Raw genomic sequence first — 49263 nt, forward strand, 5'->3', positions numbered from 1 at the left:
ACTATAAAAAGCCAGACTTACAGGTTTTTTATCAGCAGCATTCTGACTGCGTTATTTATTATCCTGGCATAGCCAGTAAAGCAGAAGTTCTGGTGCAGTCATGCAGAACAAGCAGACACATTGGAATTTTCTTCGTGCGCGAGCATAGCGACTCCCCGGAGACCTTTGTCTGAGCACGCAAGGCGTGCGAGTTTAGGTCGCAGGGGAGACAACCGGCGGCGGAGCGCACGAAGTACAAAATTCCACTCAGTGTCTGCGGTTCTGCATGACTGCACCGGAACTTCGGACCTTATTAGCTATTCATTTAAATTTTTATTGTAATTCTGCTGCCACATCGCTAAACAGCTCCACGGACCGTTTCAGTATCCCGTGCACCTGCGCGATGCAGATCCCGTAGTTGGTGATCGGCACATTTTGTGCGACTGCGCGGGCGATCCGTGCCTTCATTTCCCGATCATTTAGCATACAACCGCCGCAGTGCACCACCAGCGCATAGGGTGACAGATCTTCCGGAAATTCCCCTCCGGAAGTGAATTCGAAGCTTAACTCCTTTCCGGTATAGTTCCGGATCCAGTTCGGCAGCTTTACGGTTCCGATATCGCCGCACTGACGGTGATGGGTGCAGCCTTCGGAAATCAGTACCGTATCACCGTTTTGCAGCTTGTCAAGCTGGGCGGCCCCGTGCACAGCTTCCTTCAAATCACCCTTGTAGCGTGCAAAGAGGATGGAGAAGGAGGTGAGCGGTACATCTGCCGGAGTATCTGCGTTTACTTTTTGGAAGGCCTGGGAATCGGTGATGACCAGGGCCGGTTTCTTTCCAAGAGCCCGCAGGGTTTGCGGCAGTTCGGTTTCTCTGGTAACTACCGAGATGGCGCCGGATTCCAGCACATCGCGGATGGTCTGCTGCTGGGGCAGGATCAGACGCCCTTTTGGTGCCGCGGAGTCAATCGGGACTACCAGGACCACCACATCCTCCGGCTGGATCAGGTCTGCCAGGATGCGTTTTTCATCGGCTTTTGCAGACACAGCTGTCGCCAGTGCGCCGATTCGTTCCTTCAGTTCGCAGATCTGATCTCCATTTTTTGCACTGACATAGATAGCATGATTCTTTTCCTGCTGCTTTTCCGGCCGGGACGGCACAGTGGCAAGCAGGTCAGATTTGTTGTACACGGTAATATGTGGAATTTTCTTTTCTGCAAAAAGTGTTAGCAGCTCCTGGTCGGCCTGCAGGAGTCCTTTTTCAGCATCCACCACCAGAATGGCAATGTCGGTTTTGTCAAGAACCTGCAGGGCGCGCTTCACGCGCATTTCGCCCAGGGTTCCCACATCGTCAATTCCCGGGGTGTCGATGATGACTACCGGGCCAATGGGCAGAAGTTCCATGGCCTTCTGCACCGGATCGGTGGTTGTTCCCTTGGTCTCAGAGACGAGGGATAGGCTCTGGCCGGTTACAGCGTTTACCACGCTGGATTTCCCGGCGTTTCGCAGGCCGAAGAAGCCGATGTGAACCCGCTCGGCGGATACCTTATCATTCAATCCCATAGTTGTGACCTCTTTTCTTAATTCAGAACCGGAAATCCCGGCGGTTGGATGCCTTGATGTCCTCAATATTTTTCCGTGCGATCTCGCGCACCTTTTCCTTCGGAATCTTGTTCAGCTCCTTTTCAATCAGTTCAAATCCGTGCTTTTTTGTCTCCTCACTGGCGTAATCTACCAGGTATTCCGTCAGGGTCATCAGGGCGTTCGGATGGCAGCAGTTTAAAATCTGTCCATTCTTGCACAGGCTCATGAACCGGTCTCCGGTGCGGCCTTCGCGGTAACATGCGGTGCAGAAGGACGGAATGAAGCCAAGCTGCATCAGCCAGTCCACCACCTCATCCAGGGAGCGCTGGTCAGATACATCGAACTGCTCAGAATCATGCGGGCGCTCCTCCTCACAGTAGCCGCCCACGGAAGTTCTGGAAGCGCCGCTGATCTGGGAGACACCCAGCTGCAGCATTTTCTCACGGACCTCCTGGCTCTCGCGGGTGGAGATGATCATGCCGGTGTAGGGAACGGCAATGCGGATGCAGGCCGCGATCTTCTCAAAAATATCATCGGCCAGGCTGTTGTCAAAGGCATCCGGGTCAATGTCATCGGCATGTTTTACGCGCGGAACACTGATGGTGTGCGGGCCGACGCCGTGCACGGCTTCCAGGTGCTCCGCATGCATCATCAGTCCGGCAAACTCATACTGGTAGCCCTCCAGTCCGAATAAAACGCCCAGACCCACATCGTCAATGCCGCCCTCCATGGCGCGGTCCATGGCCTCGGTGTGGTAATCGTAGTCGTGCTTCGGTCCGGTCGGATGCAGCTCCAGATAGCTCTTTTTGTTGTAGGTCTCCTGGAACAGGATGTAGGTGCCGATTCCGGCTTCCTTCAATTTACGGTAGTTTTCCACGGTGGTCGCGGCAATGTTGACGTTCACGCGGCGGATGTCACCGTTTTTATGATGGATGGAATAGATTGTTTTGATGGATTCCAGAATGTACTCGATCGGGTTATTGACCGGGTCCTCCCCGGCTTCAATGGCCAGGCGCTTGTGACCCATATCCTGCAGGGCAACGACCTCGCGTCTGATCTCTTCCTGGGTAAGCTTGATGCGGGCAATGTGTTTGTTTTTCATATGATACGGGCAGTACACACAGCCGTTGACGCAGTAGTTGGAGAGATAGAGCGGGGCAAACATGACGATGCGGTTGCCGTAGAAGGCCTGCTTGATCTCCTCAGCCAGCTCGTACATCTCTGCAACCTTTTCCGGAATGTCGCAGGCCAGCAGCACCGATGCCTCCCGGTGGGAGAGTCCGGCACAGTGGGTCTGGGTGCCGTCGGCACTTTTGACCGGTCTTGCTTTTGCCAGGATTTCGTCGATCAGGGTCAGGTTGTGTTTGTTTTCCTCCGCGTAGCGGATGGTGTCGAGGATTTCCTCATGGTTGATGAATTCCTCTGCCTTTAAGGATTTTGGATTGTAGATAGCCATAGTATTGTTTTCCTTTCTTTGCAGTCGGAAGCAGGTTACTGCAACCTTCCGTCAGATTGTAAATTCCTATTTTATAATGTCACCCCGGGAGGTGACAATGGAGTAGCCGATGGATTCCATGCGGCGGTTCAGGCAGGAGCGGCACTGGGCGGATTCGTCTCCGGTGCAGATCTTGTTGTCGTAGAGGGCGTATTTTTTACGTTCCGACACTGGAGAGCGGTTCGGCATGACGACGTTGGCACCCGCCTGAATTCCTTTTTCCCTGCCGAGAGGGTCAATCGTCCCCAGGGCTGTGGTGGCAGGAAGCAGGATATTTGGTTTGATGAGCCGGATGAGGGAGAGCAGATAGATGGTCTGGTCTGCGGTTCCCGCCGGCATATCCCGGAACGGGGTATCCTTCTGGGGAATGAACGGGCCAATGCCGCACATCTCCGGATCGAAGTCTTCAATAAATTTCAGATCTGTGGCGATACAGTCCGGGGTCTGGTAAGGGGAGCCGACCATAAAGCCGCAGCCAACCTGGTAGCCGATCTCTTTTAAGTCCCGCAGGCAGCGCATCCGGTTGTCAAAGGACATGAAAGAAGGATGCAGCTGTTCGTAATGGGCCTTGTCGGCCGTCTCATGGCGGAGCAGATAACGGTCGGCTCCGGCATCGAACATATCCTGATAATCTGCCCGGGAGTATTCTCCTAAGGATAAGGTGACGGCGCAGTTCGGGTAGCGTGACTTGATCTCACCAACAAGCTCACAGACCTCATGAATCGGCACAATGCCTTCCCCGCCCTGGAGCACAAAGGTGCGAAAGCCTAAATCCCAGCCTTCCTCACAGCATTCCAGAATCTGCTCCCGGGTAAGCTGATATCGGTCACAATTGGTGTTGGATTTGCGGATACCGCAGTAGATGCAGTCATTTTTGCAGTAGTTTCCGATTTCAATGAGCCCGCGGACGTAGATATCAGTTCCGTAGATTTCGCGGCGCAGGGAATCAGCCTTTTTGGCGGCATAGGCCGCCAGTTCCGGTGTCTGACCTTTCACAAGCGCACGGTATTCTTCGTGCGTCAGGGCGTGACGCTCCGCCAGAAGGTCAACGAGGGCAAACAAGTCCGTCATCCGATCACATTGGAGTAGGCGGTCTTGACGCTGACTCCGTCCAGATTCCCAAGCTTTCCGGCCAGAGCGGAGATCGTATCCTGCGGCGCGTCCATGGCGATGGATACGATGCTGATGTGCTTCGGACGGTAAGGAATACCCATTCTTCCGATAATATACGGACCATACTCATGCAGCATGGCATTCAGCTTTTCTACGGAATCCGGATTTTCCACAATGATACTCATAACAGCAACGCGTGTTTCCATAAGTCCTCCTGTAACTGTGTATTAAGAGAAAAAGCCGCACCCCGAAAAGGCACGGCTTAAAGTTCTGTGATCTGGCAGACTGCGGCATATGCGCAGGCATGCGGGCGCAAAAGCGCACGGCAGAATACGGAATATAGAAGCGGACCTTTCACGCAGGAGAAAATCCCCTTAGTGTCGGAATGCAAAATGATTCTCATTAAGTACAGGATATCATAGAATGTGCCGGATTTCCAGAAGAATCGATATCGGCTTTTTTGTCTTTTTTGTCACAGCAACAACACTTGCAATTTTCCTGGAAATTCTGTATAATGAAACAATATCAGCAATTTAACGCGTTGAATTGCTGAAAAACGCGCGGTATCTGAACAATATAACGGAATCGCAAAATATAGAAAGAAGCAGGGAAGAGGGGGAGCTGTTATCATGAGTGAAGAAAAGCAACTGAATATGCCGCAGTCACTTTTACTGCTGCTGCTGATCATCGGATCTGTAGCAGTCTGCATCCGGCTGAAAACGGGAGGGCCGATGATCGGCCTGTTTTTCAGCTGGATCATCATCTATCTGTTCTGTAAAGTATTAAAGATTGATTACGATCATGTGGTTGGCGGAGCTTATGACGCCATCCGCGTAGTCGTGCCAACGCTGTGTCTGTTAATGTCCATTGGTGTCATGATCGGAACCTGGCTGCAGAGTGGGACCATAGCATCCATTATTGTAGGCGGCTTAAAGCTGATCGATCCAACCTGGCTTTTGCCGCTGACTTTGATTTTCTGTGCAGTATTGAGCCTGGTGACCGGAACCTCCTACGGTTCTGTGGGAAGCGCCGGTGTTGCCATGATGGCGATCGGCAACGCCATGGGCATTCATCCGGGCATGGTAGCCGGAGCAGTCATCTGCGGTGCCATGTTTGGCGATAAACTGAGCCCGCTGTCTGACACCACGAACCTGGCTCCGGCTGTGGCTGGTGCAAAATTAAATGACCACGTCCGTTCCATGCTCTGGACCACGCTGCCGACCTTTGCCATCAGCCTTGTGCTGTTTACGATCCTTGGTATCAGCCAGACCTCCGGTGGTTATGAGGAAGGCAATCTGCTGGTGTATATCGATGCGCTCCAGAGTGAGTTTAAACTTGGCTTTCTGACGATGCTTCCGGCTGCTGTGATCATTGTGCTGCTGCTTTTGAAAGTCAATGCGATCGTTTCCCTGGGCCTTTCCGCAGTCTGCGCAGGCGCGGTATCCTTCTTTTATCAGGGGGCGGCCCTGCAAAGCATCATCCGCGTAGCTTATAACGGCTACAGCACCCAGATTGAGGAAGCAATCTTAAAGACCATCTTAAACCGCGGCGGTATGAGCAGCATGCTGCAGTATGTGGCCATCATCTGCTTCGCAGTCGGCATGGGCGGCATGTTAGACCGTCTGGGCGTTCTGGGCAATATCTTAAATGCTATTACCGGACGCATCAACAGTGATGGAAGTCTGATCCTTGCCAGTCTTCTGGTTGGTTATGTGACCAGCCTCATCAGCTGCTCCCAGCCGATGTCTCATGTGCTGACCGGAAATATGATGAAACCGCTGTTCAGGGCGAGAAAGGTTGCACCGGAGATCTTATCCAGAACCTTAGAGGACGCAGGAACCCTGTCCGGTCCTATGATCCCCTGGCATGGCTATTGTGTATACATGGCAGGAACTCTGGGAGTGGCATGGTCCGTGTTCTTTCCGTATCTGTTCCTGCTGTATTTAACTCCGCTGTTCAGTGTTTTTTACGGATTCAGCGGAATCTCCATTAAGCACGTGGAGGAAAATTAAGAAAATCAGGATTGGAGAGTATTATCATGATGGAAACAAAACTTGTACTTCTCGGCACGGGCACTCCGAATGCGTGTCCGAATGCCAGCGGTCCGTCCACGGCCGTCGTGGTGGGAGACCGTTCATATCTTGTGGATTTTGGACCAGGCGTGGTGCGCCAGGCGGCAAAGGCATATCAGAAGGGGATTGACGCGCTGCGTCCGGACCGTCTGACTGTGGCCTTCTGTAGCCATCTGCATACCGATCACACGGCAGGTTATGCTGACCTGATCTTCACCCCATGGGTGCTGGAACGAAAAGAACCGCTAAGGGTCTTTGGCCCAAAAGGCATCTGTGAGATGACGGACTATATTGAGAAAGCCTATGCGGTAGATATTGATTTTCGGATCAATGGTTTTGAGAAGGCCAATGAAGAGGGCTATAAAGTAGATGCAAAGGAAATTCAGCCTGGCATCATTTATCAGGATGATCGTGTCACTGTAGAGGCATTTCCGGTCAGCCATGGCACCCTGGAAAGCTATGGCTTTAAGTTTACCACACCGGATAAGGTCATCGTTATCAGCGGGGATACCGCGCCTCTGGAAATCGTAGCAGAGAAGGCAAAGGACTGTGACATTCTTCTGCATGAGGTGGAGTATACTGCCGGTCTTTCCGCAAGGGAGCCGAAGTGGCAGAAATACCATCGGGAGGTTCATACCTTAAGTGTTGATCTGGCGAAGATTGCCAGCAAGGCACAGCCAAAGCTTCTCGTTACCTATCATCGGATTTACCATATGGAAATCCAGGATAATACCGTGGACGTGGAGGCTGAGATGACCCGCAGAAACGAAGCTATCTTACAGGAGATCAAACATGCCGGATATGAGGGTCCGGTAGTGAACGGACTGGATCTGGATATATTTTAGAACAGGATAAACTCGGACGCGCCACCTGCGCACTGGAAAAGCTACCGAAGCATAAACTATCATAAGAAAGCTTCAGGGTGGCTTTTTCTTTGCAGACATTTCCAAAGCCGTTGACACCTGGAGAGGAACGGGCCTGCCTGGAACGCTTACAGGAGGGGGACCGCGAGGCACGTGATATCCTGATCGAACGGAATTTGAGGCTGGTGGCACATGTGGCCAAGAAATATCAGGGAGCGGATTATGAACAGGATGATCTGCTTTCGGTGGGGACCATTGGTTTGATCAAGGCGGTGAATACCTTTCACCCGGAACGGGGAAGCCGCCTGGCTACCTATGCGGCAAAATGCATCGAGAATGAAATCCTCATGATGTTCCGTGCCGGAAAGAAATACAGCCGGGAGGTGTCGTTGTTTGAGCCGATCGGAGTGGACAAAGACGGGGAATCGGTCAGCCTGGTAGATGTCATTGAGCTGGAGACAAAAGAGGTGCTGGAAAATCTGATCCTGGATCAGGATATCCGGGAGCTGTACGAAGCCTTTTCATGCTGCTTAAAGCCCCAGGAACAGTCGGTGGTGAAGCTGCGTTATGGCCTTTTCGGGGTGAAGCCCTGTACCCAGAGAGAAATCGCCGGGCAGCTTGGTATTTCCCGATCCTATGTATCCAGGATTGAGAAGCGGGCACTGAAAAAACTGGGTGAGCATTTGGAAACAGCACAGAATGAAATAATAATCACATAAATCGCAAGAAAATTGCATTGTGTTCAGGTGCTTTCCCATATATAATGTATGGGAAAGCATTTGGTTTTACAGGCAGCGGACCTGTGAAAGAAGAACCATCAGCCAAAGGAGGGCGTTATTATGTCTACAATTTTAGTTACAGGCGGTGCCGGCTATATCGGAAGCCACACCTGTGTTGAACTTTTAAATGCCGGCTACGATGTGGTTGTCGTGGACAACCTCTGCAATTCCTGCCGGGAATCCTTAAACCGTGTGGAGGAGATCACCGGAAAGAAGCTGACCTTTTACGAGGTAGATCTTCTGGACGAGCCGGCCCTGGATTCTGTGTTCCAGAATGAAAAAATAGACGCGGTCATTCATTTTGCAGGCTTAAAGGCTGTTGGTGAGTCTGTATACAAGCCATTGGAATATTATCACAACAACATTACCGGAACCCTGATTCTCTGCGATGTGATGCGCCGTCACGGCTGCAAGAGCATTGTGTTCAGTTCTTCCGCAACCGTATACGGCAATCCGGCATTTGTGCCGATCACCGAGGAATGTCCGAAGGGTGAGATCACCAATCCTTACGGACGCACCAAGGGCATGCTCGAGCAGATCCTGACTGACCTTCATACTGCAGATCCGGAATGGAAGGTGATGCTCTTACGTTACTTTAACCCGATCGGAGCTCATAAATCCGGCCGTATCGGAGAGAACCCGAAGGGTATCCCGAACAATCTGCTCCCGTATATCACGCAGGTGGCTGTGGGCAAGCTGGTATGTCTTGGTGTCTTTGGCAATGACTACGACACTCCGGACGGAACCTGCGTCCGCGATTACATCCACGTTGTAGACCTGGCAGACGGTCATGTAAAGGCACTGGACAAGCTCTCAAAGGAGCAGGGCGGAGTCTGGATCTACAATCTGGGAACCGGTGTTGGCTATAGCGTGTTAGATGTCATCAATGCCTTTGAGGAGGCCAACAACTTAAAGATCAACTATGTCTTTAAGGAGCGCCGCGCAGGCGATGTGCCGCAGTGTTACGCAGATTCCTCTAAGGCAGAGAGGGAGCTTGGCTGGAAGGCAAAATACGGTATCCGGGAGATGTGTGAGGATTCCTGGAGATGGCAGAAGAACAATCCGAACGGATATGATGAGAAATAATCAAAACAAAAAACAAAGAAGAGGAGACCGGTCAGGTCTCCTCTTCGCTCATTAAAGATTTCATAATAAAGGAATAGATTTCTTTGCTTTTATGTTCCCATCGGGAGCTCATGGCAGCGGCCTGTTCACGGTCCGGAACCGATAAGTTCAGCTCAATGAGAGGCGAACGGCCTTCCCGCACCTCGCAGTGAACGATGTAATCCTGGCTGGTGGACTTGTAGTAGTCGGAAACCAGGCTGACCTCGTTGCGCAGCCGGAGACGGTTTTCTTTTAAATAGGTATCCATATCCTCGATGATGGCCGGGGAAATGTTGTTCTCAAAAAAGGTTAAGGTTTCCTCACCCTCCCTGGTGATCTCATAGCGGGTGGTGCTGTGGGTGGACTCGGCGTGAATGAGTCCGGAATCCTTCAGCTCCCCAAGAGCCTGCTGGAGCGTAAAGTAGCTGGCATATTCATGCTGCAGGAAAAAATCTGTCAGCTGTGCGTTGGTCAGCGGGAAATTCACTTTTTTGAGCATATATAAATTCATCAGTTTGTACAGTGTCATCGGTTCAGACAACATGGAAACGGACCTCTTTCATTCTACAAGTTTTTATTAATCATACCAATTTAAACCTTTTAAATCAAGTGAAATTATGCTAAACTAATGCCATGTATGACAAAAAATAAGAGGGTACTATGAGAGAAAAAATTAACCGACTGGCAAAAGGCATCGTGGATGCGGAAGTTCCGGAGGTCCTTATCCTTCCGGAAACCTGCGATGGTACGGTGACAGCCGGCCAGGTATGCAGAAAAGAACTTTATGTGGCAGACCATTATGGCTGCTTTGTGAAAGGGCTGGTATATTCCTCCCATCCGTGTGTGCGGGTGCTGGGAAATTCTTTCGGGGGAAACCGGAACCGTATCTTTTATGAGGTGGACTGCCGTACCTTGTCAGACGGAGATAAAATCGAGGGAGTATTTGAGCTGGTGACCAATGGCGGCGAAAAAAAGCTGCCATATTCTTTTGCCGTGGAGCCGGATCCGGTAGGAAAGATCCTGGCAGGTCTAAAGCAGCCGGAAGATTTTGCAAGGCTGGTGCAGGCTGACGGAGAGTTTGCAAAACGTCTGTTTGAGTACCGGGATTTTACGGAAGCGCCGTTTTTACAGGATCTTCATGTCCGGGCTTTGTATGATGGTTTAAAGGGAAGGCCGGACCGTCAGTGTGAACTGGAAGAGTTTCTGATCGGCATGAACGTGAAAAAACCGGTGGAATTAAAGACAGACACCGCGGTGCGCAGCCTGGAAAACCCACAGACAGGCACGGGCGGTGTTATCCGCGTGGATCGCAGTACCTGGGGACATGTGCGGTTTGAGGTGCATGCGGACGGAGATTTTATCAATCTGCCGCAGACGGTATTTACAGAAGCAGATTTTCAGGATGACCATTGTGAGATCCTTTACCGCATTGACGGAATGCATCTTCATCAGGGTCGAAATCTCGGAGCAGTCTGGATCACGTCCATGCGTCAGAAAATCTGTGTTCCGGTGGAGGTCCTGACAGGTGAAGAGCTGAAAAACCGCGCGGGATATGGCCGGCGCGAAGCTGTCGGCAAATATCTGGAGCTGCGTCTGGAATACGAGCTTGGACTATACGGGGAGGCACTGATGCTGAATCAGCTGAAGCAACAGCTGGAAGTCATCCGCAGCCAGTATGGCGAGAGCCTCGCGGTGAGTCTGTATCAGGCAGATCTTCTGATTCTGGAGGGAGATGCAGAAGGCGCAAAGGAGCTCCTTAAAAGCAGTCAGGAAGAGGCGGCAGCGGTGCGGAAATACCGCCCGGAATATGAGCAGCTTCACCGTTATCTGCTGAACCAGCTGAGTGAAGAAGACCAGAACGCGGAGTCTGAAAAAGAGGACGGGGATCTGGCAGAGCTCCGTTTGGAATTTGAGAACGGAAGCCGTAGTCCGTACCTGTATGTCAGGGTGTGGAAACTGTATCAGCAGTGTCCGGAGCTTCTCACAGGACTTTCTGATTTTGAAGTGCAGGTGCTGATGTTTGCTGCGAAGCGGAAGCTGATGGATCAAGCTTTTGCCTGCAGGACTGCAGGATTTGCCCCCTCAAAAAAGTATGGAGGAAAGCTGCTACTGCGATTCTTTATGATGCTGTATCAGCAGTATCCGGAACCGGAGATCCTGAACGCAGTCTGCAGCATCCTGATCAAGGCGGACTGCCGCGATAAAAAATATTTTCACTGGTATAAAAAAGCACTGGAGGAGGGCATCAGCCTGACCCGCCTGTACGAATATTACCTGTATGCGCTTCCTGAGGATTATCCGTATCTGCTCCCGAAAGAGGTGCTTTTATATTTCTCCTACGAGAAATCCATGGACACGGCTAACCGTGAGGTGCTGTACGGCAATATTGTGAGATTTATGAACCCGGAATCTACGCTGTACCGGCAATATGAGCGGGACATCGAACAGTTTACCATGGAACAGCTTCTGCGTTCCCGGGTGAACAGCCGTCTGGTGACGCTGTATCAGCATGTATTATATAAAGAAATGATCGATGAGCAGGTGGCCCGCGTGCTTCCGGCTATCCTAAAATCTTATCGGATTACGGTATCTGACAAAAGAATCCGTTATGTTGTGGTGTGCTATGAGGAACTGGACCGTGAGGATATGTTCGCGGTCAGGGACGGCGTGGCTTATGCACCGCTTTTTTCCAGTCATCCGGTTCTTTTGTTCCAGGATGAATACGGAAATCGTTATACAGATGTTTCCTACCGGAAGCAGCAGGCTATGATGGAAAACAGCAAAGAACTGGAGGAACGCTGCTACGATATCTCTCCGGAGCAGCCTATGCTTCTTCTGGAACGCTGCAGCGCAATCGTGAAGGATGACCCGCAGAGCATGACAGACCGCCGTGTTTTAAGGCGGGGACTGACGGAACTGAAATTGCATCCTTTATTCCGGGAAAAGCTGCTGGAAAGCCTGCTGGATTATGACAGCCGGCGTCAGAACGTGGAGGAGAATACAGCAGCTGTTTTGGATTACCGGAACCAGCTGAAGCCGGAAAAGCTGTCGCGGGAGAAACGGGGAAAGCTGATCCGTATGCTGATCCTTTCGGGAAACGTTCCGGAAGCCTTTTCCATAGTAAAGGAATTTGGCTGGAGCGGTGCAAAGGAACAGGAGCTTCTGGAGCTGTGCAGTCAGATGATCTTAAAACATCAGCCGGAATCGGACGATACCCTGTTAAAGCTCTCCTGGGAGCTTTTTACAGAGAATCAGTGGGATGGAGCTGTGCTGGACTATCTGTGCGAGCACTTTAACGGAACTTCGGAGCAGATGTACAGACTTCTCATGCAGAGTGAGGCAGAGCATGTGGAGCTTTACGATCTTCCGGAGCGTCTTCTGGCACAGATGATGTTTAGCGGTGAGACAGAATATCTGGATCCGGTGTATGACTGCTACAGGAGCGGAAAGCAGGTCAGTGACCTGGTGTCCAGGGCGTATTTCACTATGAAGTCCTGCGATTATTTCCTGAAAAACCGTCCGACAAAGGATCTGGTATTTACCTATCTGGAAGACGCAGTTCAGGAAACTACGGATAAAAAACGGATCCCTACCATTTATCTGCTTGCGCTGACCCTGTGGTACAGTCAGCAGGAGGCGCTGACCGGAAAACAAAAAGAACTGGCCGCTGACATGGTGGAGGAGCTTCTGGAGGAAGGCCGGATCTTTGCATATTTTCACCAGCTTGGACGCCATATTCCGATGCCGGATTCCGTGATGGACCAGATCACCATTGAGTACCGGGGCAGCAGGGAGATAAGGCCTCAGCTGAAAATCCGGGTGCTTCCGGGAGAGGAGGCAAGCCACAACGCGGAGTTTGTGAAGGTATATCCCGGCATTTACATCCATCAGCATGTTCTGTTTGAGGGAGAGGTGCTGGAATATGAGGTATATGAAAACGGAACAGACGGAGGAAAGAAGACGGATGAGGGACGGCTTTCCTACGACGGTTCCCAGACAAACAGCCAGCTGAGCCGGTTTGCGGCGCTTAACGACATGAGCCGCTGTCTTGCTGAAAAAGATGGGCAGAAGCTTAAAGAAAAGATGGAGAAGTACATGACGGATCATGCTGCCATGGAGTCTCTGTTTACATTAACATAGAGGAACGATATGAATGAATTGGTAGCAGGCATAGACCTGTGCGATGAATATACGCAGGTAAACTGCAATGATGAAGAGAAAACATGGACCTTTCCCACGGTACTCTGCCGTCACAAGGTTTCCGGCACCTGGTCGGTAGGGGAAGATGCTTATGCCCAGACCTTAAGAGGCGAAGGAAGCCTGACGGATAAACTGGTAAAGCTGGTTTTAAAAGAAGGCACTGCGACACTGGAAGGCATCCGCTATACCGCTGTGGAGCTTCTGGAACGGTTCCTGGAACGGGTACTTTGGCAGGTTCAGAAAAATCTGGGCACGGAAGCCGGCTTTCAGGAGCTGGTGTTTACCGTGCGCAGCCTGGATGAACGCCTGACAGAGGCGCTGTATTCCTGTGGAGAAAAGCTTGGTGTGGACCGGGCCCGTATACGCATCATCGGGCATACGGAAGGTCTGATCTACTATATGCTCAGCCAGAAAAAAGAAATCTGGAGCGGAAACGTCGGGTTGTTTGATCTGTCCGAGCAGGAGCTGCGCTACTATGAAATGAAAGTACAGCGGGGGTTGAAGCAGAATGCGGTTTTAGCTGAGTTTGAGCGGATAGAGGAAAGCTTCAGCCTGGATATCCTGGAAACTCCGTCCGGGGCAAAGCTGGGAGATAAGATTCTCTGTACCTGTGCGGAACGGCTGATGCAGCGGAAACTGTATTCTGCGGTCTTTCTGATGGGAAAAGGGTTTGAAAAGCGGGAGTGGGCCGAAGATTTCATGAAGCTGCTCTGCACAAAACGCCGTGTCTATATGGAGACAGCCGTGTTTGCCAAGGGTGCAGCTCTGTGCGCCGCAGACCGTCTCCGCCCACAGACTTCCTACCCGTATGCGATGATCTGTGAGGGACACCTGAAAGCTTCTGTTACCATGCAGGTACTGCATAAGGGCCAGGACACTGCGGTAACGCTGGCAGCTGCCGGAGACAGCTGGAGAGAGAGCGGAGGCATGCTGGAGGTGATCCCGGAAAAGCAGAATGCAGTGGAGCTCGAAATCACGCCGTTTGATTCCAAAAAGAAGAGGACGGTCACGCTGATACTGGAGAATTTTCCGAAACGCCCGGAAAAGACTACGAGGGTACGGGTGGAGATTTCCTTCCTGGATGAAAAGACGATGCGGATCGTTCTGACCGATCTTGGTTTCGGGGAATTGTTCCCGGCTACGGGAGCTAAAGTTGTACAAGAGGTTATGCTATGAGTTTGAGATTATGCAGATCGGAAAAAGTGAAAAATCCATATTACGTGAGTTTTCTGGGAATGCATCTGTATTCTTCCCAGGAGCTGGCCTATGTGATCTACCATTATCCGCTTCTGGTAATGGACTGTCTGGTCGATGAACGCCTGCTGGACTTTTTGCGGGAGGAACTGAATATGGGATTTCTGGCCCTGAAGCTGGAAAACTGGAAAAAAAGCGGGGAAGATCCGGATGAAATGCTGATCTTTCTCCTTCAGGAAAGTGATTATTATTCCCAGAACGAGATTTCGGAATACAGGCAGACCTTAAGCGGCTACCGGAAACAGCCGCCTGCGGAGATGAAAAAGCTTAAGGCAGACGCGCTGTTTGGTATGCGCCAGTATGGAAAGGCAGTCCGGCTGTATCAGGAAATCCTGGATGATCTGCAGGAGGAGACGGGATCGGATGAGCTGGCTGCCGCTGTCTGGAATAATCTGGGTGCCTGCTACGGCCGCATGTTCCTGTTTGCCAGAGCTGCTGAAGCCTATGAAAAGGCTTATAACCGGAGCGGCAGCCGGGAGTGCTTGAGGAGCCTTTACTGGATTGAAAAGCTGGACAGCCGCATCGCGTTAGGAGAGCGCTTCCGTGCAGTCATCACGCAGGAGGAGCGGAATGCGTGGGAGGAGCAGTTCCTGGCTGCCAGGGAAAAAGCGGCACAGTCTGACCAGGTAAAGCAGGTGGAAACCTGGTTTTGCAATGGGGAAGAGGATGGAGAAAAGGCTGCCCGGAAACTGGTGGAAACCTGGAAAAGTGAATACCGCGCCATGATATAAGCAAAAAATAGAAAGAAATGTAAAATAATGCTTGACATATCGGAAAAAACAAGGTAAACTATCGGAGCAGTCGCAAGTGAGACATCTTGAGACGTAATATGGGGTCTTAGCTCAGCTGGGAGAGCATCTGCCTTACAAGCAGAGGGTCATAGGTTCGATGCCCTCTAGGCCCCATATAAACCGAATATGGGGGAATAGCTCAGTTGGCTAGAGCACACGGTTCATACCCGTGGTGTCGAGAGTTCAAATCTCCCTTCCGCTACTTTAACTGAAGTTCTGGATTTTCCGGAACTTCTTTTTGTTTTCCTGAATCTGTTTTTATATACTAAATTTTTCTAAAATCCCTTGTAACCTGAAAATGAGTGTGTTATAATCCGAAAAAGCTGAATGAAACGTTTTGAAAGGAAAGTCAAGTGAAGAAACTGTTAAAAAAATACGGACATATCTGGGTCTGCGGCTACATTCTTTTGTATCTTCCATATTTCTTCTGGCTGGAGAGCGTGATCACGGACAATTACAAGATCATGCATGTGGCATTGGACGATGTGATTCCGTTTAGTGAGTACTTTATCGTTCCTTACATGATCTGGTTTTTTTATGTTTCCGGCGCAGTTCTGTATTTCTTTTTTACAGATAAGCAGGATTATTTCCGGTTGTGTACCTTCCTGTTTATCGGTATGACCATCAGCATGATGATCTGCACCTTCTATCCGAATGGCACAGACCTGCGTGTGGAGGTGGATCCGAACAAGAATGTTTTCTGCTATCTGGTACAGATGATCCATAACAGTGATACACCGGCCAATGTATTTCCAAGCATTCATGTATATAATTCGTTAGGGGTCCATATCAGTGTTATGAACAGCGAACGCCTGAGAAATCACAAATGGGTCCGCCGGAGCTCATTTATCATCATGGTGGCTATCTGCATGTCCACTGTATTTTTGAAACAGCACTCGGTGGTCGATGTCACCGGTGCCATGGTACTGGCTTACGTTATGTATCAGTTTGTATATGGCAATGCCTATGTACTTAGCCATAGAGCGGAAAGACAGAAGGTTACCGGTTAAAAAATAAATGAAAAAGAATGTGCCAAGGCACATTCTTTTTTGATTGTCGGAATTGAATCTATTTTTATACAAAATTCCGTAGGAGATTTTTGGGTTTTATGATATACTTATAGGTAATAATGTATGGGTAACTGCTTTGCAGTTACAAATGCGGGAGGTGCCCATGTACTATTTTATCGTAAACCCGAACGCCCATGGCGGGCGGGGAGAAAAAATATGGAGAAAACTGGAACGCCAGATCATCAGATCCGGAATCCGGTATGAGGCCTACCAGACGGAAGAACCCGGCGATGCCAGACGTATAGCGGCTGCGCTGACTGCAGACATGCAGGAGCCGGCAACGATCGTGGCAGTGGGGGGAGACGGCACCGTGAATGAAGTCTTAAACGGCCTTGCCATCAGTGAACGTCTGACGTTTGGCTATATTCCTACTGGTTACGGCAATGACCTGGCCCGTGGGCTGAAGCTGTCGGGAAAGCCCGGAAAGTGTCTGAAACGCATCCTGAATCCTGCGGAGATTTGCAGGGTGGATTACGGTATCCTTTCTTATGAGGACGAGGAACCGGTTTACAGCCGCTTTATGGTCAGCAGTGGTATTGGGTTTGACGCTGCAGTCTGCCACCGTCTTCTGGATAAGAACGGAAGAGGAGGTCTGCGACAGATCCCTGGAAGAGGACGCTATGTCCTGGCGGGACTCAAACAGCTTGTAACCGCAAAGGCCTCGCGTGGGTACCTGATCCTGGACGGAGTCCAGCGTATAGAATTTAACCATATTTATTTTGTTTCCGTGCATAATCACGGCAGTGAGGGCGGAGGTTTCCTGTTTGCTCCCAGGGCGGTGTGTGATGATGGAGAACTGGAACTTTGCGTGGCACATACAGCTTCCAAGCTTCGGCTGTTCCCTGTTTTGTTTGATGCCTACAGGGGACATCTTGGCAGACGGCGCGGTGTGCATTTTTATCGCTGCAAAGAGGCTGTGATCCATGTGGACCAGCCGATGCCGGTCCATGCGGACGGAGAAAACTGTTTTTGTCAGGAGGAAGTGCGGGTACGCTGTGTTAAGAAAAAGCTCCGCATGATCCTGCAATGATCTTAATAAAGGAGAGAACAACTATGCGAATCGGACAGGGATACGATGTCCATAAGCTGGTAGAAGGACGTGATCTGATCCTGGGTGGAGTTACCGTCCCTTATGAGAAGGGCCTTCTGGGGCATTCCGACGCGGATGTATTAGTTCATGCAGTTATGGACGCCCTTCTGGGAGCAGCCGCGCTGGGAGATATCGGCCAGCATTTTCCGGATACCGATCCAAAATATAAAGGAATATCCAGCATAGCCCTCTTAAAGGAAGTCGGAGCACTTCTGGAGGCAGAGGGTTATGTTATCGAGAATATTGATGCCACGATCATTGCCCAGCGGCCAAAACTTGCGGCATACCGGCCGCAGATGGCAGAAAATATTGCGAAGGCGCTGCACCTAGAGTTAAATCAGGTGAGTGTCAAGGCAACTACAGAGGAGGGGCTGGGCTTCACCGGGAGCGGGGAAGGTATTTCTTCCCAGGCCATCACCCTGCTTTCCCATATGCGCGACTTTGCGGCAGATGACCGCATGGTGTACCGGGATGACGCCTACAGCGGCGGCTGCGGCGGCTGCCCGGGGTGTTGCGGCAGCAAAAACGCAGAATCATAAAGGAAAGAAAACAGCCCTGAACGGGGGAATACAAGGAGGAATAACATGAAGATTTTTAATACACTGACCAGAAGAAAAGAAGAATTTGTGCCGTTAGAGCCGGGAAAGGTAAAGATGTATGTATGCGGCCCGACTGTGTACAACTTCATCCATATCGGAAACGCGCGTCCGATGATCATTTTTGATACAGTTCGCCGTTACTTTGAGTACAAAGGCTACGATGTTAATTACGTTTCCAACTTCACCGACGTGGATGACAAGATCATCAAGAAAGCCATCGAGGAAGGGGTAGATGCAGACACCATTTCCCAGCGCTACATCGCAGAGTGCAAAAAAGATATGGCTGACATGAACGTAAAACCGGCTACCACCCATCCACAGGCAACCCAGGAGATCGGCGGCATGCTGGAGATGATCCAGACCCTCATCGACAAGGGGCATGCTTATGTGGCAGCAGACGGTACGGTATATTTCCGCACAAAATCCTTCAAGGGCTATGGTAAGCTTTCCCATAAGAACCTGGATGAAATGATGTCAGGCTTTCGTGAACTGAAGGTAACCGGTGAGGAAAACAAGGAGGATCCGTCCGATTTTGTTCTCTGGAAGCCGAAAAAAGAAGGCGAGCCGTACTGGGAGTCCCCATGGTGCCAGGGTCGTCCGGGCTGGCATATTGAGTGCTCTGTCATGTCCAAGAAGTACCTGGGTGAGCAGATCGATATCCATGCAGGCGGTGAGGATCTTATCTTCCCGCATCACGAGAATGAGATCGCACAGTCTGAGGCAGCCAACGGCAAGACTTTTGCAAATTACTGGATGCACAACGGTTTCTTAAATATCGATAACAAGAAGATGTCCAAATCCCTCGGAAATTTCTTTACCGTCCGTGAAATCGGTGAGAAATACGATCTGCAGGTGCTGCGCTTCTTTATGCTGAGCGCACATTACCGCAGCCCGATCAACTTCAGCGCAGAGCTTATGGAGGCTTCCAAAAACGGACTGGAGCGCATCATCACCTGTGCAGAACGCTTAAAAGAGCTTCTGGGCAAGGTATCCGGCGACACACTGACTGAGGAAGAGCAGGAGAATAAGAAGAGCGTGGACGAGCTGGTTGCAAAATTCGAGGCAGCTATGGATGATGACTTCAATACCGCAGATGCTGTTTCCGCGATCTTCGAGCTGGTAAAGCTGGCTAACAGCACCGCAAACGAGGAGAGCAGCAAGGCCTATGTGGAGCTGCTTGCCGGAACCATCGCAAAGCTTTCCGATGTTCTTGGTATCATCACAGAGCGCAAGGCGGAGGTGCTTGACAGCGAGGTTGAGGAGCTGATCGCTGCAAGACAGCAGGCGAGAAAAGAAAAGAATTTTGCCCTGGCCGACGAGATCCGCCAGAAACTTCTGGATATGGGCATCGTGCTGGAAGATACCAGAGAGGGTGTAAAATGGAAGAGAGCATAAAAATCGAGGAGGCCATCGCAAAGGCACTGAAGCTGGAAACGGTGGATCCGCGGACCTACTCGCCGTTAGTACTTGCCTACATCGGAGACGCAGTCTATGAGCTGCTGATCCGTACGAAGGTCATCAACCACGGCAGCATGCAGGTCAACAAGATGCATAAAAAAAGTGCCAGTCTGGTAAAAGCAGAGACCCAGGCCAACATCATCAAAGCAATCCAGGATGATCTGACGGAGGAGGAACTGGCTGTATACAAACGCGGAAGAAACGCAAAGTCCGCGACTACAGCCAAGCATGCTACCATGATCGATTACCGCATGGCTACCGGCTTTGAAGCTCTGATAGGGTATCTGTACCTGCAGGCACAGCATAACCGTCTTCTGGAGCTGATCCGGGACGGACTCGAAAAGATTGGAGAACTTTCATGAGATATGAAGAACTGACTATAGAAGGAAGGAATGCCGTACTGGAGGCATTCCGTTCCGGAAAGACCATTGACAAGCTGTTTGTGCAGGACGGCTGCAAGGATGGCCCCATCCAGAGCATTGTCCGCGAAGCAAGAAAAGCAGACACCATCATCAGCTTTGTGCCGAGAGAGCGTCTGGACCAGATGTCCGAGACCGGAAAGCATCAGGGTGTCATTGCCCATGCCGCAGCTTATGAGTACGCAGAGGTGGAGGATATCTTAAAGGCAGCAGAGGAGAAGGGCGAACCGCCGTTTATCTTCCTGCTGGATGGCATTGAGGATCCGCATAACCTTGGGGCGATCATCCGTACGGCGAACCTGGCAGGCGCACATGGTGTCATCATCCCGAAGCATCGGGCAGCAGGTCTTACCGCTACAGTAGCAAAGACCTCCGCAGGTGCTTTGAATTATACACCTGTGGCAAAGGTTACGAACCTGGTCAAGACCATGGAAGATTTAAAGAAACGCGGCCTCTGGTTTGTCTGCGCGGATATGGGCGGTGAAGTCATGTACCGTCTGAATCTGAAGGGACCGATCGGTCTGGTCATTGGAAATGAAGGAAACGGAGTTGGCAAACTGATCCGGGAAAAATGTGACATGATCGCATCCATTCCGATGAAAGGCGATATTGACTCCTTAAATGCTTCGGTGGCAGCCGGTGTGCTGGCTTACGAGATTGTGAGACAGCGCCTGAACTGAGAAACGGAGTCCGGAAAGGAAGGCGTTTGTGATGAAGAAAAAAAGCATCAGGACCAGCACTGCAGTGCTTCTGACTGCGGCAGTGCTTTACGGGTGCGCAGGAAACAGTGCCCCGGCAGGCACAGAGCATTCTGATAAGGTGCAGGAAACTTCCGCTTCGGAAGCAGCAGAAACTTTGGGAGTGGAGGATTCGGCAGAGACACTGGCAGTCATTGAGGACGAGGCAGTACCGCTTTATCAGAAGCCGGCCGGCAGTGATGTTCGTACTCCGGTGGCAAGCGGCAGTGTGACATATGGCAATGGCCGTGCCACGATCGATGCTTCCAATACCTCCAATGGCTATGTCATGATCAAGTATACCGGCGGACAGAGCCGCATCAAGATCCAGATTGCCAAGTCTACCACATATACTTATGATCTGAATGCCCGGGATGCTTATGAGGTGTTCCCGTTCACAGAGGGTAACGGAACCTACAGGATCAAGATTTTTGAGAATGTCAGCGGAAACCAGTACGCCCAGGTCATGAGTCAGGATATATCGGTCAGTCTGGCGGATGAGTTCGCACCGTTCTTAACTCCGAACCAGTATGTAAACTTTTCAAACGGAAGCGCTGCGGTAAACAAGGGCGCGGAGCTGGCGGCTTCTGCGGCAGATGCGATCGGCGTGGTCACCAATGTATACAATTATGTGATCAACAACATTACCTACGACACTGCCAAGGCTGCTTCGGTACAGAGTGGTTATCTTCCGAATGTGGACCAGGTGCTGGCGCAGAAAACAGGCATATGCTTTGACTATGCAGCTCTGATGACAGCAATGCTGCGTTCTCAGGATATCCCGACGAAACTGGTTATCGGCTACAGCGGCGGGCTGTATCACGCATGGGTCAATGTTTACATCGATAATATCGGCTGGGTCGATAACTTCATTTACTTTGACGGACACAACTGGTCTCTGATGGACCCGACCTTTGCTTCCTCAGGAGGACAGAGTGAGTCTATCCGGCAGTACATTGGAAACGGATCCAATTATCAGGCGAAATATACCTATTAAGATACACAGAGGGGGAGTGAACGATGGCAGCGAAAGTTTATTCCGGACGGGAACTGTCGGCATTCTGTCTTCAGATATCTATTCTGCTGAAGGCCGCAGTCCCGTTAGATGAGGGGCTCTATCTGATGGCAGAGGATGCCCCGACGGAAGAGGAAAAGAAGCTTCTTCACACCATGGGTGAGGATGTGGAGCTGGGGGATCCGTTCTTTGAATCCCTGGAACGTACCGGCGCATTTCCGCCCTACGTGGTGCGCATGGCAAAGCTGGGACAGCAGAGTGGTACCCTGGACCAGATGATGGAGTCCCTGGCAGATTATTATGAAAAAGAATATTACATGATGAAAAATATCCGCAATGCCATTACCTATCCGGTGATGATGGTCGGCATGCTTCTGATTGTACTGTTTGTCCTGTTCACCCGTGTGATGCCGGTTTTTGAGCAGGTATACGCACAGCTTGGTGTACAGATGTCTCCGCTTTCCCAGGCGGCCTCCAGGCTTGGCGGTATTTTAAGCGGTGCAGCTCTGGTGGTGTTTGTACTTCTGGCAGTGGCAGTCCTGATCGCGGCAATCGCGGCCGGCGCAGGAAAAGAACTGACGATTGCCCACAAGCTTATGGAACGGCTGAAACGAAACAGCAAGACAGCGCTGGCAGCTGCAGGCCGCCGTTTCACCGCAGTGCTTGCACTGACCATTCGCAGCGGTATGGAACTGGATAAAGGTATGGAGCTGGCAAGAGAGCTGGTAGACAATGGCAAGGTGGCAGAAAAAATCGATGTCTGCAGCGAAAAGCTGCAGCTGGGTGAGGGCTATTATGAGGCCATGAAGGAATCCGGACTGTTCAGCAGCTTTCATATCCAGCTTATCAAAGTAGGTGTGCGAAGCGGTAAGATGGACGAAGTGCTGCAGGAAATTTCAGATGACTATGAACAGCAGGCAGATGCTTCCATTGATGCTATGGTGGCAAGACTGGAACCTACTCTGGTGGCAGTCCTGGCAGTGGCAGTCGGGCTGATCCTTCTTTCTGTTATGCTTCCGCTGGCAGGAATCCTGGCGGGGGTAGGCTGAGACTGACGGAGGGATGAACATGAAAAAAAAATGGGATAAGCGGTTCCTGGCCGGATGCATTGCCTCGGTGATTGTGTTCGGCGCGGTCATGGGCCTGTTTGTGAACGGCGTGTTTTCCTTCCTGGGCCGTGCAAGGTCAGAGGGCTCTGATACCCTGATCAAGGCGATCCGCCAGGCTTCTGTACAGTGTTATGCGATTGAAGGACGTTATCCGCCGAGCGTGGAATACCTGGAGGAGCATTATGGAATCCAGATCGACCGGGAACGCTACAATGTGTTCTACAGTGGTTTTGCTTCCAATATCATGCCGGATATCACCGTGATCCCTGCTAAAGGAGGTGAAGACAGTGAATGGCAGCCGTAATCGGAATGACGGGCAGACCATGAGTGTGCTCTTTACCATGCTGCTGTTTCTGGTCTTCATTATGTGTGCGCTGTTTACGGTGCTTGCAGGCAGCAAGGTATACGAAAATATCAGCAGCCGCATGGATCAGACCTACACGGGCAGTGTAGCACTCCAGTATGTGGCCAACAAAGTACGCCAGGGTGATGCGGATAAGGCAGTGGCTGTAAAAACGGAAGACGGACAGTCGGTTCTTGAAATCCGTGAAACCATAGAGGGCGGTGATTACATTACCTGGATCTACTATTATGAAGGCAGTATCCGGGAACTGTTTACCTGTGAAGACAGCGGGCTTGGGCTGGCGGACGGACTTGAGATCCTCGAGTGCGATGGCCTTACGATAACGCAGGAGGGCAGGCTGCTTCATGTGACAACGCTTGGGACAGGGGGCGCAAGCCTGACGCTGTCACTGCGCAGCGGAAGGATGGTGACAGGGCAATGAACAGACGAAGTGCTTCCGGCTCCGGCATTTTCCTGATGGAAATGATGGTAGTCGTATTTTTCTTTATGCTCTGCGCATCTACCTGCATTCTTGCATTTGCAAAATCAGACCGGATGAGCCGTCTGGCCTGGGAGCGTGACCATGCTGTCAGCGCGGCACAGTCGGAGACAGAGCTCTGGAAGCTTTCCGATGAGCGCATGGATGGGAAGCAGGACCGCTACTGGAATGCAGACTGGGAAGAGACACAAGACCCTGCTGCGGCGGTCTATACGGGTGTCCTGACAGAGTCCGTGCAGGATACCGGCATGCAAAAGCTTAAGATTGTGATCCGGGAAGCCGGAGAACGCGGCGAAGAACTGTTTGTGCTGGAAGCAGCGAAATATGTGAGACCATAGCCCGGCGGACGGATCCTGTCAAATGAAAAAAACAGGAACCGGGCCGGACAGCAGGCGGAGGATCACAGGAAACATCCGGAGGATGAGACAGATGGCAAAACAGGAAATCAGAAGAAAAGCGAATATCGGAAGCTCCAGTCTGATCCTGATCTTTATTGTGCTTTGCCTGGTGACATTCAGTGTATTGTCCCTTGGCAACGCAAAGCGGGAGGATGCACTTTCCCGCAGAAGCGCAGATTCGGTGCAGAAATACTACCGCGCGGATGCAGCGGGAGAGGCATTTTTACAGCTGGCAGACCAGGCGCTCTTAAAGGGCGACAAAGACAGTCTTATGCCATATCTGCAGAGTGCTTCCGGCACCTATTGTACCGATGTGGCCATGAATGCAGGCCAGGCGCTCCGGGTAGAACTGGCGCTGGACTGGGAACAGAAAACGTATCAGGTGCTTTCCTGGAAGCTATATCACCAGGAAGACTATGAGATCGATCAGTCCATTCCGGTATGGAGTGGCAATTAAAGCAGGAGGGAGTGCCTTTGTTTACAGAAGATGTACTGCGCAATGCAGTAGAACAGGGTGCGGCAGATATATTCCTGATCCCAGGCATGCCGCTTTCCTGGAAGGTGGGCGGAAAGATCATGTATCAGAGTGACGAAAAGATTTTTCCGAAAGAAATTGAAGAGATGGTGCGGGAAATTTACGCACTGGCAAATAACCGCAGCATGGATCATGTTGTGGAATGCGGTGACGATGACTTTGCAATGGCACTTCCGGGCGTTTCTCGTTTCCGTGTCAATGTATTCCGTCAGAGAGGTTCTCTGGCTGCAATCATCCGTGTGATCACATTTGACTTGCCGGATTTTCGCAATCTGAACATCCCTCAGGTGGTGATCGATATTTCCCGTATGACGAAGGGCTTTGTTCTGGTAACGGGACCTGCGGGAAGCGGTAAGAGTACCACGTTGGCCTGTATCATTGACCAGATCAATAAGACACGCAACGTGCATGTGATCACGCTGGAGGATCCGATCGAGTACCTGCACCGGCATAATCAGAGTGTTGTTACCCAGCGAGAGATCGGCCTGGATACCGAAAGCTACGTGACGGGTCTTCGCGCAGCGCTCCGTCAGGCACCGGATGTTATTCTGGTTGGTGAGATGCGCGATGAAGAAACGATCAAGACAGCACTGACTGCGGCAGAGACCGGTCATCTGGTCATTTCTACCCTGCACACAGTCGGCGCGGCCAACACCATAGACCGAATCATTGACAGTTTCCCGCCGGCACAGCAGGAACAGGTGCGGGCACAGCTCTCCATGGTCATGCAGGCCGTGGTTTCCCAGCAGCTGATCCCGAAGGTGGAGGGCGGTGTGGTCCCTGCCTTTGAGGTTATGTTCTTTAACAATGCGATCCGAAACCTGATCCGTGAGTCCAAGATCCACCAGATCGACAATATCATCGCTACCTCCCAGGAGGAAGGCATGATCACCATGGACAACAGCCTCATAAAGCTGTTTAAGGATGGAAAGATCAGCAGGGAAAATGCTGTTATTTACAGCAGCAACGGTGAGCTGATGGAAAAGAAGCTGGCAAGGCTATAATAGAAGACAGAATGCGAAAAAGGCGTTCTGGCAGTGTGATTTGCTGCCAGAGCGCCTTTTTCATATGATAGGAAATTACGTCCTATCATATAAAAACGCTCCGCGAGGATGTGCCAAGGCACATTCTTTTGTGAACAAAATCAGGAATCCTCTACGGTCAGCAGCCGCAGACCGATATCGGACCAGGTGTTCCCGATCAGATAAGAGGTATAATTCTGGCCGGCTGCAATTTCAATCTGTGCGGAGAGCAGTGCCTCTGCCTGATTGTTTCCGGTAATGGTGCCGGAGCCGCCAAAGCCAATGACTATGATCGGAATCTCGCGCAGGAAGGAGTAATTGCCTGAGCTTGTTACGTAGAACTGGTAGGTACCGGCCATAGCCTGCTTATATGGGGTGACGGTCTGGAAGGCCACGTTCCGGAATATGGTTTCACCGCCGTAAAGCAGCAGATCATATCTGGAGCCGCTGTAGGTCATGTTGGCAAAGCGGTAGCAGCCGGTATTATAGGCGCGGGTATTACAGCCGGTGTCGGAAATCTGAACCATTTCCAGACCGCCGGAGGCAGAATCTACCAGAACCATAGTTACCTTTTTGCTGGCGGTAAACGGAAAGTTCTGCCGAAAAAGCACGGAACGCATGCCGGAGGCACGGCGGACGGTAACCGTATGGAAACCATCCGAGATCCAGTCATAGTTCGAAATGGTGCCAAAGCGGGAATTGATGGCATACGCAGTGCCATCAATGGTGATGTTGACGGCAAAGCTGTTGGTGGAGGCATTTAAGAACCGCACCTGTCCGTAATAACGCGGGGAAATTGCGGGGTTCGTGGGAGTAAGAGGCAGGAAGCTGTTGCCCCAGCTGTTTCCATGATGTCCCCAGTGGTTGTTGCTGTTAATGCCCCAGTCCCAGTTTCCGCCGATGGCTCCGCTTGTGCTGTTTCCCGGATAGACCGGTCCGCCCTCGCCGGGGTCCGGCAGCGGAGCCACAGGGATGTTTGCTGCATCGTCCGGATAGACTGCCTTTTCTTCTTCCAGCTCCGGGAGCGGAGCCGCTGCATCGTTGTCACTTATATCAGAAGTTCCATTGTAATGTGTATCATTTTCAGCCATATTGCGCCTCATTGCTTTTTACTGTACTGTATGAAACGACAGGCCGCACGGTGCCGGAAAATATAAAGTTTTCGGGCTTCCATTGGGACAGATCATGGATTATAATGAAACAATATGGATGGAAAGCCGGTATGGAAGGCAGAAGGGAGAATGGATATGGGACTTCAGGTGAGAGTCTGGGGAGTTCGCGGGTCCGGGCCGGAATGTGGTCCGGAATATCAGGAATATGGGGGAAATACCTCCTGCGTGACCGTCCATACAAAAGACAAAACGGTGATCCTGGATGCCGGAACCGGGATTGGAAATTTTTGTCGGAGCTTTAAGCGGCAGATGGATGGAAAGCGCAGACGTCTGGATCTTCTGCTCAGTCATTTCCATATGGATCATCTGATGGGACTGTACGGTAGTTCCTTTCTTTTTGATCCGCAGATGGAAGTCCATATTTATGGGGAGCGTCCGGGAGAAAAAAGTCTGAAGGAATGCCTGTGCCAGATGTTTGGACCGCCTTACTGGCCGCTTCCGTTAGATCAGCTTCCGGCCCTTATCCGGTTTCATGAGATTCAGGCGGGAGATGTGTTTTTGCTGGAGGATCAGATCCGGGTGCAAACACTTAGCGGCGAACATCCGGGCGGAAGCATTTTATACCGGCTGGAGGAGGCAACGCAAGGGTCTGAGCCAGCCAGCATCGTGTACGGGCTTGACTGCGAGCTGACCGATGCGATGTTTCAGAAACTGAAAGAGTTTGCCGGAGCCTGTGGCCTGCTGATCTGTGATGCCTGTTATACGGAGGCGGAGCTTTTGCTCAGGCAGGGATGGGGACATGGTTCCATCGAACGGTGCCGGAAGCTGCGGCAGGCAAGCGGAGCGCAGCAGGCGCTTTTCATGCATTATGAACGGGGCTATCAGGATACGTTTCTGCGAGAGCAGGAGAAAATATCACTGGCGCAGGATCCGGCCTGTCTGTTTGCGCGGGAGGGTATGGCTCTCAAAGTACATGGGCAAGGATGACTGCCAACAGAAAGACAAAAATACGGTTTGGAGAATAGCCTGAACTGAAAATCTGGAGGAGTTACTTATGACGCAAAAGGAAATGCAAAGCATTCTTGAGATCGGCACAGCCATTTCTTCGGAAAAGGATTATAACCGGCTGCTGGAGATGATCTTAAACCGGATCATGGAACTGACTCACGCCGATGCCGGAACTCTTTATCTGGCAGACGGGGATTTGCTGCGATTCAAAATTATGTGCAACAATACCATGCACACCTGTGAGGGAGGAGATGGAAAGGAACCAAATCTTCCTCCGGTCAGGATGAGCAGGGAAAATGTCTGTGCCATGTGTTATCTGGAAAACAGGACTGTATGCATTGAAAATGTGCGGACTTCAACGGAGTACGATTTCTCCGGTCCGGTCCGTTATGATGCCATGACCGGATATCACACTCAGTCCATGTTGGTAGTTCCCATGCATAACCGGCAGGGAGAGCGCCTTGGTGTGATCCAGCTCATCAACGCTATGGATGCAGCAGGGAATATCTGCGCTTTTCCGGCAGATATCATTCCGGCGGTGGAATCTGTAGCTTCTCAGGCAGCCATTACCATTCAGAATGTTCTTTATATTGAGAATATCAAGGAACTGTTCGAGTCTTTCGTACGCGTCATGTCCTCCGCGGTTGACGAAAGAACCCCTTACAATGCAAGTCATACACGCCATATGGTGGAATACGGACGTCATTTTATTGATTATCTCAATGAAACGGCGAAAGCAGAGGGCAGGGAACCATGGTTTGACGCGGAACACAGGCACGAGCTTCTTATGAGTGTCTGGCTGCACGATATCGGAAAGCTCGTGATCCCGCTGGAGGTCATGAATAAAGAGGCGAGACTGCTGCCGGAGCAGAAGTCCGAAATCCTGCACCGCTTTGAGAAGATGCGCCTGCTGGCACAGATTGCATGCTTAAAAGGAGCTATTTCCGGGGAAGCCCTGGAAAAGCGGCTGGAAGAATTAAAACAGGACGGGGACACCATTCTTCGTGCCAATACAGCCGGATTTTGCCCGGACGATCTGCGGGAGGAGATCTGCCGAATCCGTGAGAAAACCTATACGGAAGAGGATGGCAGCGAAAAGCCGTGGCTTGAGGAGGAAGAATTTCAGATGCTTATGATCCGCAAGGGAACTTTGTCGGAGAAAGAACGTGCTGTCATGGAAAGTCATGTGGTCATCACCGACAAGCTGCTTTCTGAGATCCGTTTCTCCAAAGAGCTGTCCCATGTAAGGGAATGGGCGGCCAGTCATCACGAGCTTTTAAACGGAAGCGGTTATCCAGAGCATCTGATGGCAGAGCAGATCCCGATGGAGGTGCGCATCATCACAATCCTGGATATATTTGATGCGCTGGTGGCAGATGACCGGCCGTACAAGCCGGGCATGCCCGTGGAAAAGGCACTTGGAATCCTGGATATTATGGCAGACAAAGAAGGAAAGCTGGATCCGGAGCTGACCCGGCTGTTTAGGAAAAGCCGCTGTTGGGAAAAGGACTGATAGTGTTACTTAAAATGAAAAATATAATTTGATGTTACAGCTGTTTTATGCTAATATCAATAGTTGGGCAGATAGAGGATTATCTGTCGCGAAAAAAATAGAAAACTTGTAGCTATATCACAGCAGCTCTCGAAAAGCACCGGGTGACCAGTACGTTCAAAAAGTATGTGGCACCTCAGATCGTGCAGGAGATTTTAGACAGCGGCAATCCGGAGGCTCTGATGGTAGGCGGGAGAGTCGTAAACATTGCCGTGTTATTTGTAGATATCCGCGGCTTTACGACCATGTCTGAGAAACTAACACCTTCCGAGGTGGTAGAGATCTTAAACCAGTACCTGACTCTGATTGCGGACTGTATTATGCGAAACGGAGGCACGCTGGACAAATTCATCGGCGATGCAGCCATGGCATTCTGGGGAGCTCCGCTTCCGCAGGAAGACTATGTGATGAAGGCTGTCCGGGCGGCAGAAGATATGCGCCAGGGCTCCGATGAGCTTTCCAAAGTCCTGATGGAAAAATACGGGCGAACCGTATCCTTTGGCATCGGGGTTCATGTAGGAGATGCGGTGGTTGGAAATATCGGTTCTCCGCAGCGCATGGATTACACGGCCATCGGAGATACGGTCAATACCTCGGCACGTCTGGAGGCAAATGCCCCGGCCCGCACGATTTTTATATCCCGCGAGGTAGCAGACTGCCTGGAAGGACGCATCAAAACAACATCCCTTGGAACCAGTATTAAGTTAAAGGGAAAATCGGATATGGAGATTCTCACGATGGATGAGATTCTGGAATAGGAAGAGAAAAAGGCTCTTATGCAAAAAGATTTTATAAAAATCAGCATAAGAGCCTTTTTTTTAAAAAACAAAAAAGCCGAAAATCTTTGACTTCAAAGATCTTCGGCTTTATGAAAGCTGCTGACGGGAATCGGACCCGTGACCTCCGCACTACCAATGCGACGCTCTACCGACTGAGCCACAGCAGCGAACCTCGTATAATATAGCATGGGATTTGCGGAATGTCAACAGTATTTTTGAAAAAAATGAAAAAAATTTGGAACCCATTTACCCCCTTTCCCATTTCAGGGAAATGTGTTATGATAAGTTATTATCATGCGGCATAAAGCAAGACGCCCGCAAACAGTATGGAGGACTTCACGATGGAAAAAGAAAAAGAAGTTTTAGAGACAGCGGAAGAGAAAGATGTTGTTTCCAAGAACTTTATTGAGCAGGAGATCGATAAAGATCTGGCGGAGGGTGTTTACGATCACGTTCAGACCCGTTTCCCGCCGGAGCCGAACGGTTACCTGCATATCGGACATGCAAAGTCCATTTTATTAAACTACGGTCTTGCCCAGAAATACGGCGGCAAGTTCAACTTAAGATTTGATGATACCAACCCGACCAAGGAAAAAACCGAGTTTGTCGAGTCTATCATGGCGGATGTCAAGTGGCTGGGCGCAGACTTTGAAGACAGACTGTTCTTCGCATCCAACTACTTCCAGCAGATGTACGAGTGCGCGGTTCTTCTTATAAAGAAAGGAAAAGCCTTCGTCTGTGACCTGACTGCGGATCAGATCCGGGAATATCGCGGTGATTTCACCACCCCGGGTAAGGAAAGCCCGTACCGCAACCGCAGCATCGAGGAGAACTTAAAGCTTTTTGAGGAAATGAAAGAGGGCAAGTATCAGGATGGTGAGAAGGTGCTTCGTGCCAAGATTGATATGGCTTCTCCGAATATCAACATGAGAGACCCGGTCATCTACCGTGTAGCCCGTATGACACACCACAACACCGGCGATGCATGGTGCATTTACCCGATGTATGACTTTGCCCATCCGATCGAGGATGCCATTGAGCATATTACCCATTCCATCTGTACCCTGGAGTTTGAGGACCACCGTCCGCTGTATGACTGGGTGGTACGCGAGTGTGAGTTTGAGAATCCGCCGCGTCAGATTGAGTTTGCAAAGCTGTACCTGACAAACGTGATCACCGGTAAGCGTTACATCAAGAAGCTTGTTGAAGACGGCATTGTAGACGGCTGGGATGATCCGCGTCTGGTTTCCATTGCTGCGCTGCGCAGACGGGGCTACACTCCGGAAGCGATCCGCAAATTTGTAGACCTGGTTGGCGTATCCAAGGCAAACAGCTCAGTTGACTATGCTATGCTTGAGTACTGTATCCGTGAGGATCTGAAATTAAAGAAGGCCCGCATGATGGCAATCCTGGATCCGGTGAAGCTGGTCATTGACAACTATCCGGAAGGCCAGACAGAGATGCTCGAGGTTCCGAACAATCTGGAGAATCCGGAGCTTGGCTCCCGCATGGTTCCGTTCGGCAGAGAGCTCTATATTGAGCGTGAGGACTTTATGGAGGAACCGCCGCGCAAATACTTCCGTCTGTTCCCGGGCAATGAGGTTCGTCTTATGAGTGCGTACTTTGTAACCTGTACAGGCTTTGAGAAGGATGAGAACGGCAATATCACGGTCGTACACGCAACCTACGATCCGGCTACCAAGAGCGGTTCCGGCTTCTGTGAGCGTAAGGTAAAGGGCACCATCCACTGGGTTGCAGCCGAGACTGCAAAGCAGGTTGAGGTCCGCCTGTATGAGAATATTGTAGATGAGGAAAAGGGCAAGTTAAACGAGGATGGAAGCCTCAACTTAAACCCGAACTCTCTGACTATCTTAAAGAATTGTTATGTTGAGCCGGCTCTTGCAGAGGCAAAGGCTTATGACAGTTTCCAGTTTGTCCGCAATGGCTTCTTCTGTGCGGACTGCAAGGACAGCAAGCCGGGCGAGCCGGTGTTTAACCGTATCGTTTCCTTAAAGAGCTCCTTTAAGATTCAGAAATAATCGATTGGATTAGGGGATAGGATTATGGAACTGTTGATTCCGCTTGATTCCCGGTCAAAAAAACCACTGTATGAACAGATATACTCCCACATCCGCGCGGAGATCCGAAACGGTTCCTTAAAAGCAGGGGAACGGCTTCCATCCACGCGGGTGCTGGCGGAGCATTTGAAAGTCAGCCGCAGCACAACGCAGATGGCCTATGACCAGCTGCTTGCCGAGGGATACATGGAAGCCCGGCCGTGCCGCGGCTATTTTGTCAGTCATCTGGAGGAACTGGTGGAGACCGGAGCAACCGGCACCGGCGAGATGGAGACTACCGTAGAGCCGGATGCCGGTTGGCGCGTCGATTTTTCGCCGCGGGGCATTGACCTGGACAGCTTTCCATACCATGTGTGGAGAAAGCTGAGCCGGAATACTCTGGTAGATGACAACAAAGAGATGTTTCATTCCGGAAATCACCAGGGAGAACCTGGCTTTCGGGAGGCAATACGCAGCTATCTGCATTCGGCACGCGGTGTCAACTGCAGCCCGGAGCAGATCATTGTAGGTGCGGGAAGTGAGTATCTGCTGATGCTGCTGTCCCAGATCCTCGAAGGAAGACACGTGATCGCCATGGAAAACCCGACCTACAAACAGGCCTACCGGGTCTTCCAGAGCCTGGGCTATGAGGTCTGCCCGGTGGAGATGGACGCAAATGGCATGGAGCCGGAGCTTTTGGCTGAATGCGGGGCAAATGTGGCCTATGTGATGCCATCTCATCAGTTCCCGACGGGAATCGTTATGCCGGTCGGGCGGAGACAGGAGCTCTTAAAGTGGGCCCAGGAGGCGCCGGACCGTTATATTATAGAGGATGATTACGACAGTGAATTCCGGTATCGCGGAAAGCCGATTCCGGCGCTTCAGGGCATGGACCGGAATGGCAGGGTGATTTATCTTGGCACGTTTTCCAAATGCATTGCGCCGGCTATCCGTGTCAGCTATCTGGTACTGCCGCTTTCACTTTTAGTCCGTTACCGCAGCCAGACTTCTTTCTATGCTTCTACGGTGTCACGCATTGATCAGAACATTTTGTATCAGTTTTTATCAGGAGGACATTTTGAACGGCATTTAAACCGGATGCGTGCGATCTACAAAACCAAGCATGATCTTTTGCTGGAGCAGGTGGAACCGCTGCGAAAACAGTTTGAGATACGTGGAGAGCATGCAGGTCTTCATATTCTGCTGACATCCAGAAACGGCGTGCCGGAGAAAGCACTGATCCGGAAAGCGGCAGAAGCAGGAGTTAGGGTCTATGGTCTGAACAGCTATTTCATTCACCCGGAACACAACCACCGCCCGTCGACTGTGGTGCTTGGGTATGCAAGCCTGAGCGAGGAGCAGATCGTAGACGGCATACACCTTCTCAAAACATGCTGGGGGATTCAGAACGCAGATTTTTCAGAAACATGAAAAAGAATGTACCTTGGCGCATTCCTGCGGAGTGCTTTTTTGCTTCGTAGGATGCAATTTCTTATGAAATAAAGAAGCAGGATATGGAGAGTAAGAAAACTCCATGTCCTGCTTTCTGCGTTATACATGATGTTATGCCTCTGTGTCTTCGCTGACTGTTGTGGCAGAGACCTCTTCGCCGGAAACAGGCTGTTTCTCAGCCGGTTCCTCATCAACAGTAATCTCTTCTGCCTGATCAGCAGCAGCTTCCAGCTTTGCAGCGGTTTCTTCCATGGTATCGGAGACGGTTTCCACCGCACTTTCCATGGCGTCTGCAGTTTTGATCACAGCGTCCTCAGCAGCGCTTTCAGCCTTTTCTACGGTATCTTCTGCTGAAGCGGCAGCTTTCTGCGCACCGTCTCTGGCAACACTCACGGCCTCGCGGGTGTTATCGGCCACGATAGCAGCAGCATCCTTTACCATATTTTTTGCAGCACTGGCAGCATCCTTGGCGGCGTTCATCATGTCGCCTGCGGCTACCAGAAACTCGTCCTTATCTGCATGGAGGGAAACATAGTTGCGGCTCATGGTACTGTCCGGCACTTCGGTCTCGTCCTCATCCTCAAAATCGTGGAAATCTTCATCCAGCTCCTTGTTAAAAGACCGGTATTTCGTCAGGTAAGAAATGCCGGCTGCAGCAGCTCCTGCAATGGTTAAGAGGGCTGCCAGTTTTCCAAAAGCTTTTTTTGCCATACCCCTGTACTCCTTTCTTTGAACATTCGTTCCGGTTCCATTTCTTTGCAGTTACGAATATTCTTTATAAAAGTAATTCTAATACGAAGAGAATAAAAAAGAAAGGGGAAAGTTATAAAAATTCGATAAAATTAGCACTCGACTATTGACAGTGCTAACAACACGTGCTATAAATGGTAATGTACATCAGAGAGGGGTTTTAAGAGTCCCCGAAAAGAAAAGCGTTCGTTCACAACATGTGGATCGCAACAAAAATAGATTCGATGTAAGGAGGAGTTATCCATGAAATTAGTACCGTTATTTGATCGGGTTGTATTAAAACAGCTTGTGGCAGAGGAGACTACCAAATCTGGTATCGTGCTTCCGGGCCAGGCAAAAGAGAAACCGCAGCAGGCAGAAGTTGTAGCAGTAGGACCTGGCGGTGTGGTTGACGGAAAAGAGATCACCATGCAGGTAAAAGCAGGTGACAAGGTTATCTACTCCAAGTACTCCGGAACCGAAGTAGAGGTTGATGATGAGAAGTACGTTGTTGTAAAGCAGAATGATATTCTGGCAGTAATCGAGTAAGATATATCTATATATTATTGATAGAAACTGGAGGATTTTGAATCATGGCAAAGCAGATTAAATATGGCGTTGAAGCCAGAAAAGCTCTGGAAGCAGGCGTAAATCAGTTAGCAGATACTGTTCGTGTGACCCTTGGACCGAAAGGAAGAAACGTAGTTCTTGACAAGTCTTTCGGTGCTCCGCTCATCACCAATGATGGTGTGACCATCGCGAAAGAGATCGAGCTGGAAGACCCATTTGAAAACATGGGTGCACAGCTGGTAAAGGAGGTAGCTACCAAGACCAACGATGTAGCTGGTGATGGTACCACGACCGCAACCGTTCTGGCTCAGGCTATGATCAACGAAGGCATGAAGAACTTGGCAGCAGGCGCTAACCCGATCGTATTAAGAAAGGGCATGAAGAAAGCAACCGAGGCTGCTGTTGAGGCAATCGCAAAGATGAGCCAGCCAATCTCCGGCCGTGATAGCATCGCGCGTGTTGCATCTATTTCCGCAGCAGACGATGAAGTCGGCGAGATGGTAGCAGACGCTATGGAGAAGGTTTCCAAGGACGGCGTTATCACCATTGAGGAGTCCAAGACCATGAAGACTGAGCTTGACCTCGTAGAAGGTATGCAGTTCGACCGTGGTTATGTGTCCGCTTATATGTGCACCGATATGGACAAGATGGAAGCAAATCTGGATGACCCGTACATCCTGATTACCGATAAGAAGATTTCCAACATTCAGGAGATCCTTCCGGTTCTGGAGCAGATTGTACAGTCCGGTTCCAAGCTGCTGATCGTGGCAGAGGATATCGAGGGCGAGGCTCTGACTACCCTGATCGTCAACAAGTTAAGAGGAACCTTTACTGTTGTGGGTGTGAAAGCACCGGGCTATGGCGACAGAAGAAAAGAGATGTTAAAAGACCTGGCTATCCTGACCGGCGGTACTGTTATCTCCGAGGAGCTTGGTCTGGAACTGAAAGATACCACCATGGAACAGCTTGGTCGTGCGAAATCTGTTAAAGTACAGAAGGAGAACACCATCATCGTTGACGGCTGCGGCAACAAGGAAGAGATTGCTGCAAGAGTTGCCCAGATCCGTGCTCAGATCGCAGAGACCACTTCTGAGTTCGATAAAGAAAAACTGCAGGAGCGTCTTGCAAAGCTGGCAGGCGGTGTAGCTGTTATCCGCGTTGGCGCTGCAACCGAGACTGAGATGAAGGAAGCAAAGCTCCGTATGGAGGATGCGCTGTCTGCAGCAAGAGCAGCAGTTGAGGAAGGTATCATCGCAGGCGGCGGTTCTGCATATGTACATGTAACCCAGGAGATCAAGTCTGTAGTAGACGCTCTTGAGGGCGATGAGAAGACCGGCGGTAAGATTATCCTGAAAGCTCTGGAAGCTCCGCTGTTCCATATCTCCGCAAACGCAGGTCTTGAGGGCTCTGTTATCATTAACAAGGTAAAAGAGTCTCCGGTAGGTTTTGGCTTTGATGCGTACAAGGAAGAGTATGTAGACATGATAAAGGCCGGTATCCTTGATCCTGCTAAGGTAACCAGAAGCGCACTGCAGAACGCAACCAGCGTGGCATCCACCCTTCTGACTACTGAGTCTGTAGTAGCTAACATTAAGGAAGAGACTCCGGCTATGCCGGCAGGCGGCGGTATGGGCGGAATGATGTAGTGAGCGCAAAGGAAAAATAAGCGGCTGCGAAGCAGACATTTATTTTTCATGCGCCACTAACGAGTGAACCGTCTGCGTCAGCAGACATGGAGCGCGTCAGCGCGGGGTTCACGAGTGGATCTTTGGTAAGAAATATCCAACAAACGCACAGGCGAAATCACTCCAATCGAGTTGGTTTCGCCTGCTTTTTTTGCCTAAAAATATACGCGGACAATTTCCTCGCAGAAGTATTTGACAAGCGGACAGAAATTTGCTACAATATGCAATTAATAAGTCAAATAGATTCCACGGCAATGAAATATTAGCTGCGCTAATAATAAAAATGCGATTGCCATGGAATCTTTATGAACATAAAACTAAAGAAAGAGAGGAAACGAATAATGGGTACAATTATTGGTGAGGGCATTACGTTTGACGATGTGCTCCTGGTGCCGGCTTATTCACAGGTTATTCCGAATCAGGTAGATTTAACCACCTATCTGACCAAGAAAATCAAACTGAACATTCCACTTATGAGTGCGGGTATGGATACCGTTACAGAACACCGTATGGCAATTGCCATGGCGCGTCAGGGCGGTATTGGTATCATTCACAAGAACATGTCAATTGAAGCACAGGCAGAGGAAGTAGATAAGGTAAAACGTTCAGAGAATGGTGTCATCACAGATCCGTTTTTCCTCTCCCCGGAGCATACCTTAAAAGACGCAGACGAGCTTATGGCAAAGTTCCGCATCTCCGGTGTGCCGATCACAGAGGGACGCAAGCTGGTTGGTATTATCACGAACCGTGACTTGAAATTCGAGGAGGATTTCTCGAAAAAGATCAAGGAGTGTATGACTTCTGAGCATCTGGTTACCGCGAAAGAGGGAATCACCCTTACCGAAGCAAAACGCATTCTTGCAAAGGCAAGAGTCGAGAAGCTTCCGATCGTAGATGATGATTTCAATTTAAAGGGACTTATCACCATCAAGGATATCGAGAAACAGATCAAATATCCGCTGTCTGCAAAGGACGAACAGGGACGCCTGCTCTGCGGCGCGGCCGTTGGTATTACTGCAAATGTTTTAGAACGTGTCAGCGCACTGGTTAAGGCTCATGTGGATGTGGTTGTTCTCGATTCTGCTCACGGACATTCTGAGAATGTACTGCGCTGTGTCAGAATGATCAAGGAGGCTTATCCGGATCTGCAGGTTATCGCAGGTAATGTAGCAACCGGCGAAGCAACCAAAGCTCTCATCGAGGCTGGCGTGGATGCTGTCAAGGTTGGTATCGGACCTGGCTCAATCTGTACTACCCGTGTGGTTGCAGGTATTGGTGTTCCGCAGATCACTGCAGTTATGGACTGTTATGCAGTCGCAAAAGAGCACGGTATTCCGATCATCGCAGATGGCGGTATTAAGTACTCCGGAGATATCACAAAGGCCATTGCGGCTGGAGGTAATGTCTGCATGATGGGAAGCATGTTTGCCGGATGTGACGAGAGCCCGGGAACTTTCGAGCTGTATCAGGGCAGAAAGTACAAAGTATACCGTGGCATGGGCTCTATTGCAGCAATGGAGAACGGCAGCAAGGACCGCTATTTCCAGTCTGATGCAAAGAAGCTGGTTCCGGAAGGCGTTGAGGGCCGTGTTGCATACAAGGGCATGGTAGAGGATACCGTATTCCAGATGCTTGGTGGACTCCGTTCCGGTATGGGCTACTGTGGAGCAAAAGACATCCCGACCTTACAGGAGACCGGACGTTTCGTAAAGATTTCCGCAGCATCCCTGAAAGAGAGCCATCCGCATGACATCCACATCACCAAAGAGGCTCCGAACTACAGTGTGGATGAATAAAATCGTTAATTACAAGTCAAGATAAAGAACCAGAATACCGCCGTGTTTTACATGGCGGTATTTTTGTGTTATACTGAAAATACAGAAAAAAACTAGATGGAATGGTGGCATTGACAGAAAAATTATGGTAAAATCTAAGTTACTATGTTTTGATAGAAGATGGAGAATGACTTTATGCTGAATGAAGACAAGATCAGACTGATGACAAGCATTGCCATGTTTGAAAAACATGAGAGGAAACATATCTTTCCGGCAAGCCGCTATTTCCGCAGTGATTATATCAGTGGCCGGATGCTCCGCTCATTTTTTGCCTATACGGTCTGCTTCATTTTATGTGCCATGATGTGGGTGCTTTCCAACATGGAACAGCTTCTGAATGTGATGGAATTGGATGCAGTGATCGCTGCAGCCAGAACCGGCGCTGTTTTGTATGTGACAGGTCTGATCCTGTATCTGATCATAACCTGGTTTGTCAGCAGCAGGCGCTATGAATATGCACGGCGCAGCATGCGGGTTTATATCGCAAAGCTGAAAAGACTGGAAAAACGGTACGATGTTCAGAACCGTACCAGAGAACTGACAAAGGAGGGCAGCCGCTATGATGATGTTTCTCGTACTTAAAGAACGGCTGAAATCATTTTACGGAAAATACGCGACACCGGTCAACGGTGTTATCAAATTTATATACAGCTTCGTGGCTATGGCATTGCTGAATGGCAATATTGGTTACCAAACAGAGCTTACCGGTCCTGTGGCCATGGCAGTGGTGGCACTTTTCAGTGCGTTTCTTCCTTATGGCACGATCGGGTGCCTGTTGGGAGCAGTCATGCTGGCACACATCTATGCAGTATCTATGGAGACTGCGCTCATTACGGCAGTCATCCTGATCATTCTGATCCTGCTGTATTACGGATTCCAGCCTGGGGACAGCTTCTGGCTGGTGCTGACGCCTATGGCATTTTTACTGAAAATCCCATTCGCAGTGCCTCTTCTGGCAGGATTGTCCGGAAGCCTTCTTACCGTGATACCGGTAGGAAGCGGAGTGGTGATCGCCTTCATCATTTCCTATGTCAAGCAGAATGCCGGCCTGCTGACAAATGACACCTCGGTGGATATTACCCAGAAATTTGTGCAGATCATCCGGAATCTTCTGCTGAATCCGGAAATGATGCTCATGGTCATGGTGTGCGCAGTCGGCATCCTCTGCGTGTATCTGCTTCACAACATGTCACTGGATTACGCATGGGAGATTGCTATTGTGACCGGAACCATTGCGCAGCTGGCAGCGGTCTTTGTGGGTGATTTCCTGTTTCATGTATCCATGCCGGTACTGCAGCTTCTGATCGGAGCACTGTTTTCCATGGCGGTGGCACTGCTGTATCATTTCTTTGTATTCACAGTAGATTACACGCGTACAGAATACGTACAATATGAGGATGATGATTACGTATACTATGTAAAAGCAGTTCCCAAGGTAGCAGTTACGCGTACAGATGTAAAAGTTCAGCGCATCAACAACCCCGTGCGCGGCAGACATGACCGGGGAACAGAAAACTACAAGGAGCGCAGGTAGGCAGGCGGCTTACAGCAGTGCCGCAGCGGACTGTCGCAGAGTCGTGGGCAGAACACGATGAGGATATAGTTAAGAAAGAGAGGACCAGGTATGACTGGCATTTTCCAGGATTTGGAGATGGTTTTTCAGGGCATGCGCTCCTGGATTTCCTTTTTGCCAAGAATTACATTTTCAAATGTTACCGAGATCATCATCCTGACGATCCTGGTTTATTATGCGCTTTTATGGATCAAGAGTACCAAGGCCTGGTATCTGCTGCGCGGCATTGCCATGATCATGGCGTTTGCAGTGGCGGCAGCAATCTTTCACTGGGACACGATCCTCTGGATCCTTGGAAGAACCGGCGGTATCGCGGTAACGGCGCTGGTGATCATATTCCAGCCGGAGCTGCGCAAGGCGCTGGAGCAGCTTGGAAGCCGGAATCTGATTTCTGAGCTGTTTTCGTTTGATGATAACCGGGAAAATCAGGGCTTTTCTGACCGCACGGTCAATGAGATCGTCAAGGCTACCTTTGAGATGGCCAAGGTAAAGACGGGGGCCCTGATGGTGATTGAGCGCAATGTTTCCTTAAAAGAGATTGAACGTACCGGCATTGAGATCAATGGACTGGTAAGCAGCCAGCTTCTGATCAATATTTTTGAACATAACACTCCTCTTCATGACGGTGCGGTCGTGATTCGCGGCAACCGCGTGACGGCAGCAACCTGTTATCTGCCATTGTCCGACAATATGACCATCAGCAAAGATCTGGGAACCAGACACCGTGCAGCAGTCGGTATCAGCGAGGTGACAGACAGCATCACTGTAGTAGTTTCGGAGGAGACCGGACGAGTTTCCGTAGTGGAAAAGGGTGGACTGAGAAAGGTTGCGACAGCAGACGAGCTGCGAAAAGCACTGGCAGTGGCTGAAGCTCAGGAAGAAACCAATGGAACACTGTTAAAGATCTGGAAGGGAAAGCGCAGAAATGAAAGAAAAGCTGATAAATAATCTTGGACTGAAGATTCTTTCCTGTTTTCTGGCGTTTTTTATGTGGCTGATCGTTGTAAATGTCTCAAACCCGGAGGTGACCGGAAGCAAGGAGGTCCCGCTGGAGATTGTGAACGAGCAGGTGCTGACCAAAGCAGGAAGAACCTATGAACTGGGCGGAAAAGACACGGTGACCGTATATTTTGATGTTCGCGTCAAAGATGCATATAAGATCCGTTCCTCCGATTTCCGTGCCTATGTAGATCTGGCTGAGCTTTACGATGTGACCGGATCGGTACAGGTCAAAATCGAAGTACTGAATAACAAGGAACTGATATCTAACGCAGAGAGCCGTCCGGGCGTAGTGCGTATTCAGACAGAAGAGCTGCAGAGCAAACAGTTTTCGCTGATCATGAATACCTACGGAAATCTGGCAGAGGATTACGCGATCAATAAGGCAATCCTGACTCCGGATCATGTTATGGTGGAGGGACCAACCTCTCAGATAGGCCTGATCAATCATGTCGGTATTGAATTGAATGTGAATGGACTGGAAAGTGGAACAGACGGAACAGCTGAGCCGGTATTTTATGATGCCAACGGCAATGAAATTACAGTCAGTGACCGGGTACACGTAAGTCCGGCAGAGATCCAGTACAGCCTGGAGGTCAGCAAGGTGAAAAATCTGCCACTTGATTTCGAGGTAACGGGAACAGCAGCTTCCGGTTATCAGTATACGGGTGTGGAGTGCAGCATCAAGAGTATTTCCGTTCTGGGGCTTAAGAACAGCCTGGCATCCGTTAATAAGATCACGATACCGTCTTCGGTACTCAGTGTAGCAGGGGCAATGCAGGATAAGGTGGTGACCGTTAATTTAAATGATTATCTTCCGGAGGATGTAAGTCTGGCCAATACAGATGATGCAAATGTGACCATTCGCTTGAAGGTCGAACAGCTTACCACCAGGATCATAACTCTGGGAGAGCCGGATATTTCTATGGAGAATGGTGCAGATTATTATCATTACCATCTGTCTCCGGCGCGGATCGAAGTGAAGCTTCAGGGATTGAAGGAAGATCTGAACACACTCAAGCCGGCAGACTTAAAGGCAACGGTGAATTTGTCCGGCATGCAGCTGGGAACCTATACCGGCACCCTGAATATGGGTGGCCTCGGCAAGAACTTTAAATTGCTGTCGGTTTCTGCATTCAGCGTGGAAGTGACAGCGGGAGGTCCTGCAGCCCAGCTGGATCAGACAACGGCAGATGAGGAAGAGGCAGATGAGGAAGATTCTTCTGCAGAAAACAGCAATACAAAAATACAAGACACAGAGACGAGCGGCGCAAACGCCGGCTGACAGAAAGAGGGATAACATGGTTAGCAGAAAAATTGTTATCAAAAATGTATCAGGACTTCATCTTCGCCCGACCGGGGTGTTATGTAATGAAGCCATCAAGTACAAATCATCGATCAAATTTCATTCTGGTAACACCACATCTAACGCGAAAAGTGTGCTCAGCGTGCTGGGTGCCTGCATCAAGTGCGGCGATGAGGTGGAGTTCATTTGTGACGGACCGGATGAACAGGAAGCCCTGGATGGGGTCATTGGTGTGATCGAAAGCGGCCTTGGGGAGTAAAAGGCCATCAGAATGATGCGATCCGCAGATTTGGTTCTGCGGTTCCATATATAAATAAATGATTAATAAGGAGGATGTATCATGTTAAAAGGTACAAATGTTTCTTCTGGAATCGGCATTGGGAAGGCCGTGATCGTAGAAGAAAAAGAGCTGGTGATCAGACGGGAGGCTGTAGCAGATGCAGCAGCCGAGGTGGAGCGTTTTAAGGGAGCGCTAGACACTACGCTTAAGAAAACCGAGGAGCTTGCGGCAGATCTTGCGACCAGAGTAGGGGAGAAGGAAGCAGAGATCATGCAGGGCCATATGATGCTTCTGATGGATCCGATGCTGACCGGAGAGATTGAGACGGCCATTACCGGAGAAAGCATCTGCGCAGAATATGCGATCGAGCAGGTCTGCACCACCTATGCTGATATGTTTGCATCCATGGATGACGAGCTGATGCAGCAGAGAGCAACCGACATGCGTGATATCAAGGAGCGTATGCAGCGGGAACTGCTTGGCCTGGAGAGCGTGGATATCGCAGCACTTCCGGCAGGCACCATCCTGGTTGCGAAGGATCTTACCCCGTCCATGACAGCAGGGATCAGACCGGAAAATGTAGCCGGCATTGTCACAGAACTTGGGGGCAAGACCTCCCACAGTGCGATCCTGGCCCGGGCGCTGGAGATTCCTGCAGTAGTGGCAGTACCAGATCTGATGAGCCAGGTCGAGAATGGTCATGTGATCGTATTAGATGGAAGTGAAGGTATCGTTTATGTAGATCCGGACCAGGCTGTGGTAGATGAGTTTTCCGCCAAACGTGAAAAATTCCTGAAAGAGAAAAAGGAGCTGGAGCAGTACATTGGAAAGCCGACCGTGACTAAGGACGGTGTGCACATTGAGCTGGTTGCCAACATCGGAAAGCCGGAGGATCTGGAAAAGGTTCTTCAGTATGACGGCGAGGGTGTAGGCCTGTTCCGTACAGAATTTCTGTTTATGGACCGCACGGCTATGCCAACGGAGGAAGAGCAGTTTGAGGCATATAAAGCGGTGGCAGAAGGACTGAAAGGAAAACCGGTTATCATCCGCACGCTGGACATCGGCGGTGACAAGGAAATTCCGTATATGGGTCTTACCCGGGATGAGAATCCGTTCCTGGGCTACCGTGCAATCCGTTTCTGCCTGGATCGCAAAGATGATGTATACAGACCTCAGCTGCGCGCACTGCTGCGTGCCAGCGCTTATGGCAATATCAAGATCATGGTGCCGATGGTGACCTGTATCGAAGAGCTTCGCGAGGCAAAGGCTCTGATCGAAGAAATCAAGAAAGAACTGGATGAAAAGAACATCCCTTATAAAAAAGATATAGAAGTTGGTATCATGGTGGAGACAGCGGCTGCATCCCTGATGGCAGATGTATTTGCAAAGGAAGCAGCATTCTTCAGCATCGGAACCAATGACCTGACCCAGTACACCATGTCCGTGGATCGCGGAAATGATAAAGTGTCTTATCTGTATTCCACGTTTAATCCGGCTGTGCTGCGCAGCATCAAACGCATTATCACCTGCGGACGAGAAGCCGGCATCATGGTAGGCATGTGCGGAGAAGCGGCAAGTGATCCGCTGATGATTCCGCTGCTTCTGGCTTTTGGCCTGAATGAGTTCAGCATGAGTGCATCTGCAATCCTGTTTTCCAGAAAGCTGATCACCGGGTACAGCGTTGAGGAGCTTCAGGCTGTGGCAGACAAGGCCATGAGCTTTGCAACCGCAGCGGAGGTTGAGGCATACATGAAAGCCTTTGCGGCTGGTCAGGCATAAATCAGAATTACTGGCTGTCACCTGCATTGCGGGCGGCAGCCATTTATAAAAAGAAGAAAACACATTTACATGAGGAGAGACGATCATGGCAGTTTATCTTATCTGTTATCTGGCATCTTATATACTTGCCCGGTTTGACCACTATCTGGTATCCGGCGTCCTGCTTCTGGCAGCGGCTATCTGGCTTTATATGGAGGACTACCGGAAATATAAGAATCTGATTCATCTGCGTGGTCTGTTCTCTCTGTTCTGGGTAGGCGGCGAGGGACTGGCCTGCCTGAAACTGAGCAATTTGCAGACGGACTGGTCAGGCATGACCTGGTTCTGCCTGTTCCTGGCGTACATAGGCTTCTGGCTGGTGTTTGAAGCTCTGGTCCAGGCGTATGGATCCGGATACGATGGTTATGGCCGCTGGAGAAGCTTCTCCGGAGATCCAAGGCCGGTATTTACCATGATCTGCGCTCTTACTGCAGTCTCACTTGTCTGCTTTATTACAGAGTCGGTCGTGCTGGGCTATGTACCGCTGCTTTTACGTGGAGTTCCGCATGCCTATTCGGAATTCCATCTCACGGGAATTCATTATTTCACAGTCTCCTGTGTGCTGGTCCCGTCTCTGACGGTTCTCTATATTCATATGCGAAACGGACGGGGCAGTGAGAAGCTTCTCATCGCTGCACTGGTCATGACGGGCATTTCCCTGCTGATCCCGATCCTCTGCGTATCCCGTTTTCAGCTGGTATTTGCAGTGCTGCTGGCGGCGTTTACCTATATTTCCCTGCAGAAACTGTTTCATCCGGGATGGCTTCTGGGACTTTTCGTGGTGCTGCTTCCGTTTTATCTGATCCTGACTGTGGCAAGAAGCCATAATATTGAATATCTGAACGGGATTTTTGAGATGAAGAGAGCATCCATGCCGATCTTTATCAGTCAGCCATATATTTATATTGCAAACAACTATGACAATTTCAATTGCATGGTAGAAGCACTTCCCGGGCACAGCTTTGGGCTGAAGGGACTGTTTCCGCTGTGGGCATTGTCCGGACTGAAGTTTTTCTTTCCGCAGCTGATCAATTTCCCGATTTATGTGGATAAGACCGAGCTGACCACTCTGACTCTGTTTTATGATTCCTATTATGATTTTGGATGGATCGGAGTGCTGCTTTTTTCCTGCATTCTGGGAGCTGTTGCCTATGTTCTGGTCGTGAAGCTCCGGGAGATGCGAAATCCACTGGGATATCTTTTGTATGCGCAGTTTGCGGCATATCTGATGCTATCCTTTTTTACCACCTGGTTTTCCAATACGACCACCTGGTTTTATCTGATCCTGACCGGGATCATGGCTTTGTTTTACCATCTGCGGGCAAGCCGCTGGTAATATAAATGAAATACTGCGATGAGGAGGATATGGAAATGATTTCAAAAAAAATGAATCCGCTGGTCCAGAATAACTCTGTGATCCGGGTAATGTTTGAAGAGGGAAAACGCCTGGCAGTCATTTACGGTGCGGAAAATGTTTATGATTTCAGTCTTGGAAACCCAAACGTACCGGCGCCGCAGGAGGTGGAAGATTCCATTCTCGAAACACTGAAGGAAGAGGAATCCACCTTCATCCACGGTTATATGAGCAATTCCGGTTATGAAGACGTGCGCGAGACCATCGCCTGCGATTTAAACCGACGTTTTGGTACAAAATTTCATCAGGGAAATATCCTGATGACCGTAGGTGCTGCCAGTGGTCTGAATATTATCTTAAAGACCATCCTGGATCCGGAAGATGAGGTCATGACCTTTGCTCCATACTTTGTTGAGTATGGAAACTACGTGCGCAATTATGATGGAAAGCTGGTTGTGGTATCTCCGAATACGGTGGACTTCCAGCCGAATCTGGAAGAATTCGCCCGGAAGATTACCGCACGTACCAAGGCTGTCATCATCAATACTCCAAATAATCCGACCGGTGTTATTTATTCGGATGCAACCCTGACCAGACTGGCAGACATCCTTCGGGAAAAAAGTGCGGAGTTTGGAACCGAGATCGTGCTGATTTCCGATGAGCCTTACCGGGAACTGGCTTATGATGGGGCAGTGGTGCCATATGTGACAAAATACTACGCAAACACTGTGGTATGCTATTCTTACAGTAAGTCTTTATCCCTTCCGGGCGAGCGTATCGGTTATCTGGTCATCCCGGATGAGCTGACAGAGAGCAGAGATGTCTTTACTGCGGCAACCATCGCAAACCGGGTGATCGGATGCGTCAATGCTCCGTCCCTGATCCAGCGGGTGATCAAACGCTGCATCGAGAAAGGGGCCGCTGTGAATCTGGATGCTTATGACAAAAACAGGAATCTGTTATATAACAGCTTAAAGAAATACGGTTTTGAATGTATCAGACCGGAAGGTGCTTTCTATCTGTTTGTGAAGGCTCCGGTTGCGGATGATAAAGCGTTCTGTGCACAGGCTCAGAAACACAATCTGCTTCTGGTACCGGGAAGCTCCTTTGCATGCCCGGGCTACGTTCGTATTGCTTATTGCGTATCATATGAGCAGATCGAGCGCTCCATGCCGGCATTTGAGGCGTTGGCAAAAGAGTATGGACTGATGAAACAATCGGATTTTAAAGAACGAAAAACGACAGACAGGAGGACACGAAGATGAGAGCATGGGAGAGTAATATTCGTAAAGTAGTTCCTTATGTACCGGGGGAGCAGCCGAAGGGTGACCGGCTGATCAAATTGAATACCAATGAAAATCCATATCCGCCGGCGCCGGGGGTGGCTGAGGCATTAAAACATATGGATATTGACCGCTTTCGCAAGTATCCGGATCCGGCTGCATCCGATCTGGTACATGCGTTGGCAGAGTATTACGGTGTGGGCGATGATCAGGTGTTTGTCGGAGTTGGATCCGATGATGTCATTGCCATGAGCTTTCTGACCTTCTTTAACTCCGATAAACCTGTGTTATTCCCGGATGTGAGCTATTCCTTCTACAAGGTCTGGGCAGACCTGTTTGCCATTCCTTATGAGACTCCGGCTCTGGATGAACAGTTCTGTATTCGTCCGGAAGACTATTACCGTGAAAATGGCGGTGTGATCTTTCCGAATCCGAACGCACCGACCGGCCTTCTGTTATCGTTAGAGAATGTGGAGGATATCATCCGTCATAATCAGGACGTGGTGGTGATCGTAGATGAAGCATATATTGATTTTGGCGGAAAATCCGCTCTGGAACTGACTGCAAAGTACGAGAACCTGCTGGTGGTACAGACCTTCAGTAAATCCCGCTCCATGGCCGGTATGCGCATCGGCTTTGCCATCGGTCATCCAGATCTGATCAAGGCGCTGAATGATGTCAAATATTCCTATAACTCCTACACCATGAATATGCCGTCTCTGATCCTGGGAACGGAGACCGTGAAGGATGACGCGTATTTTCGGGAGACGGTCCAAAAGATTATCGACACCAGAGAATGGTCAAAGACCCGCCTGACAGAGCTTGGATTTACCTTCCCGGACTCCATGTCCAACTTCATTTTTGCCTCTCATAACCGGGTTCCGGCAAAGGAGCTGTTTGAGGCGCTGAAACAGCAGCAGATTTATGTGCGCTATTTTGACCAGCCAAGGCTTTCTAATTATCTTCGTATCAGCATTGGCACGCGGGAGGAGATGGAAGCACTGTTTGCGTTCCTGGAGAAATATCTGGCGGAGTAGATCAATCTTTGGGTATGAAAATGGAAATATCGGGGAAAAGTATGAAAGCGATCAGCTCATCGACAAAGTCGGTGTGACATGATTTTGGCCCGTGATTATGAAAATGCAGAGCAGTCACGGACGAAATAAGAAGGTGATTGTATGGACAGACGTTATGCCCGTTTGATTTTGAATATTGTGATCCCGATGGTGGAGATTCTGCTGCTCTGCCTACTGGGACCCAAGCTTTTAAAGTTTTTCATGCCCTTTGTGATCGGCTGGATCATTGCCATGATCGCCAACCCGCTGGTACGTTTTCTGGAAAGCCGGGTGAAACTGGTACGCAAACACAGCTCCGTGCTGATTGTTGTGGCAGTGCTGGCTTTAATTATCGGACTCAGTTATTTTCTCGTCTCCAGGCTGATTTTACAGGCTATGGAGCTGACAAAAGATCTTCCGGTATTGTACGACATTGTTTCAGCAGATCTGCGGGAAATTTCCATCCGCTTTGCCAGTTTATTTTCCAGACTGCCGGAACAGGTGCAGACAAACTGGCAGGAACTGGCAGGAAACATTGGTCATGCAGCCAGCCTTCTTGTACAGAAAATTGCATCTCCGACGGTAGAAGTAGCCGGAAATGTAGCAAAAGGAATCCCGAACGCACTGGTCAATGTAGTTGTGACAATTCTTTCGTCTTACTTTTTTATTGCGGAGCAGGATAAGATCATGGCCTTCTGGAGAAAACATTTGCCGGACAGTATAAAAGGCTATGTGCATTATCTGAAAACGGATGTAAAGAAGCTGATCGGCGGATATTTTCTGGCACAGTTTCGTATCATGTTTGTGGTAGCGGTTATTCTGATCGTTGGTTTTCTGATACTTGGGATCAGGTACGCGTTCCTGATCGGTGTGTTGGTGGCAATCCTTGATTTCCTGCCTCTGTTTGGAACCGGAACGATATTGATTCCATGGGCCGTCTTCAAGCTTTTATCCGCAGATTATGCGTTGGCTGCGGGATTGGCACTTCTCTATGTACTGACACAGGTCACCCGCCAGGTCATCCAGCCTAAAATCGTAGGAGATTCTATGGGACTACCGCCGCTGTGGACACTGGTATTTTTGTATATCGGTTTTAAAATTCACGGGATATCCGGTATGATCCTCGCAGTGCCGATTGGAATCTTTGTGATGAACCTGTACCAGTACGGCGCGTTCGACAGGCTGATAGAGAGCGCGAAAGAGCTTGGGGAGGAAATTCAGAAAGTGCGGAAATAAAAATATTGAGACGGAACCACTAAAAGGTCCGAAGTTCCGGAAACCGCGTACA

The 49263-nt window shown here is 50.1% G+C and carries 45 protein-coding genes and 3 tRNA genes; 40 read left to right on the top strand and 8 right to left on the bottom strand.

The features are described 5' to 3' along the window. Window positions 1–312: 312 nt before the first annotated feature. The 4 genes from hydF to DW819_RS10940 all read right to left on the bottom strand — a co-directional run bounded on the left by hydF (window position 313) and on the right by DW819_RS10940 (window position 4377). On the bottom strand, window positions 313–1542 hold the full coding sequence (gene hydF / locus DW819_RS10925) for a [FeFe] hydrogenase H-cluster maturation GTPase HydF (protein WP_118733311.1): 1230 nt from the start codon (window positions 1540–1542) through the stop codon (window positions 313–315). 22 nt (window positions 1543–1564) lie between these two features. Beyond that, on the bottom strand, window positions 1565–3019 hold the full coding sequence (gene hydG / locus DW819_RS10930) for a [FeFe] hydrogenase H-cluster radical SAM maturase HydG (RefSeq protein ID WP_118733312.1): 1455 nt from the start codon (window positions 3017–3019) through the stop codon (window positions 1565–1567). 66 nt (window positions 3020–3085) lie between these two features. Continuing rightward, window positions 3086–4129: a [FeFe] hydrogenase H-cluster radical SAM maturase HydE gene (hydE, locus tag DW819_RS10935; RefSeq protein ID WP_118733313.1), complete on the bottom strand. Its 1044-nt coding sequence runs from the start codon at window positions 4127–4129 to the stop codon at window positions 3086–3088. After that, a complete protein-coding gene (locus DW819_RS10940; RefSeq protein WP_118529770.1) occupies window positions 4126–4377 on the bottom strand; it encodes a TM1266 family iron-only hydrogenase system putative regulator in 252 nt (83 codons plus the stop codon). Before DW819_RS10940 ends, hydE begins: the two co-directional genes overlap by 4 nt. Window positions 4378–4800: 423 nt before the next feature. On the opposite strand from DW819_RS10940, the gene nhaC reads away from it, so the two are divergent. The 4 genes from nhaC (at window position 4801) to galE (ending at window position 8971) form a co-directional block, all read left to right on the top strand. After that, window positions 4801–6183, top strand: coding sequence for a Na+/H+ antiporter NhaC (gene nhaC / locus DW819_RS10945; RefSeq protein WP_118733314.1), 1383 nt, complete (start codon window positions 4801–4803; stop codon window positions 6181–6183). A 26-nt stretch (window positions 6184–6209) separates the two neighbouring features. Then, entirely contained in the window at window positions 6210–7088 is an 879-nt protein-coding gene (locus DW819_RS10950) for an MBL fold metallo-hydrolase (protein WP_118733315.1), read from the top strand. An 89-nt stretch (window positions 7089–7177) separates the two neighbouring features. Then, a complete protein-coding gene (gene sigK, locus DW819_RS10955; protein WP_118733351.1) occupies window positions 7178–7825 on the top strand; it encodes an RNA polymerase sporulation sigma factor SigK in 648 nt (215 codons plus the stop codon). A gap of 120 nt (window positions 7826–7945) precedes the next feature. After that, complete coding sequence (galE, locus tag DW819_RS10960; protein ID WP_118733316.1) at window positions 7946–8971, top strand: UDP-glucose 4-epimerase GalE; 1026 nt, start codon at window positions 7946–7948, stop codon at window positions 8969–8971. Between the two features lie 31 nt (window positions 8972–9002). Here galE and DW819_RS10965 read toward each other — a convergent pair whose 3' ends face one another. Next, on the bottom strand, window positions 9003–9533 hold the full coding sequence (locus tag DW819_RS10965) for a DUF4364 family protein (RefSeq protein WP_118733317.1): 531 nt from the start codon (window positions 9531–9533) through the stop codon (window positions 9003–9005). A gap of 116 nt (window positions 9534–9649) precedes the next feature. Here DW819_RS10965 and DW819_RS10970 point away from each other — a divergent pair, with 116 nt between their 5' ends. The 18 genes from DW819_RS10970 to DW819_RS11055 all read left to right on the top strand — a co-directional run bounded on the left by DW819_RS10970 (window position 9650) and on the right by DW819_RS11055 (window position 25510). Further along, window positions 9650–13129 carry a DUF5717 family protein gene (locus tag DW819_RS10970; RefSeq protein WP_118733318.1) on the top strand — a complete coding sequence of 1160 codons (3480 nt, stop codon included), beginning with the start codon at window positions 9650–9652 and terminating at the stop codon, window positions 13127–13129. A gap of 9 nt (window positions 13130–13138) precedes the next feature. After that, the gene (locus DW819_RS10975; RefSeq protein ID WP_118733319.1) at window positions 13139–14365 is read left to right on the top strand and encodes a DUF5716 family protein; all 1227 of its coding nucleotides are present in this window, start codon (window positions 13139–13141) and stop codon (window positions 14363–14365) included. Next, window positions 14362–15174 carry a tetratricopeptide repeat protein gene (locus DW819_RS10980; protein WP_118733320.1) on the top strand — a complete coding sequence of 271 codons (813 nt, stop codon included), beginning with the start codon at window positions 14362–14364 and terminating at the stop codon, window positions 15172–15174. The genes DW819_RS10975 and DW819_RS10980 overlap by 4 nt, the downstream gene beginning before the upstream one ends. A 100-nt stretch (window positions 15175–15274) precedes the next feature. Beyond that, window positions 15275–15348, top strand: a tRNA-Val gene (locus DW819_RS10985). Between the two features lie 14 nt (window positions 15349–15362). Continuing rightward, a tRNA-Met gene (locus DW819_RS10990) sits at window positions 15363–15436 on the top strand. A 151-nt stretch (window positions 15437–15587) separates the two neighbouring features. Beyond that, window positions 15588–16244 carry a phosphatase PAP2 family protein gene (locus DW819_RS10995; RefSeq protein ID WP_118733321.1) on the top strand — a complete coding sequence of 219 codons (657 nt, stop codon included), beginning with the start codon at window positions 15588–15590 and terminating at the stop codon, window positions 16242–16244. A gap of 163 nt (window positions 16245–16407) precedes the next feature. Continuing rightward, on the top strand, window positions 16408–17334 hold the full coding sequence (locus DW819_RS11000; RefSeq protein WP_118733322.1) for a diacylglycerol kinase family protein: 927 nt from the start codon (window positions 16408–16410) through the stop codon (window positions 17332–17334). A 23-nt stretch (window positions 17335–17357) separates the two neighbouring features. Then, window positions 17358–17933 (top strand): 2-C-methyl-D-erythritol 2,4-cyclodiphosphate synthase, encoded by a 576-nt coding sequence (ispF, locus tag DW819_RS11005; protein WP_118733323.1) that lies wholly within the window; start codon window positions 17358–17360, stop codon window positions 17931–17933. A gap of 45 nt (window positions 17934–17978) precedes the next feature. Continuing rightward, window positions 17979–19388, top strand: coding sequence for a cysteine--tRNA ligase (cysS, locus tag DW819_RS11010; protein ID WP_118733324.1), 1410 nt, complete (start codon window positions 17979–17981; stop codon window positions 19386–19388). After that, window positions 19373–19813, top strand: coding sequence for a ribonuclease III domain-containing protein (locus DW819_RS11015; RefSeq protein ID WP_118733325.1), 441 nt, complete (start codon window positions 19373–19375; stop codon window positions 19811–19813). The genes cysS and DW819_RS11015 overlap by 16 nt, the downstream gene beginning before the upstream one ends. Further along, window positions 19810–20550 carry a 23S rRNA (guanosine(2251)-2'-O)-methyltransferase RlmB gene (gene rlmB / locus DW819_RS11020; RefSeq protein ID WP_118733326.1) on the top strand — a complete coding sequence of 247 codons (741 nt, stop codon included), beginning with the start codon at window positions 19810–19812 and terminating at the stop codon, window positions 20548–20550. The genes DW819_RS11015 and rlmB overlap by 4 nt, the downstream gene beginning before the upstream one ends. Before the next feature lie 31 nt (window positions 20551–20581). Next, window positions 20582–21604: a transglutaminase-like domain-containing protein gene (locus DW819_RS11025; RefSeq protein ID WP_118733327.1), complete on the top strand. Its 1023-nt coding sequence runs from the start codon at window positions 20582–20584 to the stop codon at window positions 21602–21604. 23 nt (window positions 21605–21627) lie between these two features. Further along, entirely contained in the window at window positions 21628–22671 is a 1044-nt protein-coding gene (locus tag DW819_RS11030; protein ID WP_118733328.1) for a type II secretion system F family protein, read from the top strand. 19 nt (window positions 22672–22690) lie between these two features. Then, window positions 22691–23035, top strand: a complete 345-nt coding sequence (locus DW819_RS11035) for a hypothetical protein (protein WP_347560200.1) — start codon at window positions 22691–22693, stop codon at window positions 23033–23035. After that, on the top strand, window positions 23019–23516 hold the full coding sequence (locus tag DW819_RS11040; protein ID WP_347560201.1) for a DUF4860 domain-containing protein: 498 nt from the start codon (window positions 23019–23021) through the stop codon (window positions 23514–23516). Before DW819_RS11035 ends, DW819_RS11040 begins: the two co-directional genes overlap by 17 nt. Continuing rightward, window positions 23513–23911 carry a hypothetical protein gene (locus DW819_RS11045; protein ID WP_118733330.1) on the top strand — a complete coding sequence of 133 codons (399 nt, stop codon included), beginning with the start codon at window positions 23513–23515 and terminating at the stop codon, window positions 23909–23911. Before DW819_RS11040 ends, DW819_RS11045 begins: the two co-directional genes overlap by 4 nt. A 91-nt stretch (window positions 23912–24002) precedes the next feature. Beyond that, complete coding sequence (locus tag DW819_RS11050; RefSeq protein WP_243025807.1) at window positions 24003–24428, top strand: short-chain dehydrogenase; 426 nt, start codon at window positions 24003–24005, stop codon at window positions 24426–24428. 17 nt (window positions 24429–24445) lie between these two features. Further along, on the top strand, window positions 24446–25510 hold the full coding sequence (locus tag DW819_RS11055) for a PilT/PilU family type 4a pilus ATPase (protein ID WP_118726044.1): 1065 nt from the start codon (window positions 24446–24448) through the stop codon (window positions 25508–25510). Window positions 25511–25650: 140 nt separating this feature from the next. Here the strand turns inward: DW819_RS11055 and DW819_RS11060 are convergent, their stop codons facing one another. Next, complete coding sequence (locus DW819_RS11060; protein ID WP_182432633.1) at window positions 25651–26619, bottom strand: DUF4397 domain-containing protein; 969 nt, start codon at window positions 26617–26619, stop codon at window positions 25651–25653. 156 nt (window positions 26620–26775) lie between these two features. Here DW819_RS11060 and DW819_RS11065 point away from each other — a divergent pair, with 156 nt between their 5' ends. The 3 genes from DW819_RS11065 to DW819_RS11075 all read left to right on the top strand — a co-directional run bounded on the left by DW819_RS11065 (window position 26776) and on the right by DW819_RS11075 (window position 29958). Continuing rightward, window positions 26776–27627: an MBL fold metallo-hydrolase gene (locus DW819_RS11065; RefSeq protein ID WP_182432634.1), complete on the top strand. Its 852-nt coding sequence runs from the start codon at window positions 26776–26778 to the stop codon at window positions 27625–27627. A 67-nt stretch (window positions 27628–27694) separates the two neighbouring features. Then, complete coding sequence (locus DW819_RS11070; protein ID WP_118733333.1) at window positions 27695–29161, top strand: HD domain-containing phosphohydrolase; 1467 nt, start codon at window positions 27695–27697, stop codon at window positions 29159–29161. Window positions 29162–29304: 143 nt separating this feature from the next. Next, window positions 29305–29958, top strand: a complete 654-nt coding sequence (locus DW819_RS11075; protein ID WP_243025809.1) for an adenylate/guanylate cyclase domain-containing protein — start codon at window positions 29305–29307, stop codon at window positions 29956–29958. A 115-nt stretch (window positions 29959–30073) separates the two neighbouring features. Here the strand turns inward: DW819_RS11075 and DW819_RS11080 are convergent. Further along, window positions 30074–30146 (bottom strand) — tRNA-Thr (locus DW819_RS11080). Between the two features lie 174 nt (window positions 30147–30320). Here DW819_RS11080 and DW819_RS11085 point away from each other — a divergent pair. Both DW819_RS11085 and DW819_RS11090 read left to right on the top strand, forming a co-directional pair. Continuing rightward, window positions 30321–32018, top strand: coding sequence for a glutamine--tRNA ligase/YqeY domain fusion protein (locus tag DW819_RS11085; RefSeq protein ID WP_118733335.1), 1698 nt, complete (start codon window positions 30321–30323; stop codon window positions 32016–32018). A gap of 24 nt (window positions 32019–32042) precedes the next feature. Further along, a complete protein-coding gene (locus DW819_RS11090; protein WP_118733336.1) occupies window positions 32043–33467 on the top strand; it encodes a PLP-dependent aminotransferase family protein in 1425 nt (474 codons plus the stop codon). Between the two features lie 132 nt (window positions 33468–33599). On the opposite strand, the gene DW819_RS11095 is transcribed toward DW819_RS11090, so the two are convergent. Continuing rightward, entirely contained in the window at window positions 33600–34199 is a 600-nt protein-coding gene (locus DW819_RS11095) for a hypothetical protein (RefSeq protein ID WP_118733337.1), read from the bottom strand. 282 nt (window positions 34200–34481) lie between these two features. On the opposite strand from DW819_RS11095, the gene DW819_RS11100 reads away from it, so the two are divergent. The 13 genes from DW819_RS11100 (at window position 34482) to ytvI (ending at window position 49211) form a co-directional block, all read left to right on the top strand. After that, a complete protein-coding gene (locus DW819_RS11100) occupies window positions 34482–34766 on the top strand; it encodes a co-chaperone GroES (RefSeq protein WP_118733338.1) in 285 nt (94 codons plus the stop codon). Between the two features lie 44 nt (window positions 34767–34810). Further along, window positions 34811–36433, top strand: coding sequence for a chaperonin GroEL (groL, locus tag DW819_RS11105; protein WP_118733339.1), 1623 nt, complete (start codon window positions 34811–34813; stop codon window positions 36431–36433). A gap of 380 nt (window positions 36434–36813) precedes the next feature. After that, on the top strand, window positions 36814–38268 hold the full coding sequence (guaB, locus tag DW819_RS11110) for an IMP dehydrogenase (RefSeq protein WP_118733340.1): 1455 nt from the start codon (window positions 36814–36816) through the stop codon (window positions 38266–38268). Between the two features lie 174 nt (window positions 38269–38442). Continuing rightward, complete coding sequence (locus tag DW819_RS11115; protein WP_118733341.1) at window positions 38443–38889, top strand: hypothetical protein; 447 nt, start codon at window positions 38443–38445, stop codon at window positions 38887–38889. Continuing rightward, entirely contained in the window at window positions 38867–39841 is a 975-nt protein-coding gene (locus DW819_RS11120; RefSeq protein WP_118733342.1) for an ABC transporter permease, read from the top strand. Before DW819_RS11115 ends, DW819_RS11120 begins: the two co-directional genes overlap by 23 nt. 90 nt (window positions 39842–39931) lie before the next feature. After that, window positions 39932–40828 carry a diadenylate cyclase CdaA gene (cdaA, locus tag DW819_RS11125; RefSeq protein ID WP_243025811.1) on the top strand — a complete coding sequence of 299 codons (897 nt, stop codon included), beginning with the start codon at window positions 39932–39934 and terminating at the stop codon, window positions 40826–40828. After that, window positions 40806–42164: a CdaR family protein gene (locus tag DW819_RS11130; protein ID WP_118733343.1), complete on the top strand. Its 1359-nt coding sequence runs from the start codon at window positions 40806–40808 to the stop codon at window positions 42162–42164. The genes cdaA and DW819_RS11130 overlap by 23 nt, the downstream gene beginning before the upstream one ends. Before the next feature lie 16 nt (window positions 42165–42180). Then, complete coding sequence (locus DW819_RS11135; protein WP_118733344.1) at window positions 42181–42444, top strand: HPr family phosphocarrier protein; 264 nt, start codon at window positions 42181–42183, stop codon at window positions 42442–42444. 81 nt (window positions 42445–42525) lie between these two features. Further along, window positions 42526–44244, top strand: a complete 1719-nt coding sequence (gene ptsP, locus DW819_RS11140) for a phosphoenolpyruvate--protein phosphotransferase (protein WP_118733345.1) — start codon at window positions 42526–42528, stop codon at window positions 44242–44244. Between the two features lie 85 nt (window positions 44245–44329). Then, window positions 44330–45619, top strand: coding sequence for an O-antigen polymerase (locus DW819_RS11145; RefSeq protein ID WP_118733346.1), 1290 nt, complete (start codon window positions 44330–44332; stop codon window positions 45617–45619). Between the two features lie 35 nt (window positions 45620–45654). After that, window positions 45655–46902: a pyridoxal phosphate-dependent aminotransferase gene (locus DW819_RS11150; RefSeq protein ID WP_118733347.1), complete on the top strand. Its 1248-nt coding sequence runs from the start codon at window positions 45655–45657 to the stop codon at window positions 46900–46902. Then, window positions 46899–47957: a histidinol-phosphate transaminase gene (gene hisC / locus DW819_RS11155; protein ID WP_118733348.1), complete on the top strand. Its 1059-nt coding sequence runs from the start codon at window positions 46899–46901 to the stop codon at window positions 47955–47957. The genes DW819_RS11150 and hisC overlap by 4 nt, the downstream gene beginning before the upstream one ends. A gap of 141 nt (window positions 47958–48098) precedes the next feature. Further along, window positions 48099–49211: a sporulation integral membrane protein YtvI gene (gene ytvI, locus DW819_RS11160; protein WP_118733349.1), complete on the top strand. Its 1113-nt coding sequence runs from the start codon at window positions 48099–48101 to the stop codon at window positions 49209–49211. Window positions 49212–49263 lie beyond the last annotated feature (52 nt).

It is taken from the genome of Clostridium sp. AM33-3 (assembly GCF_003480315.1).
GTDB lineage: Bacteria > Bacillota > Clostridia > Lachnospirales > Lachnospiraceae > Brotaphodocola.

Excerpts from the sequence above, each read along its gene's own strand:
- hydF (WP_118733311.1), bottom strand. The coding sequence starts at position 1,542 with ATGGGATTGAATGATAAGGTATCCGCCGAGCGGGTTCACATCGGCTTC.
- hydG (WP_118733312.1), bottom strand. The coding sequence starts at position 3,019 with ATGGCTATCTACAATCCAAAATCCTTAAAGGCAGAGGAATTCATCAAC.
- hydE (WP_118733313.1), bottom strand. The coding sequence starts at position 4,129 with ATGACGGACTTGTTTGCCCTCGTTGACCTTCTGGCGGAGCGTCACGCC.
- DW819_RS10940 (WP_118529770.1), bottom strand. The coding sequence starts at position 4,377 with ATGGAAACACGCGTTGCTGTTATGAGTATCATTGTGGAAAATCCGGAT.
- nhaC (WP_118733314.1), top strand. The coding sequence starts at position 4,801 with ATGAGTGAAGAAAAGCAACTGAATATGCCGCAGTCACTTTTACTGCTG.
- DW819_RS10950 (WP_118733315.1), top strand. The coding sequence starts at position 6,210 with ATGATGGAAACAAAACTTGTACTTCTCGGCACGGGCACTCCGAATGCG.
- galE (WP_118733316.1), top strand. The coding sequence starts at position 7,946 with ATGTCTACAATTTTAGTTACAGGCGGTGCCGGCTATATCGGAAGCCAC.
- DW819_RS10965 (WP_118733317.1), bottom strand. The coding sequence starts at position 9,533 with ATGTTGTCTGAACCGATGACACTGTACAAACTGATGAATTTATATATG.
- DW819_RS10970 (WP_118733318.1), top strand. The coding sequence starts at position 9,650 with ATGAGAGAAAAAATTAACCGACTGGCAAAAGGCATCGTGGATGCGGAA.
- DW819_RS10975 (WP_118733319.1), top strand. The coding sequence starts at position 13,139 with ATGAATGAATTGGTAGCAGGCATAGACCTGTGCGATGAATATACGCAG.
- DW819_RS10980 (WP_118733320.1), top strand. The coding sequence starts at position 14,362 with ATGAGTTTGAGATTATGCAGATCGGAAAAAGTGAAAAATCCATATTAC.
- DW819_RS11000 (WP_118733322.1), top strand. The coding sequence starts at position 16,408 with ATGTACTATTTTATCGTAAACCCGAACGCCCATGGCGGGCGGGGAGAA.
- ispF (WP_118733323.1), top strand. The coding sequence starts at position 17,358 with ATGCGAATCGGACAGGGATACGATGTCCATAAGCTGGTAGAAGGACGT.
- cysS (WP_118733324.1), top strand. The coding sequence starts at position 17,979 with ATGAAGATTTTTAATACACTGACCAGAAGAAAAGAAGAATTTGTGCCG.
- DW819_RS11015 (WP_118733325.1), top strand. The coding sequence starts at position 19,373 with ATGGAAGAGAGCATAAAAATCGAGGAGGCCATCGCAAAGGCACTGAAG.
- rlmB (WP_118733326.1), top strand. The coding sequence starts at position 19,810 with ATGAGATATGAAGAACTGACTATAGAAGGAAGGAATGCCGTACTGGAG.
- DW819_RS11025 (WP_118733327.1), top strand. The coding sequence starts at position 20,582 with ATGAAGAAAAAAAGCATCAGGACCAGCACTGCAGTGCTTCTGACTGCG.
- DW819_RS11030 (WP_118733328.1), top strand. The coding sequence starts at position 21,628 with ATGGCAGCGAAAGTTTATTCCGGACGGGAACTGTCGGCATTCTGTCTT.
- DW819_RS11035 (WP_347560200.1), top strand. The coding sequence starts at position 22,691 with ATGAAAAAAAAATGGGATAAGCGGTTCCTGGCCGGATGCATTGCCTCG.
- DW819_RS11045 (WP_118733330.1), top strand. The coding sequence starts at position 23,513 with ATGAACAGACGAAGTGCTTCCGGCTCCGGCATTTTCCTGATGGAAATG.
- DW819_RS11050 (WP_243025807.1), top strand. The coding sequence starts at position 24,003 with ATGGCAAAACAGGAAATCAGAAGAAAAGCGAATATCGGAAGCTCCAGT.
- DW819_RS11060 (WP_182432633.1), bottom strand. The coding sequence starts at position 26,619 with ATGGCTGAAAATGATACACATTACAATGGAACTTCTGATATAAGTGAC.
- DW819_RS11065 (WP_182432634.1), top strand. The coding sequence starts at position 26,776 with ATGGGACTTCAGGTGAGAGTCTGGGGAGTTCGCGGGTCCGGGCCGGAA.
- DW819_RS11070 (WP_118733333.1), top strand. The coding sequence starts at position 27,695 with ATGACGCAAAAGGAAATGCAAAGCATTCTTGAGATCGGCACAGCCATT.
- DW819_RS11085 (WP_118733335.1), top strand. The coding sequence starts at position 30,321 with ATGGAAAAAGAAAAAGAAGTTTTAGAGACAGCGGAAGAGAAAGATGTT.
- DW819_RS11090 (WP_118733336.1), top strand. The coding sequence starts at position 32,043 with ATGGAACTGTTGATTCCGCTTGATTCCCGGTCAAAAAAACCACTGTAT.
- DW819_RS11095 (WP_118733337.1), bottom strand. The coding sequence starts at position 34,199 with ATGGCAAAAAAAGCTTTTGGAAAACTGGCAGCCCTCTTAACCATTGCA.
- DW819_RS11100 (WP_118733338.1), top strand. The coding sequence starts at position 34,482 with ATGAAATTAGTACCGTTATTTGATCGGGTTGTATTAAAACAGCTTGTG.
- groL (WP_118733339.1), top strand. The coding sequence starts at position 34,811 with ATGGCAAAGCAGATTAAATATGGCGTTGAAGCCAGAAAAGCTCTGGAA.
- guaB (WP_118733340.1), top strand. The coding sequence starts at position 36,814 with ATGGGTACAATTATTGGTGAGGGCATTACGTTTGACGATGTGCTCCTG.
- DW819_RS11115 (WP_118733341.1), top strand. The coding sequence starts at position 38,443 with ATGCTGAATGAAGACAAGATCAGACTGATGACAAGCATTGCCATGTTT.
- DW819_RS11120 (WP_118733342.1), top strand. The coding sequence starts at position 38,867 with ATGATGATGTTTCTCGTACTTAAAGAACGGCTGAAATCATTTTACGGA.
- cdaA (WP_243025811.1), top strand. The coding sequence starts at position 39,932 with ATGACTGGCATTTTCCAGGATTTGGAGATGGTTTTTCAGGGCATGCGC.
- DW819_RS11130 (WP_118733343.1), top strand. The coding sequence starts at position 40,806 with ATGAAAGAAAAGCTGATAAATAATCTTGGACTGAAGATTCTTTCCTGT.
- DW819_RS11135 (WP_118733344.1), top strand. The coding sequence starts at position 42,181 with ATGGTTAGCAGAAAAATTGTTATCAAAAATGTATCAGGACTTCATCTT.
- ptsP (WP_118733345.1), top strand. The coding sequence starts at position 42,526 with ATGTTAAAAGGTACAAATGTTTCTTCTGGAATCGGCATTGGGAAGGCC.
- DW819_RS11145 (WP_118733346.1), top strand. The coding sequence starts at position 44,330 with ATGGCAGTTTATCTTATCTGTTATCTGGCATCTTATATACTTGCCCGG.
- DW819_RS11150 (WP_118733347.1), top strand. The coding sequence starts at position 45,655 with ATGATTTCAAAAAAAATGAATCCGCTGGTCCAGAATAACTCTGTGATC.
- hisC (WP_118733348.1), top strand. The coding sequence starts at position 46,899 with ATGAGAGCATGGGAGAGTAATATTCGTAAAGTAGTTCCTTATGTACCG.
- ytvI (WP_118733349.1), top strand. The coding sequence starts at position 48,099 with ATGGACAGACGTTATGCCCGTTTGATTTTGAATATTGTGATCCCGATG.